The sequence below is a fragment of the Pleomorphomonas diazotrophica genome (genome assembly GCF_002844595.1).
Lineage (GTDB): Bacteria > Pseudomonadota > Alphaproteobacteria > Rhizobiales > Pleomorphomonadaceae > Pleomorphomonas > Pleomorphomonas diazotrophica.
On record NZ_PJNW01000008.1, the window covers coordinates 1 to 54,893 of the forward strand.

Here is a 54,893-nt window from a genome sequence, read left to right on the forward strand (position 1 = left end):
TTCCTCGGCCGACGAGGCCTGTTCGGTCGCGCCCTGGGCGATCTGCTCGGAGGCCGACGACAGCTGCTGGCTGCCAGCCGACACGTTGTCCGACGCAACCAATGCATCAGTCACCACCGACCGAAGACGCTCCACCATATCGAGCAATGACCTGCCCAGAATATCCTTGTCGGACAGCGGCTTCGGCGTCACGGTCAGGTTGCCGTTGGAGATCTCGGCGGCCATGCCGGCGGTCTCGCGAAGGTTGGCCGTCATCCTCTGCATGGCCGAGATCAGGTCCTTGATCTCGTCGTTGGACTTGTGGGCGACATCATGCCCGAGGTCGCCAAGGGCGACCGCCTCGGCCAGCTCGATGCCGCGCCTCAGACCGCGGGCGATGGACAGCGACATCCAAGTCGCAGCCACGATGGCAATGAGCGCAGCAGACGCCGCCAGAGCAATCACCAGTGTTCTGATCGACTGGTACGCGCTTTCCGCAGCAACAGTGGCGTCCTGCAGGACGTTCTGTTGTCCTTCAACCAACGCGTCCGCAGCGTCAGAGGTAGCATTTGCGGCCTTGCTGACGTCGCCTTGAGAAAAGCTGATAGCTGCCTGCTGGCCACTGCTTGCCTGTACTTGAGGGAGTCTCGCCGCTGCCTTTGAGAAATCGGCAGCGGCCGTCTTGAGTGCTTCCCAAGCGGGCTTTCGATCGGCGCTGGCGCCCTCAAACCCTTTCTGGGCGAGATCTAGGACAGTGGCAAGCGAAGCCTCGGACTTCTTGTAGTACTCGTTGATCTTGTCTGTTTCGGTTGCGAGCAGTGCGTTTTTCTGCTGGCGAACAGTTTCTGCAAGTGCCCCCTTTGCCTCCAGGGCGTGCTGCAGGCGAACAACCGGCCCGTTAACGAGACTGAAGAGAGTGTCGTTGAGGTTGGAGAGGCTGAAGGTGCTGAGGACGGCCAAGCTGATGAGCATGGCTACGACCAGGGCAAAGGATAGCGCAAGCTTTAGTTTGATTGTGATACGCATAATACTAGAACTTTCCGTCGATGCGCCCGGGTCCCTTCCGGGCTTATTCGGATGGCATTGAGGATTCGGACGTTTGGTTCAATCCGGTCCGCTCGCACGCCCCTTGGAGGCAAAAATGGCCTTGAGGTTCGGGAAGATGATGAAGGCTCCCTCCCGCTGGATCAGGCATTCGATGAACTGCGGCGGCCATTTGAGACCGACGCGCGGCGGCGGTTCGCCGCTGGCCTTCGACAAGGTCGTGACCTCGTTGACGCGGTCGGTCCTGAGGCCGACGAGCGATGACGCTCCGTCGAGGTCCAGCTCGACCACCACGACACGGCTGTCGATGGTGGTTGCCGCCGCTGCCATGCCCATGGCGACGCGGATGTCGGCGAGCGGTATGACCTTGCCGCGAAAGTTGATGACGGCGTTGACGAATGGCCGGCTGCCCGGAACGATGGTTTCCGGCAGAAGATCGAGGATCTCCCGCACGATGGCCGCTTCGAGGGCGAAGGTTTCTCCGCCGATCTCGAAGGTGAGCACTTCGATCTCGTCGTCGGCCGGCATGTCGCGAAGCGTGGCTTTTGTTTTGAGGGCTAGATCACTCATGCGATTGCGCGCAGCCGCGCCTCCTGCTCTTGGCCGAGCGACACCAGGTTGATCACATCCAGGATGAGCGCAACGGAACCGTCGCCAAGGATGGTGGCACCGGAGAAGGTCGTCACGTCGTCATGCAGCTTGGACATTGACTTGATGACGGTCTGGTGGTGGCCGATGATCTGGTCGACGATCAGACCGACGCGTTCCTCGCCGGTCGAAACCACCACCATCTTCTGGTAGCGGTCGGGCTTGGTGCCGGTGGCGAACAGTTCGCGCAGGCGGATGAAGGGCACCAGCGTATCGCGAAGCGACAGGAAGGCACGACCGCGTGAACGCAGATCCTCCTCCTGACTGATCTCGATACACTCCTCGACGGCGGGGAGCGGGATCACATAATGGCCTTCCCCCACCCGGACGAGCAGGCCGTCGATGATGGCCAGCGTCAGCGGAATGCGCAGCGAGACGGTGGAACCCTCTCCCGGACGGCTGGCGACGTCGATCGAGCCGTGCAGCGACTCGATGGCTTTCTTGACGACGTCCATGCCGACGCCCCGGCCGGACAGGTTGGTCACCGACGAAGCGGTAGAGAAGCCCGGCTGGAAGATCAGCTGAAGCAGCTCCTGGTCCGGAATGGTCGCCCCCGCCTGGATCAATCCTGCCGCCTCGGCCTTGGCCCGCACCTTGGCTCTGTCGATGCCGCGGCCGTCGTCAGTGACCGAAATGATCACCTCACCGCCGGTCTGGCGGGCGGAGAGACGTATGCTGCCGGCTTCCGGCTTGCCGGCGGCAAGGCGCGCTTCGATCGGTTCCAGGCCGTGGTCGGCGGCATTGCGCACCAGATGCACCAGCGGATCGGCGAGACGCTCGATCACCGTCTTGTCCATCTCGGTACTTTCGCCGTCGGTCGAAAGCTCGATCTTCTTGCCGGTGTCGCGCTGAAGGTCATGCACCAGACGACGGTAGCGGTCGAACAGCGTCGCAACCGGCACCATGCGCAGCACCATCATGGTGACGCGCAACTCGCTGCAAAGACGCTCCATTTCCTCGCTGACCGTGCGAAGGCCGATGTCGCTGCTGCCGGCGGCGATCTGCTGCAGGCGAGACTGGACGATCACCAACTCCCCGACGCGGTCCATCAGTTCGTCGAGGCGCTCGGCGGGAACGCGCACGCTTTCCACCTTCCGCCTGAGCTTCGGGTCGGCGGCGTCCGAAACGGGCTTGGCGGACGTGTCCGGCGCCTGGCGTTCGGCCTTGGGTTCGGTGACTGCCGTCATGGGGGGCGGCTCGGCAATGACAGCGGCTGGCGCTGCGGCGTTCGGCCTGGTTTCGCTGTCGCCCAGTTCCTCTATGTCCAGCGTCATGTCATCCATGACGAACAGGAACACGTCCTCGATATCGGCGCGGCTTTTGCTGGTCGTCAGCGTCACGTCCCAGGTGACGTAAAGCGCCGTCGGGTCGAGCTTTTCGAGAGGCGGCAAAGCCGATCTGTCCAGCACGACGCGACACTCGCCCATCGCCCTGAGTTCGTCGAGAAAGCTCAAGGGGTTCGTGCCGTTGACGAGGGTGTTCTCCGGCAGGCCGAACCGGATGCGCCATGTTGTCGGCACGCCCGACTCCGCTACGGCCGGCGAGGCCACCGACGGTAGGACTGGCGCCGGCCCTGCCTCTGAGACGGCTGCTTGCAGGCGTTCCAGAAGATAGTTTTCCTCGTCGGTGTTCTCGCTGGTGGGGTCCTCGACGAGGGCGCGCATGTGATCGCGTGCGTCCAGAACCGCCGAGACCAGCTCCGGCGTCGCCTCGGCCAATCCCTTGCGCACTCGATCGAAGGCGGTTTCGCAATGATGGGTGAAGGCGGCGAGGCGGTCGAAGCCGAACATGGCCCCCGACCCCTTGAGGGTGTGAAGGGCGCGGAAGACTGCGTCGACCAGGTTGCGGTCGTCGAGGCGGTGTTCGAGATCGAGCAGGCCCTGCTCCATCTGCTCGAGCAGCTCGGCCGCTTCTATGCGGAAGATGTCCGCCGGATCAGGTGTACTCATTTGGCGAGCACCTTCTGAACGAGGCGGACCAACTGATCGGACTCGAAGGGCTTGGTGAGCCAGCCGGTGGCGCCGGCAGCCTTGGCGCGTCCCTTGAGGCCGGCGTCGGATTCGGTGGTGAGGAAAAGGATCGGGACGCCGATCTGGTTCGGCAGGCGCCGAACCTCTTCGATCATGCGCAGGCCATCCATGTTCGGCATGTTGAGGTCGGTTATGACGAGATCGAAACGGGTCGCTTTGGCCTTGTTGAGGCCGTCGAGTCCATCGACTGCCTCCGTTACTTTGTAGCCGGCGCCGGTTAGGGCGATACGCGTCGTCATGCGGACCGACACCGAGTCGTCGACGGTCAGAATATTCGCAGTCACTGGGCGGTCTCCTCGTGGAGCCAGAATGAACGATCGGCAACTGTTGCAGCCGTCAGAAGGCCACTACGGTCTAGCGCGCGCCGAAGCTCGCCGCCGGCCGGTTCAAGAAGAGACAGGGACTTGCCCTGCTCGGCAGCTCGTTGCCTTGCGGCCTCAATGAGCTGGAGGAAACTGAGATCTACTGTCGCGTCGGTGGGAATGGCGAGTTGAATACTCGACAGCCTGTCCATCGCTTCGATTAGGGTAGAATAAGACGCCCGGATGTCTGAAACGCACAGAGTCGAATGCATCCGAATGACGATTGATTTCTCCATGGGCGCAGCTCCTGCTGACCGGCGGAGTGTGAAAGACAAATACTAAATTTCCATAAATCGCTTTTTACATTATCGAATTGACTCAAAATGCACGAAATAAGTTCAAAAAAGGACTTGTCGCAGAGTTAATACTCAAGAGTCACAAGACTCGTTTCGCGAGTACTGAATTGTAGATAAATGCTAGAATCCCGCACAAAGCACCAAGGAATTGCGGGCAGGAACCGGTTTCAAACCGCCGAAGGTTGTCTTGTATATGGTTATTTGTACGGAGCAAGAATCTGGAGACTCATGCCCCGACACGGGCACGCAGATACGCATAGTTCCGATCGAGATTGTTGCGAGACGGCTTGCAAAGCCGCACGGCAGCCGTGCTGCGACCTGCGTGGAGACGCGTAAGTGTTGAGTGTGTGGTGCAGCCTACGACGACCAAGCCATCGGTCCCTCTTCCTCGTCGCGGAGGGTGCGGATCACCTCTACGACGTCTTGCCACCTGTCGCGGAACACTCGGACGCAGTCCGGGTCGAAATGACTGCCTGAGCCTCGAACGATTTCCTGATAGGCGCGTTCCGGTGACCAAGCTTCCTTGTAAGGTCGCGCCGAGCTTAGCGCGTCGAACACGTCGGCCACCGCGGTGATGCGGGCTTCGATGGGAATGTCCTCTCCCGACAGGCCGCGCGGATAACCGCTGCCATCCCATTTCTCGTGATGACCGCCGACGATGGCTGCCGCTACACGAATGAGATCTGACGTGCCATTCTCGAGCAGCCGCGCGCCATAGCTCACATGTTCGCGGATCTCAGCCATTTCGTCGGCAGTGAGCCGGCCCGGCTTGTTCAGCACGGCATCCCGGACGCCGATCTTGCCGATGTCGTGCAGCGGGGCCGCCAGGTAGATCATCCGGCAGACATGCGGATCGAGCGACAGGCCCTCGGCGATCAGCCGGCTGATCGCCGCCACACGCGATATGTGGGCGCCGGTGCCGCCGTCGCGCATCTCAATGGCCCGCGCCAGCCGCCAGATCATCTCTTCCTCGCGCGACACCAGGTCGGCCGTCGCCTGGCTCACCGCCTCTTCCAGGCGGTGGGCTTGGGCGGCGAGTTCGACCTGGGTGCGGCGAAGCGACATCAGATTGGTGATCCGCGCCCGCAGCTCGATGGGATCGAAGGGCTTGTTGAGGAAGTCGTTGACGCCGGCCAGAAGCGCCTTGAGCCTGACTTCACTGTCGCGCTCGGCGGTGATCATCACGATGGGAATGGCGTGATAGTCGGGGCGCAAACGCAGGGCTTCGGTCACGTCGATGCCCGTGAGATTGGGCATCAGATAGTCCACCACCACAAGATCATATTGCCGCGTCGAGGCCAGAACCAAGGCATCCTCCGGCCGGTCGCAGAGGTCGAGCGTCAGGTCCGGCACGTCGGTCAGGGCGGCTCCCATCCAGAGCAGCACCGACTTGCTGTCGTCGATGATCAGCGCCCGCATCGCGTCTCGGCCTCATCCGACAGGTGATGTGTCAGCACAACTCGTGCTCCTCAAGCGATGTTCAAAGTGAGAGGCAAGCCACAACGTTTCCGGCACGGTGGTCCGGTGTCCGAGATCTCTCCGGTCGGGCAGAGGCTTAGCTATGGGAGCCGTCCGGGCAAAACATGGGCCGACAAATAGCAGACAAGAGTGAAGCCGGGGTTCGTCCCACGCGTGCAATTTGAAACAAGAAGGATCGTCGGTGGTGAGGCTTGACGCACGAGCGCACCCGAAGGTGCGCTCGCCAGTGTCCGTCGGGTTTCCGTCTTGCTAGGCGGCGTTAGGGCCTTGCCGTCTGCGCTGTCTTCTGCGCGCCGTTGTCCGTCCACTCGGGCGGCAGGGCGAGTTGATCGCCGATCATGCCCTTGAGGCCCCGATAGCGGCCGAACTGTTCGCAGGCGGCGTTCTTGGGACGAAGGCCGACGCTGGACTTGATCTTGTGCCAGGCCGGCAGGCCGATGCCCGAACTGTCGAAGGGGCTTTCCCCCTTGACCAGCAGTTCCCCAAAATCCTCGCCAAAGGAGTCCGCGAGGTCATAGGCGTCGCTCACCTTCGATATTCTTGCCGAGCTGAAGAAGGCATTCGCCCCTCTCGCCCAGAGAATGGAGGCCTGCTGTTGCCCTGCGACGTCGACGGCCTCCGCTTCCAACGAAAGGCTGCCCATTCCGATCGGAATGCGTGGGGTCGGGATGGGAACGGCCGTATCCACCAAACTCATGCCGAGCGACGTCGCGGCCGACAGGCCTGCCGCAACCCTGCCGGTTTCGGTGGCCCGGGTGATCGAGGCGCGGACGGTGAGATCGGCCTGGCTGTCCGGTGTGACGACGGTGAAGCGATCGCTGAGGCCGACGCACAGCGCTCGGTCGACCGCGTTGGCAACCAGCGCTCTTTGCTGTTCGGACAGTTTCGGCGCAACGGTGGGCGCGAAGGCGGTCGGGACGATCTTGATCGTCTTGGCGGCCAGAACCTGCTCCTTGTTGACGCTGAGCCGGGTCTTCGTGAACCAGCCGTCCGAGGACTTCATCGTCTCGTACGAGGTCAGCCCGTTGCCCTGGACCAGCGGCGCGGAGGCGCAGGCCGGCAGCAACGCGACCATGGCAAGGATGACGAAACACATGGGGCTAGAGGGCAGTCGCATGAATGCCTCCCTGCAAGCATTCGGCCGCCATGGACTGGGCTTGGCCATTGAGGGTTCGCGCCAGGCCGACAAGAGGCCCAACGTCGGGAAGGGCCTCGCCCGCGCCATGCGCGGCTGAAGGGATCAGCATTGTCGCGGCGGCCCAGCCGAGAACCCAACGGCGCGGCGCACTTGCGAGCTGAGGGGGGACGGAACCTGAAAAGCGCACGGCACTGTGCGAACCATCTTGAGGAGCTCGACGACGGGGAGGCCCCCATCCGCCCTCCGTGAGCTGAGTTAAGCTAAGTAGGAAGAACATGGTCATCCCCGATTATTGATGCAGGTTCCTGTTAAGGCGTCCCCGTGGCTCAAATGACGGTCGAAGATGTCTCAATAAGTCCTCCGGGCCGATTCTTGTGTCAAAACATGTCCGCCACGTAGCCGGACATCTTCCGACATAAAAAAGCTCCCGCTTCCCTTTACGGCGCAACTACCATTGGCCCGAGTATGTCCGATGCTTCAACGACCAGACATGAGCGCACAATCCCCCCAGGTTCTCGTTGTCGATGATGACAGTGAAATCCGAAAGCTCCTCGCCCGTTACCTGCGGGAGCAAGGGTTTCGCGTCCTGATCGCCTCGACCTGCGCCGAGGTGCGCGAGAAGGTGGTGACCAACCGGGTCGATCTCATCGTTCTCGACGTGATGCTTCCCGATGGGTCCGGGCTCGATCTCTGCCGTGACTTGCGGACGTCTCGATCGGCCATTCCGATCATCCTGCTCACGGCCCTCAAGGAAGACATCGACCGGATCATCGGGCTCGAGTTCGGCGCCGACGACTATCTCGGCAAGCCGTTCAACCCGCGGGAACTGGTGGCGAGGATCAGAGCGGTCCTCCGGCGCGGCCCGAAGACGGCAGACAGGCGGCCGGACGCGGCGCGCTACGGCTTCGACGGCTTCGTGGCCGATCGGTCGACGCGCTCGGTGACATCGCCCGGCGGCGAGGACGTTTCGCTTACCGGCGCCGAGTTCGACCTTCTCTTGCTGTTCCTGGAGAGGCCCGGACGCGTGCTTTCGCGCGACCAACTCCTCGATCTGACGCGAGGCGGCGGAAGCGAGGTTCTTGACCGCTCCATCGACGTGCTGATCAGCCGTCTGCGCCGCAAGCTGTCGGCGGGCGGAGCGGCCGACATCTTCAAGACCGTCCGAAACGGCGGCTATCAACTCGCCGCCAAGGTGAGCGTGCCGGATCAGCAGACATGAAGACGCTTCGGGCCAAAATCGCCTTGCTGCTGGTGATCTCGATCGTTTCCGTCGTCTCGCTGATCACGATCACCATGGCGTCCATTCTCGGCACCCAGACCGACACCGCCTCGGAGCTTCTGTCGAGGCAGGCCATATCGCTCTACGCCATGGCGAAGCGGGGCGGTACGGCCGGAATACTGTCGGATCGGCCTGCTCCGGGAGAGGTGGATGCCGGTCAGACGGAGCTGTTGCGGTCGACCACGGCCAGGCTGGGCACTCCGCTCGACCTATCGGTAACACGTGACCTGGACGACGGCCGCCTCCGCACCGCATCCATCCGCGTCGGCCCTCAAGGCTGGCTGATGCTCGACTATGACCCTCCCTCGGCTCCCGAATGGTGGGGATGGCTCCTGCTGATCACCGTCAGCGTCGGATCGATCGCGGTTTTCGTCGCCAACCGCATGAGCGAGCCCCTGGCGCTTCTCGAAAGGACGGTGGAAGCGGTCGACCCGAACGGCGCCCTGCCGGTTCTGCCGGAAGAGGGGCCGACCGAAGTGCGCGCCACCGCCGCAGCCATCAACTCGCTGTCGGCGCGGCTGAAGCGGGCCATGGAGAGCCGCATGCGGCTGGTGGCGGCCGCCGGCCACGACTTCCGAACCCCTCTGACGCGCATGCGGCTGCGGGCGGAGTTCGTTGCCGACGACGAGGAGCGGGCCTTGTGGCTACGTGATATCGACGAGTTGAAGCAGATCGCCGACAGCGCCATTGAGTTGGTTCGCGAGGAAACGGCCCAAGATGCCCCCGAGGTCATCCGTGCCGGCGATCTCGTGGGAAGCATCGTGTCGGAATTGCGGGAGCTGGGCTTTGCGGTGGAACTCACCGGCGCCGACAGCGTCTGCGTCAGGGCCAATCGTCTCGCCCTGAGCCGCGCCTTGCGGAACCTCTTCATCAACGCGGCGACCCACGGCGTACGCGGCGCCGTCAGCGTCTCAGGCGGCGCCACGGCGCGGATCACGATTTCGGACCAGGGGCCGGGCATAGACCCCGCCATGCTCGACCAGATCTTCGAGCCCTTCTTCCGCGCCGAGCGGGCGCGACATCAGACGTTTCCGGGCGCCGGGCTGGGCCTTTCGATCTCCCGGGAAATCATCATGCGGGAAGGCGGGAACATCGACATCGTCAATGGAGCCGCTGGCGGACTGATCCAGGTGGTGGAGTTGCCCGCCGTGAGCGGCCGAGCCGATCCTTTCCCGCCGAAGGTCACCCCGGCGGTACGGTTCTGACGCGGTGCGAGAGGTCAGCGAAAGGCGTTGCCCAACACCTTCATCGCCTTTGGCAAATCGGCCAACGCCTGCAAGAGCCCCTGGGGTTTGCCATACTGGCAGCTGGAGCCTTGCGTAAAGGCGTTCAAGGCGAGCAGGAACACCCCGATCAGGATGAGCCGATTGACGACAAAGGTCAGAGCCCATTTGATCATATCGATGACTCGCTCAGGTCCCTGACCCGGCGCGCCAACGCATCGCGTTCCGCCTTCAGCTTCCGGATCTGGCGCGCCACTTCGATCGGAACGACGGTGCCGCTGTCTCTATCGAGGAATGAGACACCCAGCGCCTTTGCCTGTTTCCACATGACGCGGACGCGGCGACTGTGTCCCTTGAGCGGTATGAGCAGCTCGAGATCGCTCGGTAGAAGCACCGGCTCCGGAAATTCGATCCTGGCTCCGCCTTGCGACATGTTCCGCACCAGGCAGTCGACGGTACACCATCGGTTGTTGAAAGCGACCTGGCCTCCCAAATAGGTACGGCCGCGATGCTCCCTGCGTCGATCCAGCATGAGAAGTGCCTCTCTTTGAAACGCATTGACGCTGCTCGCTCTGATTGTCGCAACCCAGATGCCAACTCGCTTCCGTCGGCAACTTGGGCTAGATGACACGTGACGGCAGCGGCTAGCCGGCTCGGCCTTCTCGTCCGTAAATGTGGGGCTGCAAAACGACTGCCATTCGTAAGCCACTTGGGGCGGGCTTCGGTCGCCACGCGAGGCTGGTGTATGACCCCTGTGACATGCCGGCATTGCAGGTATCGCCGCAAAAAGGCCAATGCAGATGCAATCGGATGATTCCTGCAGGACCGGAGCGCCGCAGAAAACAACACCGGGTGATGCTGCTATCGGCCTCTGGTGCCTAAGCCGATCGGGCGAGATCCGAGGCGACGTCGACAGAACCACTCGAGGGCCGGCTCAACGAACGAGTATGGAAAAAGATCAGCCAGACGCCGACCATGGTGGCGATGGAGAAATAGCCGTCGATGGCGTAGTGCCAGCCAAACAGGACCGCTCCGATCTGGATCAGAAAAACGACAGCCGCCCCAGCATAAGCCAAATGCCGATTGATCTCAGCGGCGGTAAGGGCGCAAAGCGTCACCATGGCCAAATGCACGCTTGGAAAAGCTGAAATACCCATGCCGAAGCCTGCCGACCTCGTAATGTAAAGCTCCCAGAGATAGATCTGGACATCACGAATGCCCATACCACTTGGTGGCCTGTGAGCGTCAAGGGCGGAGAGCACCGAGGCAAAGCGGGTGGTGTCTCCGGCGACCTCGGCGAAGAATGCCGGGCCGGCGCTAACAACGAGCCAGGCAACTACGTTGCCGAGAATTGCCCAGGCGAAGATGTACCCGACAAAGAACCGCTTGCGGACATCCGCTCTTGGCGCGGCGACGGCCATCCAGAAAACAAACCCGTTGACCCACAGCATCCAGCCTGGGCCATAGAAGAAGGTCAGGATGCGCCAAGCATGGGCATCGCTGAGAAGGTTGTTCAGGAAAACCGGCGGATCGACGCCAAAGTGTAGCCAGCGGTCGAAATCGGCCAGCTGAGTATCGGCTTTGAAACCGCTGAGCCCGATGAAGGACTTCATGGCGGTGAAGGTTGCCATAAACGGAACGAGAGCCACGAGCAAAGCAAAGCCTGCCACTATGCGAGCGATCCGCTGCCGGTCGAAAAAGGCCATGACCCAGGCGCTTGGGCGTTTCGGATCAGCAATGACAGAACGTAGAAGCAGAGCCGCGAGGACGATGGCAGGCAAAACCATGATGTCGAGCGTCACAAGGCTGCTAAAATACTCGACATAGAGCTCCGGGAAAACATGACCTACCGGCAATAAGATTGCATTGGTCAGCACGATATAGAGAAGGATCAGCCCATATATGAGACGATCACTCCGAAGCTCGCAAAGGATTGGCTTCAATAGCTTAGGCACGCGAAGTTCCCCTATACGGAGAAGACGCGCCCCCACCCTAACTGCCAATTGTATACGCAATCATAACGCGAGAGGTCCGGTCTTGCGCCAATTTTGAGGTGATCTGGAAACTCAGATTTGCAGCTTCGCCCAACCCAAAAGAGGCGCTTTGCAAGCATGACAGTTTCAAGGGATTAATGGTGCTGCGAGAGAGGATTGAACTCTCGACCTCTCCCTTACCAATTATGGTGATGAATAAAAATTGCAAATAGAATCAATGCGTAGCTCTAGCTGTGCTATGTGCGTGCTAGTCTAAATCACCTCTTTCGCTGAAAGTAATATTTAGAAAACCTCGCAAGGAAGTTCTGCATAAGTCCTCCAAGGTTGAGCGGAAAACTTCCACAAGTGCACAGATGAGCGCCAATTATACGATCGTCGGCGTTGCCTCTCCGTCCAGAATTTGAGGGTCGGGCGTATCGTTGCGCCAAAGTAGTTCTGTAAATTGGATTTTATTGCCATTACCCAACCCAGCTCCCACCCCGATATAGCATTCATGAATCAGTGGGGTTCGTAGTGAACGCGCTACGACACGAGCAGTATCGCGCGCATTGCGGCTAGTCACGAGAGGAAGAAGCTCTTGTCCAAGCGGAGTCAATGCGATGCATTCGTGGTCAATGGTGGTGTTCGTATTGCCCTTAAGTACTATGTAAATATCTCCTTCCTTAAGAAAAACATACCCGTGATTGTTGAATGTCATGGTGCGCCGTAACCCGAGTCCCGATGCGCCTTGGATAAGGCCGCAAGATTCCATGTTTATCAAACCAGTAATATCGGCAATATCGGCAGGCTTCGCTAATTGCTTTGGGGCGAATTCTCCAAATGCAGTCTTTGAAAAAGCTTCGAACGTCGATGCATCCGCTTGTGAAAATTCGGACAGAAATCTCAGTGTGCGGGTCGAAAATCGGCCTGGACCACGAATCTCCCCTGCTAGAACCCGGCCCCAGAGCCCCTGAAGACGCTCGCTGGAAGCATCTTCGGCATAACGCTCAAAAACATTTAGCCAGTCCTCGTCGAGCTCGCCTGTCGCCTGTGGAGCGGAGCCGTCTTCATTGGCGGTTAGGTGCTCGCGCAGATCTTCGACCATCGCAGCTGCCACCGCTTCTCGGTTCATCTGCTTTCTATACTCTTTGCGAATTAGCACGTTCATAGCCCGGTGTGCTGTTTCTGGATCGGCACCGGCGCTGGTTGCAACGGTATTGGCTATCGCGGCTTCCACCAGCTTATAGGATTCCGTTTGTGCTTCGATTTGGGCTTTCTTCTGAGCTAGCCAAGCAACAGGAATGTCAACAGCTGCACCTAAAAGCCGATCAAGTGCCTTTATCACGCCGGGCGTTAGTGCCTTCGGAATTGACACCAACGCCGATGCAATTTGCGCAGGCAAATTAGGCTGCTCGTCTGTCACGGTGTTTGCTCCACGTATCTTCACGTCAAACGTCGTGAGAGTCTGGTAGCTCACGGATACTCGCGAATCCATCCCGCTCCGAGAGTCTTAGCTAGACATATAGTTTACGCACCCATGTCAGTTGTGACCTTACACCCAGGCTCTATGCAATTCGGAGCTTGCTTCCGCATTCGTTTGTACTGAGGGACAGTGGCGCGGAGTCTCTCAGCCAGCACAGCGCTAGCCCGTGAAATCAGGGTGCGTGCAATCTGACGTTATTGGTCGGTTAGGTTGCGAGATCTGAAAACGGCAGTAGATGGGATGGGAACTGTCCACATGGAGGTCCCGACAATGAGCATCCTGAAAAGCCTGAAGCTGACCAACGCCAAGCCTGTCCGTTCGAGCGACAATCCCGTCGAGCGTGCCCGCGACAAGGTGATTTCCGCGCTCGTCGAGCAGAAGGCCATGGCCGAAGCCAAGATTGCCGGCCAGCACTTCGCGCCGACGCACATGGTCTGGCGGAAGGGCGCTGATGGTCAGCGTGTCCAGGTCGAGGCGCCGAAGCGTCTGCGGGCTGGCTGGTTTACCGATGCGTCCGGCCAGTTCTTCTTTGGCCTGCGCTATGCGGGCAAGACCATCGAGTTCGCCAAGGACAAGAACGCAGTGACGATCGGCGAGTTTGCCAACCTTCCCGGCATCATCGACAAGCTGATCGAGGCGGTTCGCGCTGGAGAGCTGGATGACCAGTTCGCCCAGGCCTCGGCCGAACGGGGCTCGATGCTCCGCAAGGCAAATTGACCGACAGCAAGTTCCTTGACGAGAGCTGAAGGGGACGTCCGGCACGAACACTCAGTCCCCGACTTTTCATGCTTGCCGCAGTGACCGCTGGACTGCGGCAAGGCTCATCCAGTTTCCCGATTCCCCTAAGGGAAAATTTCGCCAACTTCGCGGAGCCATCCTAGATCGCCAGCATCCGCTGATTGAATGGTGAATTGCGATAACGCCCCATTGGCAAGCTAGCGTTGTCATCTTAAGAATGGACGTTCTATAGAGCCAGCGGGGCTTCAATTGCATTCAGATCTCGACGAGAATGAACGGTTGGGCCAAATCGTGCCTTTCCTTGCAACGCTTTCCATTGGGCGGATAGAAGCATCATCGTTGCATGGCGAGTACAACGAAGACCTCCAAATGATGGTCTCGATAAATGACGGCAGCGTTACGCCGTTGATCGAGTCCCAAAGAGACGACGTATATTTTCTCACCAAAACCAAGGTTGATATGGAGTCTGATGATGATGACTCTGAAATGATCAACTCTTGTCATTCCGCGCTAGGCGAGAAATTTCGTCCAACAGCACCGCTATTCCTCGATCTTATCACGAAGACAATGGCATACACCGAAGAGGACGATGAAACAAAATCCATCCTCGATGAGTGACCATCCATGCGATACGAGTATCTGCTATTTACGAGCTCGGAAGACGTTACATGCGATTTTATCGTTAAGGAATTGAGGAGCAGAGGGAAGCCCGTTTTCCGGCTGAATACAGACAAGATCGCATCCTCAACTTTCTTGTACTCCCCTGATCCTGAGCAGATGAGTTTAGAGATAGGAGACCGGCATCTTCTCCTGTCTGATGTAAGGGCGGGCTATTACCGACGACCCAAAGAACCCCAAGTAAGCCAAATCGGCCCTTACGCGGAGTACTACGCCCGAGAGTGGCGAACAGTACTTCAGTCCGTTATTTCGTCTGTCGATGCCAAATGGCTTAATCATCCGCGGGAGATTTCTCGCGCGGAAGATAAGCTGCGACAGCTGCGAGTCGCAAAGAACATTGGCTTCAGAATTCCTTCCACAGTTGTTACCAACGATCCGAAGATCGTGAGAGCGCGTGTCCAGCAGAGCGATGTGGTAGTAAAGCCGATTCGAAGGGCGCTCTTTGAGAATAACGGATATCAGTCCGTGACTTTCACCACGCAGGTTGGTCACATTCGCGAGGGAATGGAGGACTCAATAAGGGCATGCCCCTTTATTATCCAGCAGCTTATCAAAAAGAGATTTGACGTTCGAGTAACAGTAGTCGGTAACTCGGTTTTCGCTGTCGCAATACACTCGCAAGATCATAGCGAAACGCAAGTCGACTGGAGGAGGGGAGGTCACTCCGATCTCCCACACGAGGCAATAGAGCTCCCGGTCGAAATCTCAAGCCTCTGCCGTGAAATGGTCCGCCGTCAGAGTTTACGCTTTGGCGCTATCGACTTGGTTTTGGATCGTGATGGAGAGTATTGGTTCCTTGAATGCAATCCAAATGGACAGTGGGCGTGGATCGAGAACCGGACCGGTTTGCCGATAGCGAAAGCGATCGTCGACGAAATGGAAGAGATCGCCAATGCTTGATTTCACCCGCTTTATTTGGCCGTCACCCCGCTTGGAGAGCGCTGCCGAACGAAAGGAACGAGAGCAGCACGTAGAGGCCATTGTCTCGAAAATAAAGACGCAAGAGTGGGCGATCGAACTGGATACCTCGTTGGAAGAGGCCAGAGCTATCTACTCAGCGGAAGATGAAAGACGGAAGTATGCCGATCAAAAGGCATCAATCTATTTGACCCTAATTGCCGCAATCGTTCCTTTTTCTCTCCCGTTCGTATCTGATATCTGGCGCGGAAATAACGTGCTGATCTCGCAGCCCGTAAGGATATGTTTCTTTGTTTCGTTCGCGCTTGCGCTCTCATATCTTGTTGGCGGAGCATGGTGGTCTTTTCGCGCGATCAGTGTTTCGGGATACCATCGCACCGACGTCGAGGATCTGCTGCAATGTTGGGGGAGCCAGCATCCTAAAACGCGGCTAACAAGGAAGATACTCTGTGCGGCGGTGCGTAATCGAGCTGGAACAAACGAAAAGTTCACAAAAGCAATTTCTGCGCACCAATTCCTAATTCGTGCGATTATATTTTTTGTTATTTCGACTTTTATAGCTATCGCGGGTGACGACATTTATGCGCTAATTCTATCTGCTCAGTCGGTGTTATTGCAGATCATTTGCTAGAGCACTTTGCGAATATTACCGGTTGCTTCGCTATCGCCAATAGAACGCAGAGTGTTTACGTCACCTACCCAAGAGTGTCAGTACCAGCATAACCGCTCCGAAGATGATCCATATCCAAGGTACATCCTTCTTTGTTTGTTGAGGCGGCGGTGGTCTTCGCCATTGCCTCCTTCGCTCGGCAAAGCTAGAGCCAGAGCAAAACAAAATCCCCTTAGGGAAAATCTCGCTTCCGGCAGCCATAAAAAGCATTGGAATCGTTCCCGTGGGGTCGATGAGCAAGATAAGACTTGATGTGGGATTCCCGAGAATTAATTCAGGTTTTTTAGGCCTATGTAAACCACATTGCCGAACTCACTTGACAGGTCGTTTTTTTCTTCCCCCGTTTTCCTTGACAGATTCAAAACCTGTGAGACCATTCGTCTTGTCCGAGTGATCCAAAGCAAATTGCGCAATAGCCGAAGATTACTTGCGGGTCGTGCTGTAAAGTAGACCGGAGCGTAAAGCTCAGACACTCCCAAACACTGACGATGTTTGACGGCTTGCCGCTCCGGCAGGCCGGTTCTGTTTGGCTGACCATCCCGGTCTGCCGATGTCAATTAAAACCCATAGATTGGAGACTAAAGTGAACAAGATCGTAGACAATTCCACCCTGACCGCCGCTCCGGTTTCCCTTGGCGCCCTGCAGGGCGTTGGCGTTCCGCAGGATCAAGCCGAGGATGGCGGTGCTGTTTTCAAGTCAGTTGCACCGCACGCCAGCAACGCGGACGATGCAAAGGGCCTCAATGGAGAGGCCAGGGTCGCGCTGAGCGGTTGGCTGGCCGAACAGTGCCAGCGTTCAGGTTCGGCATATAAGAGGACGAGGCTTCACGGCGACGCTCTGCAGAGGCAGACCATCGCGCTCTTGTCCCTGGAGGTCGCCCTCTTTCCGGAGATTGATTGGGACGAAAGGCTTGACGCCCTCCACATCGATCGGGCTCATATTACGAGCAAGCACAAGATGTGTAAGGCTGTTGCCGCAACGTTTGGGCTCGACTCGAAGGCTGACAACCTTGTGGAGGCCCGGCAAGCTGGCAAGATGATCGATCGACTCGCGCTCACAGTCGAGTGGCTCGCCAACCAGATCCGTTCGATGACACCCGCGCAGCTGAAAGCCGTCACATTCGACGATCAGGGCGTTAAGCAGTTGGTGGCGCTGCTTATGTCCGTGGGCGGCATCACCAAAGCCAGTGACTTGCAGCGCGGAATCAACAACGGCAGAGGCAAGGTTATCATCGATCGGTTCGCTGGTGCTGTTAAGCGCGCCGATAAGGGAAAGGCAGTGCTGCGCAAGCGGGACGGGCTGGCCGAAGGGGCAGACATTCCGATCAGCATTACGGTAACAGTCGGAAATAAGCAGGTTCCCTTCGAGGTGCCTCAGAGCTTAGTTGAGTCAATCAAGGGGCAGATCTACGAAGATGCCTATGAGGTCAGCCCAATCGCCAACATGCTCGGCGAGCTGGTCGAGGTAGGCTCGGTGGTAGCTCATCGTGAGCAGACCTTGGCGGCTGGCTCTTTGGGGGCTGATCCCGAGATGTACGCCGGCTCGCGCCAGTTCGTTCTCAGACCTGACCAGTCGATCCTGATCTCGTCGATCACTCCTACGGACTCCTGCGGCCCGGTCGTCGTTGCCCGCCCCAAGGTGGCGATCGTTGATCCCTGGCCAGCGGGCTTCTGTCGTCTGTCGAGCGAGGGCTGGAGCTTTGCCGAGGCTAACCTCCTTGATGCCGATCGTCGCAAGTACTTCGATGCGTCGATCATGGCGTCTGCGAACACGGCGTGTGCTGCGTCTATCGAGCTAATCACCTCGGTGGCCGGCATCGAGAAAGCCCGTTCCTACAGTGTCGACGTTCTGCCGATCGCTTCGGGGCTGGCAAGCTATCCGCTCGAATTCACGTTGGACAAGTTCAGTCCGGAGTTCGAGTTCGCCGTGAGCCGCGAGGACTTGAAGGCTTGGGGTGCTCTGTTGCCTTCGAGGGTCAGCAACCGCCACAAGATCGAGCTTATGTCGGTCGGTGGCGGGCTCTCGCTCCTTCTTGGTTCGCACGATTTTTACCCAAGCCACGTGACCAAAGTTACGGACGACGAGGAAGTACTCTTCGCCCCTGGTATCCTGTTGTCAGTGCTGAGAATGCTGGTTTTACTTCCGTTGACGGATTCCGATGTCGAGTTCGAGGCGGACCCGGTAGGAGGCATGCACATCCGCTTCGCAACCGAGGCGGCGGACTATGAGCTATACATCCCTGCAATCATGGAACGAGGCCCTAAGGCGCATTCGCGGGACCTGCGTCCGATTCCGGTGGCCTGACGAGACTAGCCGGCCTTCGGGCCTGCTGGCGTCCTTGATAATCGTGTCCTGAAGAGCGGCGGCTGCTTTGTGTGGCTGCCGCCTTTTCTTTGTTCTTGGGTTGGCCCCTTCGCAAGGAAGGGGGAGCGACCAAGGGCAGTCATCCATCACAGGTGACCGTGTCCTTAGTCCAGAACGCTAGCGGCAATATCCTCCGGCACACCAATAATCCCAGGCGTTCCAGTAGGCGAACAGCCAGTCGCTGCCGAGCATTGCCATGCCGATGGCGTTGTAGACGGACAGGACCATCGCTAGCGCCATCATGATCTTCCAGAACAGGACGGGGCCAGTCGCGGTTAGCGCTGCCGCCGAACGATCCTGAGTGCTGGTCACTGCTGACCCTACCACACCAAGCGGTCGGCCTCCTGCGTTTCTCTGGCGCTCTGCCGCTGCCATCCGGAGAGGCTTTGGTAGCGAGATGCTGGACATATCATCCCTTCCCCTAAAGCTGCTGGTCGCCTCTTCACGGGAATCAATCAGAGGCGTATAATCCTCAAATTAACAAACTATTAAGTGTGTGTATAGACCCATGAATAATGAGGGGGTGGAGCAGCAGCCCACACAACTGAGCGGCGTTGCTGTAGTCGGAAGGGGAGTCGCCGTGTGGCGAGAGCAGAGAGGGCTAACGATCGAGCAGTTAGCCCAGCTATCCGGCTTTCCATCCATGCTGTTATCGGCGATTGAGGCAGGGCAGCATGATCCCGACATCGACCTTCTAGATCGCTTGGCGGGCGTTCTCGGAATTAGGCTGATTGATCTGCTGATACTGCCTAGTTAAAAATAATAGGCCTACAGTCCGTGGATAAATGCGCCGACCTATGATGCTTATACGCTCATGAATGGTCGCGAACTCGTTGCCTGGAATATGCGCCGCCTGAGGGTCGCAAAAGATATCTCTCAAGAACGCCTAGCCAACGAGGCTGGCGTTGATCGCACCTATGTAAGTCGGCTTGAGCGCAAGATGGAAAATCCGTCGATTGGCATCCTCGATAAGATTGCCAGTGCTCTCGACGCGCACGTATCAGAACTGCTGCGCGAACCGGATACTAGCGAACAGCCAACGCCATTGAAGGCAGGCCGCAAGCCAAAAGCTTAAGTCTCTTAACGAGGTTTCGGCAATGCCGCATAGCCAGATGGGTGCTATCGAGTAATTACGAACTTCAACAGGATAAGGCACACACATGCTAAAAAGAGGGCAATGTATCCGGAGAGTATGAACCGGTACGCCCTGCGAAGAGCATCGGCATAATCTGTGGGCAGCCTCGATAGCTCGCGTACCGTGAAAAACATATACGCATTTATGGCGCGACTTTTCGCCTTCGCATACTTCAGCTTCGGATCGAACTTAGCTTCTATACCGCCGACCCAGAAATATCCGATGAAAATGCTTGCCAGCGAAACGAAGAGCCACGTGCCCATTATGATCCGCAATAGCGACAATGGCTTACTCCTCGCTTAGTTGCCGACGCGATTAACAGTCTTGGCCGCAGCTAGGTAAACGGTGAACGGCGGTCGACCAGGAGCTAACCTCTCAGGCTGAAATTTCCCCTAAGGGGAGCGCTTATTGGCGGAACATGGGGCTTCCAGCAGGCCGACTACTCCGTGCTGCATATAGCCGCTCCTGGAGCAGGACTTGAAGCGGATATTCGCCAAGGAATCCTTCGACTCTGTTTCTGGCACGGCGCAAGACGAGTCTGTCTGCGACTTCGTGAACCTCGGCGCGCATTTCAATCTCCGCGCTGAGCGAAGCCCTTAACGTCATTAGGATATCGTTTGAGACATGCCTATCTCTTGCTCGCATTGAGGTGAGATAGCTGCGGGACCTAACAAGTAGGCCCTCGGAAAATTCCGCTTTCGAGCCGACAAGACCCGCTTCGCGTAGCTCCTGATAGATGTCTTCAAGTAGGTCGATTGCTGTCGTCATGATGCTCCTTCACGTCGCTGCGCTTGTGCTGCTGCTCAAGTATTTAGCGCGGCAAAGCAGGTTTTCGCCTCGCGACCGAAACGTCATAAAATCGTGTTTGTGTGACGTTTTCGGATTTTCTGACGCTAACCATTTGGCCCAATGAAGGAATTCCGGGCGAGCAGTTTTCGGTGGCGATGTCGAGTTTATGGAAACATCATAAAAGCTGAGCAATTACAGTGTATTGTGAGGTTTCCATGCGCCAAGCCCGTGTCCTGACCGAACCCGAATTCAAGCGGCTGCTGGCTGTCGTTGCGCAGTCTCGACATGCCGAGCGCAATCGTCTGGCATTCATGCTGTCACATCTCGCCGGGCTCCGTGTTGGCGAGATTGCTGGTCTGTTGGTCAGTGATGTTTTCGAGGCTGATGGTGCGATACGCGAACGCCTCGTTGTTCGAGCGTCGATTGCCAAAGGCGGTCATGAACGGGTGGTCTTCCTCAGCGATCGGTTGCGGCATGAGATCGAGCGGTTTCGCCGATCGGATGCCCAGAATCGCAAACCCAAGTCGCCACTGCTGGTGACGCAGAAGCGCACGGCGTTTTCACCAAACACGCTCTGCCAGCTGATGAACCGGTTTTATGAGGATACGGGATTGGACGGGGCGACTTCGCACAGCGGTCGGCGCTGGTTCATTACTAAGTTGGCCAATTCTGGGGTTGGCACGAAGATCATTATGACGCTTGCGGGTCATAAGCACATGACCACGACACAGCGCTACATTGACGTGCGAGAGGACATGATGAGGGCCGCGGTTGAGTTGCTGTAAGCTTTGCGAAGCGTGACGGCGCGGCGTGATGCAATCCTACATCCTACTGAATTGAGCCAGGAATAGGTTCTGATTCTATGGCACTCAGAAGTCCAACGTTGGCCGAGGGGGGGCGGTACAGGTTTTAAGAATAGAACCTAGGGAAGCTGACAATTGGGCGGATTAACGCATCGGTCATCCGCCGAAAATGAGGCCGGACCCGGCGATCGGGTTGGCTTCATTCCCGAGGCAACGGGCAACTAAACCTCTTTCCGGACACCATCGGTACCCTTCGGCAACTCGCCCCAATGATTAGGGATAGGCTTTTTCCAAACCTCGTAGAGCGGAGCGAAGGCGAAGTGAGCCCCGTTCGTATGCTCGATCGTATCAGCGAGCGCGAACTTTTTGCCATCCCGCAAAATCTCGGCACTAAGATAGATTGGGTCGCCATCCTTTGAGACGGCGGTGGCCGTCAAAAACTCTTTCCTGTCCGGGGAGTCGACGGCGCGCATATATGGGTTGGCGGGGTTCGCCGGAGCGCTCCATGTTTCGCCAATCATGATGGCGGCGTCCGCACCGATCTTTTGAGCCTGCCGCGCTAAGGTCCGCATCATCATGAACTTGTGACCATGCTCCATCGGGCGCAGTTCGCCAAAGTGGATCGGCTTTCCATCCCGAAAAAGGATGACCATCGTGATGTGGTAGCCGTCCTTCTCGAACATTCTGCGCGCACTTCGGAAAAGCGATCGAGCATGGTCGTGAATCTTGCCGCTATCGGCATACATTGTGGAAGGGTTGATCCCATATCGCTTTTCGAGTTTTGGCCCTTCCGCTATCGCTTCTTCTCGGCCCAGCTTCTTCTGAATCACTTCGAATTCTAGCGGTTCGCCTGTGGCAAGCCACACATCGAGAGTGCGGGCGTCTTCATGCCCGATCATGCACGGAAGACGGCCTCCCCGATCTCCCTCCGAGAATTGCTCTCCGGTGTTCACGTTTGTGGAGATCGGTGCGACCAGTCCCATCTGCTCGTGCGCTGATCGAACCAGTTGAGCTAAATGCCCATAGGCAGTGGCCACGGCATCCAGCAGTTCCGTGTCGGGCAGTGAATTCTCGATCCAGCGACGGCGTATGCGCAACACACCGTCTTTCTTGATATGCTGGCCCAGCAAAGAATCGGGAATGCTTTTGATCAAGGCCAGCGGTGCGTCCGAAAGCTTGGCAGGTACTTGGATCCTGGGACCTTCGTCCAGGTGGGAGGCGACAATCTCGGCACTCACAAAACTGTGCGCCTCAAGATCGCCCTGCTTTTCGATCTTGTTGCGAGCTTCAACCATCCATCGCATGAGCGGAATAGCTGCTAGTTTCTCTTGCCAGCCCTTATACCATTCTTCGAAATCCGGAATGAGCGCCTTGTTTTTTTGTAGAACGAATGAGACCTGCCGCGCGGTTTGAATGGCGGCCTGGATGGCAACCCGGAACTCGTCAGGTTCGAAATACGCCCTTTCGGCCTGATGCCAGAAATGATGGACATCTTCCAAGCGGCGATCGATTGCCGCCAACGGGCATTGATTTTCGTCGTGATCCCAAGCCATGTCGCTGCCGAACTCCTATCGGGCTTCATGAGGGACGATGCTGGAAGCCCTTGGTTGAGAACACATGGTCAGACACATCCTCATCTAGATTCAAATCAGCAATTTGGCCACGGAGCGTCTCCTCAATTGCAGACGGAGGCAAAATGATAGCCTGCTGGCGAGCGCCCGACCCAAACGCGGTAGCTACAGGTGGAGCAGTTGTGGCTTTCGTCACCACAGATATCTGCCCGACGACTGTCGCCACGCGCACCCATCTCAACGACAGCTTCCGGGTCGGACGTCTCGCTTGTCGAAACGACTAACAAGGGGCGCATTGCCAAAGATGCTAGGCCGAACTCTACCAGTGCGTTTGTCGCAGCCTGCGGCTAATTAGCGAGCCAACATTTATGCTGAGGCAGCGCGGCTTTTTTCGCCCTGCTTCTCGCCAGCCGCGTTAGTGCCGGCTGCCCAAGTCCGAAGTACCAGACTGTAATCCGCTAGGAAAAACTCGCCGCCCAGTACCTCTGCGCCATCTTCTACGAGACGCTTTTTCATCGCGTCTTCACCCGCAATTGCAATTTCAGTATTGGAATACGGCGCCTTGTCTGGTTGAGGGTCAGGCTTGAAGACTTCCCAGATGAAGGTCCCTCTGGGATAGGCGCTCTGAATCTGATCGCGTCGGGCTTGGGGACTCTTTGAAAAGCCAACCTTTATAATGTGCTGGTGTTGGACTTGGTCTGAGGTTCGTCCAAGATATGCTGCAATATCGCCTTTGAGCCGGAGGATGTAGAGATGCTTAGGCCCGTCCGTCTCCCCTACCCAATATGGCTGTGAGGCTGGTCTGATCGCGCGACTAGGAGCAAGGGCGGCTTCGAGCGTTTGAATTGTTGGGTCTACAGAACCTGTTTGCCCATAGACCGGCACTTCGTAGACATCCAACTCGTAGAGCTTCTCGGCCTCTTCGGATGAGACAGGCACGCCACTGGCCCCAATGAATTCGGGATGGGCGCTGTTGTAAGCTTGCGGGAAGAGTTCTTCGACGGGGGTATAGTCTTCCGGAGTAATGCGCCATGCTCTCGTCGCCCTGACCGCATGGAGCCACTTCCCGCGAGAATCGACATCGCGCTCCTTCTCGGCCCAGGTATCTCCTGAAATGAATCGCTCCGCGGGACCGACCTCGTGGCAAATTTCAAGCACTCCGACGACGTTACCGCGCATTCCCGTCGGTCCTCTGCCTTTAGTCACGTAGATGGCGACGAGTGTTCCTGGCTGGGAGTTCCTTAAGTAGCGGGTTCTTCGAGCCTCGTCCGAAAAGCCGATGCATCCCCAGTTGGCCGGGTCAAAACCCCAGAACGATGTCAGCCAGACTTGCCGTCCATCGGGCAGTGCGTCGGAGGCGGGAGCGAGTTCCGGGACAGACGTCCAGTCAAATGCGAATACGTCCTTCTGAGCGGTTTCTATGTCGATGGGTCCGAGCGCGGCTCGGATATAAGCCATCGCATCTTCCGCGGGATACCGTTCCCCCTTCTTCACTAGGATCGTCGTTAGTGGTGGCAACTTACGCTCTGCCAAATAGTGCAAAATAACTTCTAGATTTGGCCCCAGCCCACGCCCGGTCGGATGGTTCCAGCCTACGGCTTCGCTCACCTGCTGGTACGTGGTGCGCCTCTTTTGCAAAGCCTTAGCTGCTAGAAAGCGAGCAATTTCAAATTGAAGCGCATCCATTTAAGTTCTCGCGAAGCGCCCTCAGGATCCTGTTAACCCGCATTATTGCATGCTGTCGATAACGCAACCCAGTGAGCATTTCCGCCGATTGGCGAGCAGCATAAATAGCTGGTCGATGGCGTTCATCCCTAGAGCTGTTGACGCAGGTCGATATTCCTAAGGAACTAAGGTTGTCGATCATCCCGCTGCAAACGGGGCAAACTTGGAAGCTCTCTCATCGCGACCCAAACCGGATTTCGTGTGCTGTTTGCTTCCGCACACACCGGTCCCGGATGTTTGCAGCATCCGGGGCCAGCAGTTGAGGAAGCGGGAATGTCGAAGATGAGTGGGCCGGTGCAATACTGGACGTTTTGGGGGCAGAAGGTTGCAGCGCCAAGCGCGGAAATGTCGAAGCTCCGTGCTGCTATGATGGAGAAAGTCCTCACTTGGCAAGAGAAGCGGCAAATTCCGGGACTGACTCTTGGTTTTGCCCAGCAGCGTTCAGCCTTACTGGTGGCTGGCGATAGTGGGATCAAAGCGCGAGTAAAGGCCTGTGGGACGCGAGATCAGCATGGAAACCGCTCGGAATGCGGAGTGGTGTTCTGTCCTCGCTGCCTGATGTTACGTCGCAAAGAACAAACCGCCGAGAACTATCGCCTTTTCGCCGGTCAGGATAACAGCCATTTGGTTCTCATGACTGTGCTAGTTCGGGTGATTTCCGACCTGAACGACGCTCGGCCCCTTCAGGACAAATTCGAACTTAAAGCTCGTAACGCTATTATGGCCCGGCGAAAGAAGGACCCCAGGTGGAACAATGTGATGATCAAGGGATATTGGGAGTTCGATCATCTCTGGGGATCGGATGAACTCGGCCGCAATGCGAAAATTGCCCTGCCGCTATTGGGGTTACCGACATTCACCTTCGACGAAAGCCACTGGCTTCTGCATTTTCATGCAATCGTAGCGCTTGGAGATATTTCGATCGACGAGTTCAAATCGGCCATGAAGCGCAAAAATGCTGCTCACCCCTATCAGGTCGACGTTCAGCCCTTCAAGACCGAGCGCGACGTAAAGTGGAATATCCGCCGCATAACCCGATACGCCATGAAGTTCCGCATTGAGGACGACTACAAGCGGGCTGGCCCATTCGATCCCAACTACGTATTCGACATGAATACCAGTAATCAGCGCAAGTGGTGGCCCAAGGAAGCTGTTCGGCTACTCGTCACCCATCTTAGCCAGCCGCTTCATGGATATCGGTCGTTGCAATTTTGGATTGGTCCCAAGGGCACAACAAAAAGTAAAATCGGAGCGGACAAGACCCAGAAAGCTTCTAGCAATAAGGGAAAAATGGCGTCGGCTCTGGTGCCTGCGAAGGAAAATCAAAAGGTACGGTAGGCGATATTCTGGACAAGTACCGGAAATTATCAGGTAATCGATAGCGTGTAGTTCTCGAAAAATTACGAGATACGTGAATTGTGGAGAGGGCTTGTAATTTTGAAGAACATATAATGGTGTTGTCTGTATATAGATGTGTGTTTTCGTATCATTAACATTTAAGTCAAATTATGTGTATTATAGTAAAAATAATATAATATCGTTACATGATACTAACTAGCTCCGAATCGAAAATTTCAAATATTGCAACGGGATACCCAATTTGTTCTTCGTCAAACGAGGTATCGCGCGAAAAATCTATTACCGCAACTTATAGTTGTATTGATAGAGCTGATCGTTCCCCTTAGGGAAAATGTCGATCGGAGTAACGAAGACGAGCTTAAGTGTATTTTGGGCCGTCGGCCTTAGGAACGCTTTGGAGAGCCAATGGCATTCGACGAACTCATTGATTTGGAAGCAATCGCGAAGGCTCTTGAAGCGTCCCCGCATTACCGCGTTCTGCGGAAGCTTGCTCCTCGTTTGCCGGTGCTGGGAATTGCCGACGAGGAAACCAAGCTAGGCATCTACGTCGATACAGAAGCGACCGGTCTCGACACGGCTAGAGACGAGATCATCGAGTTGGCGATGGTGCCCTTCAGGTTCACACCAGATGGTACAGTCGTCCGTGTGCTGCCTGCCTTCAACAAGCTTCGCGAACCCTCGACCCCTATCTCGGCCGAGATCACTGATATCACCGGTATCACAAATGAGATGGTCGCTGGCTGTGCGATCGATCCAGACGAGGTAATCGCTTTCACGAGAGATGCCGATCTCATCGTCGCGCATAACGCCGCCTACGATCGAAAGATGCTTGAGCGTTTTGCTCCAGAAGCTTTCGAACATAAATGCTGGTCGTGCTCCATGTCGCAAGTGCCGTGGCGGGAGCAGGGGTTCGAGGGCACGAAGCTTGGGTATCTCGCAACTCAGTTCGGGTTCTTCTACGACAAGCATCGCGCCGTCAGTGACTGTCTCGCGGCCATAGAACTTCTTGCATCCAAGATGCCCAAGAGCGGCCGAACCGCCTTGGATCACATGTTGGAAGTGGCGCGTAAGCCCTCTTTCCGGATTTGGGCGACACACGCCCCTTACGAACTGAAAGACGTCTTGAAGGCGCGAAAATACCGCTGGAACGACGGCTCTGACGGCTTTCCGAAGGCCTGGCACGTTGACGTATTGAGGCGCTTCGAGAGGCAGAAATAGAGTTTCTACGAGCCGAAATATATCAGCGCGACGTCGAGATCTTAGCGACCAGAATAACAGCATATGAGCGGTTTTCGTCTCGCACCTAGACTCCGATTCCGCGTAACCACCCTGCAGACAAGGTGCGGCCATTTAGTCCATATGAGGCCCGCCTTTCGCGTTGTGGGGGCCTTGATAATTAAATCCCTTTTTGATCCGCTCCAGCGCTTCGGCTTTGCTAGCGTCCCACCGAGCTTTTAGCCACTGGTACTTCGCCAGAATTCCGTCGTCGTTGCGGTACTGCTGGATCCAGTTGTCAATCTTGACTTCGAGCCGCTTTGCAAGCTTTTCGTTCATAACGTAGGGCGCCAAGAAATCAGTCTCATAGTAGCCGTCGTCGCCGCGAACGACAAAAGACCAATGCTTAGGTAATTCGGAGGCTGCCGCAACAACGTCATCGTCGAGCGACCGGTCGATGATGATCCGTGGCATCCTGGCGACCTGGCTCTCGAGACAGTAGGCACGATTCATCGCAGGCCCGAAAGCTATCGCGTCCATGTGAAAGAGAGGCCCGACAGTTACCCCCCCGCGTAGCGGTAGCCCAAGCATGACCATGCTAGTTTGGAATTCTGTTACGAACTTCAGAAGCCGGTACAAGTCATAATGACCAGCGTAAGGAAAAGAAACAATGACGCTATCCGAGAACTGCGAATACTCATCCCGAGAGGGATGGTCTTCAGTCTCCGTTTCAACGTAATCTTTCGCTCGTGCCGCAAATGACCATACAGCATTCAATAGTATTTTCCGGATATTGGGATCGGCGTCCGATTCTTCGACGGCTTGTCGCCAGCCGAGGATATCAAAGAACGCAATCGCCCGCATTTGATATTCAACAGGGGCACTGTCGTCGTATGTCGCGATAAAATTCCTCGGGTCTCGTTGCTTTTCTCGTCCGAACATCGCCATAATTCTAAGCGTCCACACTGATAACTATGTTGACATATCGAAGTTTATTAAGGGCCATCCCATTGGTTTGTCGACCAGCTATGGGGCATTTATCGCGAGATCGCACCGCTCATTGCTCGAAGAGGTATCATGTTTCGAGTCGCTATCATCTTGCTGGATAACTCCCAGGAATAGACGGGATCGCCGGTGCCTTCGCTTATTCGTTGCATGGTTGAGAAGTTATGAGGAGTGTGTCCCACACGACTCGGAGTGGTTATACCTACGTCATGTAGACCGCTGTCCGCACGGTGATAGCGAGGGTGGCTATCCTAACGCATCGTTGCACAAGCTCGATTTCTATCAAAAATAGTACTCTACGCCTTTGCAAGTTAAGTGGGGCGGAGGGATGGGCGATGCCAAAATCAAAGACTTTCACCCTCTATCTCGCAAAGAGCGGGGTCGAGGACTTTGAGCGTGCGCTTACACAAGCGGCACAAGACAGAGTCTCTGCTAAAGACGCGACTGTAGTTGAGTCCGATGGCCTCGGCAGCAAAGCGATCGCCTATATCTTCGACAACGAACCCCGTTCTCCGCCATGGCTTTCTGACATTGGCGAGGTTTTCGATGGGCTTCCTGCTATAAAGAACAAATCGTCGTGTGCCGTCGTAGTATTTAAACATGCAAAGCGGATATTCATAACCTCGTTTGCGCATGGTTGGCAGTACATCGACGACTCGAGAATTGAGTCAGACTTTGGCCTTCGCGTCGCCGTCAATTCACTTAGCGATAGCAAACTAAGACGGATCGATCGAAGCCATCTTGGGGAGGCGATGAAAGGAGTCTCTCAGTCAGCCTTTCAACGAGATTTGCAAGCGTTTGGAATCGATGAGGCGCTGGACCTTGTGCGGCGAATAACTGGAAAAGCGGAGGATAGCGAATTTGCAAACAGTATCGCTGGCTCTACTTCGCTGAAAATTACGCGCGAGATGACATTGCCAGATTTAGCTGGAATCGCGGAAGAAGCTCTCACACGCTTCCAATCGGACGCTTATAAGAAAACCAGCTTCCAGATTATCGATAAAGTGCGTCCAATTCTCGATCAGGCGCTCTTGATGAAACTCGATGCGAAGGCGATTGAGGTCATCAAGGCGGGGCAGGACAGTTTCGAACTCGCGTTGCCGGGATGGTCAGAAGATGATGTTGTATACTACGGTTTCAGCGGCTTGCGAGTGCAAAGACGGTATCCAGATCTTTTGATGTCAAACTACCGGACTGAGCTTGGAGACGACATTGGTCGACTGGATATAGATTGCTTACATAAGCATGGCGTTATTGCTGAATTCGCCAGCGATGCGATGATCAAGAAACGCTGGAGTCTTAAAAAGGCACTGATCGGCTCGCTGGTGATCGACAACGGCCTATATGCGATCAGCGAGGGCGAATGGTATCGACTTGATCAACAGTTTAAGGACGATGTCGATGGTGTGTTCCATGAATTGGTTAAGGGGTGGGACTCAACGCCGCTCAAAATAATAAAGAAGGTCTCAGAAGACGGGAAAAGGACGGGGTTTGAGAGCGAGCTTGAATACAATAAAAGATGTGCCTCATACTACGGGCAGCTCTGTCTAGATCAAGAGATACTGCCGGTCGTATCGATACCCTATGGGAAATTTGAGTCGTGCGATCTGATCGATATCGCTGGCAAAAGACTCATACATGTCAAAAAGAGTTCGCGCCAATCGAGCGTACTTAGTCACTTTTTCAAACAAGGAAGCAACTCAGCGCGGATTCTCAAAACCTACCCGGAGGCCCGACAAGTTCTTTTGGAAAGGGTGCGCGCTTTATCAAACGGCGCCGCTGCAGAACACTTGAGAGAGAACCTCGGTGACACCCTCTCCGGTTGGACTGTTGAGTTTCACATCATTGATGCTCCGCGCCCGAATGGTTCGTTTGCTATCCCGTTTTTCAGCCGAATCACGCTTAGGGAGGAGGCGCGAACATTAAGAGGAATGACATTCGGGGTGGTGCTCAGATTCATTCCCACGTGATTGTTGCCAACTCTGAGAAGAGCTTCGCTCAATCGTAACTCCCTTCGAGCTGCTTCGCCAAATCCTCCGGCACGACATCCGAGTAGTACATCTCGATCATCCGAACTGATGTCCGCATATTGATCGCCAACGTATAGACGTCGGTTCCCTTTCTGAGCTGCCGGGTCGCATAGGTGTGTCGGAAGCTGTAGGCGGAACGAACTTGGCCGAACACGTCGGTCTTGAGTTTGGCCGCTTCCAACAGCGCGTTGAGACTCTTTTTGTAGGATTGCGCTCGTTCACCGGAGGCGTTGACGAACATAGGCTCGTCGTCTCTCGGCTCCCGCCCGTGAACCTTTTTGAAAGCGTCCCAAAGAGCGGCGAAACTCGTGGCTGCACCAATATTCGGGACAAGTTGTTGCGGCTTTTTGCCTTTGCCGTAGGCCAGAATGCGAATGCGCTGCTCGACGATTGGTTTGTCTCGCTCTTCCTTGAAGCCAACGATATGCGCCCAATCGAGGTTGAATAGCTCAGTCGGTCGCATGCCTGTTTCGAGTGCGATGTTGATGAACCAGTAGAGCACCGTTCGCTCATAGGCGACGCGGCTGACAGAAGGCGTGATCTCTTTGCCGTCCATGTCCTTCCAGGAGTTCGGCTGTTGCTTGCCTCGGCGCTGAGGAGTGAGAACGTCGATCATCCGTTGCTCTGCGACCTGCATGAGCTTGGCAACCTCGGCGTCAGTGAAGGACGGCCGCTTGTTCCGCTCTTCGGCAACCAGATCGATCTTGGGAATGTCGGATGCCTTGAGGTAGCCCAGCCGCACAGCGTGTTTGAACACCGACCGCATGGTGACGGCTTCCCGGCGCAGCGTGCTCAGCGTCGCCTCGATATGCTGGGCAGGACGGATCACTCGGCGTCCCTTTCGCTCGTAGGCGATATGCGTCTCTTTTGCCCCAGGACCGCTCGTCCAGTAGCTTCGTCGCCATTCCATGTAGCTGTGAAGCTTCGGGACGCTGATAGCTGTTATGGGGCTTCTACCGAAGAAGGGGACCATATAGCGATCAAGCACGCCTCGGTCGGCTGCGACCTTGGACAGCTTTGATGGATTGCTCCCGGCTTCCAACTGGGCGCTTTCGAGATACTGGCGAGCGACCTTGTCGAAGGAAGTTTTTCCTGGAAGCGTTCCTTGCTCTGCGCTCCAGAGGGCGCGTTGATATTCGATCTCAGCGCGTCGCTTGGCGTCTTCCTCGTCGCTGGTCTTCAGACAAATGCGTTTCTGCCCTTGGCCGGGTATGGAGAACCGAACCCAGAGGCTCGGGCTATCTACTCGGGAAAATACAACATAGGGCAGTTTGGGCTGAACAGTCATCGGTGCCGTCTTGAGCTTAATTAACTGGGCATCAGCTGGGTACTGGTGGTAGATACCAAGCAACGCTAAGCTATTGAAATTAAATACGAAGGGCAAGCCTATATTGGGAGGGACAAAGCTTAGATTAAAGCTCGACGGGCGGGCCGTAGAAATTCAACCAGGAGAAGCCTTACTTTTTCGGCCGCGCGACGCCTCGTTGATCCTTATATAGGACAACTACTTTGCTAATCCGCTCGTTGAGCTTCCGGGCAATTCTGTCGGGGTCTTTCTTGGGCGGCTCTGCCCGCTTCACCTCAACGGGGACGAGCTTTTTCCTGAGGGCACTTGCAGTTTGCACGCGCTTTGCTGCCTTCGCTCGCTTCTCCGCTTCCTTCCTCCGCTTTGCCTCGGCCTTCGCCTCTCTTCTCTGCTTGACCTGGGCCAATTGCTCCGGATCGGTGTTCACCACGAGTGGACGCTTTTTCTTTGTAAACGTGAACCAGCCGGACCTCGCGCCTATTACGGTAGATCCTCCGAGATACGAGCCGCTGCGTGACATAAGCCCTCCATTTCGCCGCATTGACTAGCAGTAACTAGGTTCAACCACAGATAGGTCGAAAAGCTTGATGAGTGTTAAATTCCCAACTCTGCGCCGGCAGACAGCCGTCTCAATAGAATGACATTGTGAGCTGCATGTCATGCACAGTTTGCACGGTGCTAAAGGCGAGATCCGGACACCTTTGCTATGATCTTTGGTTTCAAATATCGTTGCGTTCTTTGCTGGCATTGGCACTGACGTCGGTCCGGACTTTGGTCGGAAGTGAATGATAAATCCGTCTTTTCAATTGCCTCCAAAGCCGCACTGAATAACACTCGGTGAGCGGCGGTATGCTTGGAATTGAGTCATGAGCGACGAGAATACCCCTAATCGACGGATAGACGAGATCAGAGACTCCGCCTTGAGTTTCAAAGTTGGCGATGAGAGCGAAGGCGAGATCAGAGCTATTATCCCTATCCAGAATAACCTTTACGTTGTAAAAGATAGGGTTATCTACAGCGTAATACTTGCGGACGATATTGATCCTAATAGAACTAGAGAAGATATTCCAAACGCGATGCAGAAGGTCGTTGAGGCTGGGGCGCTTGATGATGTGGTTATAAGAACATTCTTGACTGGATATGGGCTGTTTAGGAAAGAGAGAGTTGCGGTCGGGGTGGATTATGAAGCCGCATTATTAGTTGTGTTTGATATAATGGAGGATTTGTTATCTGCAAAATCCATCATTTCAGATATTGAAGACGTGATTTTGAAGAACAGAGAGAAAAAGATATACCCCGAGGGAGGTGTTGTTGTGTTGCCGTCGCTTCCGAATATCGGAGCCAGGACAAAGAGCGTTATTCAAAAAATAGATCATGCGTTGATAAATATCTATAAATTAGCATGTGTATTCTATGGCGAAGAAACCCTCCGGGGGGCTGGACCTTGGCTCGATGGTCTGTCGAAGTATCTTTCTGGGACGCTCGCGGGAGATGAGAAATTCGTTGAAGTTGCGAAAAATATCGCTGTGTTCGGCAAGGCGGCAAGGAATGTCAGACATTGCATTGAACATCCCAAGTCGGGGCAGCGTATAGTCCTGACTGACTATCAGATTTCGCCCAACAAAAATCTGGTCGAGCCCTCGATTGAGGTAATTCATAAGGATACCCCGTTTGAGAAGGCTTGTATTAGTGATTTTATGAACTACTTACTTGATAGTACCCTAACCGGGGCGGAACTATTGATGGCTTTTCTTGCGGCGTATCATATGGCGCCTTTGGGAGGGTTTGAAATTGGGGTTGGTGAAATACCCGTGGACCAACGGAGAGATGGGGTTCGCTATGGTTACCTTATCAATCTCGGTGGAAAGCTTCATCGGCTAGGATAGTTTTTTAGCTCGCCAACGTGCGCTTCAATATCGAGCGCTTCGTGCGAAGTCCTTTTTGTGGATTTGGACGCGGCGAGCCGAGCCTGAGGACGCTTAGCCTGACCGTAGAAATACGCTGTTGGGCGTTCGGCTGGTCGCCACCAGCGAGTTACTGTGCTGCGTCGGTGTGCTAGGTGCGTGCTAATAGCACGCTCAAGGCTACCCCTAACCCCTTGAATTTCATGGCCCGAGAATCTGCGTGCTAACAGCGTGCTAGCCCGATTTTGCACAGAAACCCGCGGAATTCTTAGGAAAAGCTCAGCTATTTCAAGGGATTAATGGTGCTGCGAGAGAGGATTGAACTCTCGACCTCTCCCTTACCAAGGGAGTGCTCTACCACTGAGCTACCGCAGCATCTTTTGTCCGCCGGAAGGCCTCGCGACCGCTCGTCGGGGACGGGCGTTCTCCTGCCACAGTTCGTTCCACCGTGCAACCCCGTCAGCAGGAATTTGAACGGCAAAAAAGCGGGTGTGGCAGGTTGGCCCGCGATGAGGTCCGGTAAAGACGGGCTTTGCCGGCGAAATCAATGGCCAAAGCCGCGCGGGCCCCAGGCGGGGCAGCTTCAGCGGACTCGGGACAGAGCGAAGACGGAGGCGGAGCTTGATGAATGGACGGGCCCCGTGGGCGACCGTCCGTCAGAGCCGCCGCCCGTCGTTATCAAAGAGATGTGCATCATCCGGCGCCAAGCCGAGGCGGGCAGCGGCTCCCAAGGCGACGTCGCGCTGGCCGGCCAGGGCGGCCGTGACCTCGGTTGCCGCGTCAAGCCGGATGCGGACGATCGTCTCGTTGCCGAGGCGCTCGACCAGCGTCACCTCGCCGCCGATCGGCCCGGTGTCGTCGAGCAGCAGCGCGTGAGGACGGATGCCCAGGGTGAGCCTGTCGCCGGGAAGCATCCACGAGCGGGGCGCAGCCACGGCCGGCGCCGCGAGCAACGGGCTTGCGAGGCGAATGGCATCGTCGGTCACGCTGTCGACGGTCACCGCGAGGAAGTTCATCTTCGGCGAGCCGATGAAGCCGGCGACGAACAGGTTGGCGGGCCGGTTGTAAAGGTCGAGCGGCGAGCCGACCTGCTGCACGATGCCGCCCTCCAGCACGACGATCTTGTCGGCCAGCGTCATGGCTTCGACCTGGTCATGCGTCACGTAGACCATGGTGGCGCCGAGGTCGGTGTGCAGGCGCGCCAGCTCCATGCGCATGTCGACGCGCAGCGCCGCGTCGAGGTTGCTGAGAGGTTCGTCGAACAGGAACACGTCGGGCTCGCGCACGATGGCCCGGCCGATGGCGACGCGTTGCCGCTGACCACCGGAGAGCTGGGCCGGCTTGCGGTCGAGCAGATGCTCCATCTGAAGCACCCGCGCCGCCGCGCGGATCTTGGCGTCGCGCACCGCCTTCGGCGTGCCGGCGAGCTTCAGCCCGAAGCCTACGTTGTCGTAGACCGTCATGTGCGGGTAGAGCGCATAGGACTGGAACACCATGGCGACGCCGCGATCGCGCGGCTCGACGTCGTTGACGAGGCGGTCGCCGATTTCCAACCGGCCGGAGGTGGTTTCCTCGAGGCCGGCGATCATTCTCAAGAGCGTCGACTTGCCGCAGCCGGACGGGCCGACGAACACCACGAACTCGCCGTGCTCGACCTCGAGGTCGACACCCTTGATCACCTCGACGGCGCCGAAATTCTTGCGCACGTCCTGAAGTTTCAGCCCGGCCATTGATGCGTCTCCCATGCGGGGCTTGCGCCCGTCTCAAGTAAAGCGGCGCGTCATCCCTTGACCGAGCCCTGAAGGAGCGCCGCGACGAAGTGGCGCTGGAAGGCCAGGAACAACAGGACGGTCGGGGCCAGAATGAGCAGCGAGCCGGCACAGAGCAGCGGTACGTCGGTGCCCCATTGCCCCTGGAAGGCGCCGAGGGCGCCGGCCATCGTGCGTCGGCTCGGGTCCTTCACCAGCACCACCGGCAGCAGGAACTGGTTCCAGGTCCACAGGAACAGGAGGATGGTCAGCGACATGATGGCCGGGCGGGCGAGCGGCACCTGGACGAGCCAGAACTCCTTCCAGCGCGTGGCGCCGTCGAGCTGCGCCGCCTCGGTGAGGTCGTTGGGCACGTTGAGGAAATGGGCGCGCATCCAGTAGACCGAGAAGGGCATGTAGAGGCCGATCAGCGGCAGGATGATGGCAAATCGGGTATTGAGCAGGCCGAAGGCGCGGACCTCGTAATAGAGCGGGGTGATCACCGCCTCGAAGGGCAGCGTCAGGCCGGCGACGAACACGAGATAGATCCACCTGTTGCGGCCGCCGGTCAGCTTGGCGAGGCCATAGCCGGCCATGGTGGCCGCCAGCACCGACACCGGTACGACGCCGAGCACGATCAGCGTGCTCGATAGCACGAGCTGACCCATGTTGGCCGCCTCGAAGGCCCTGGCAAAGTTGCTCCATTGCGGATCGGCTGGCCAGCTGAGGCCGTTCGGATAGCTGCCAGACGGAGCGAGCGCCGCCGTGAACATGCTGAGGAACGGCAGCAGCGTCACCGTCATCAACAGCGCGAGAAGGAGGCGCGCCAGCCAGGTCTTGGGTTTGGCAGCCGTCATTTCTTCTCTCGCGCGTACCACTGGACGGGGGTGATGGCGATCAGCACCAGCACCATCAGGACGATGGCCAGCGCCGAGGCGAGGCCGACCTGCCGGTGGGCGAAGGCGAGCCGGTAGATTTCGAGGCCGGGCACCATGGTGGTGATGCCGGGGCCGCCGCCGGTCGCGATGTAGACGATGTCGAAGCTGGCCAGTGCCGAGATGACGGTGACCGTGACGCAGACGCCGATCTCCTGCCGGAGGCCGGGCAGCGTGACGTAGCGGAACTCGTGCCAGGGTCTGGCGCCGTCGAGCCGGGCCGCCTCGTAGAGGCTGGGATCGATCTTGGTGATGCCGGTGACCAGCAGCATGGTGCAGAGGCCGAGCAGCACCCAGGCGCCGATGATGCCAACGGCGGGCAGGGCGAAGTCGAAGTCGCCGAGCCACCCGCGCGTCCAGTCGGCAAGGCCGACGGCGGTCAACATCTGATTGACGAGACCGGTCGAGGCGAACATCCAGCTCCAGGCGATACCGGCGGCGACCAGCGGGATCACCTGCGGCAGGAACAGAACCGTGCGCGTCAGCGTGCCGAAGGTGCCGGCCATGTGGCCGCGGATCGCTGAGGCCACGGCGAGGCCGAGCAGGACCGGGATCACCGTGAAATAGAGCACCAGCTCGAAGGCGTTGCCGATGATCGAGAGAAGGTCGGGGTCGGTCAGCACCGTCACATAGTTGGCAAGCCCGGTGAACCGGGCCTTGCCGATGCCGTCCCAACGCAGCGTCGAGTAGTAGAGCGACATGATGAGCGGAGCCAGCACGAACACGGCATAGGCTGTGAAGGCCGGCAACACGAACAGTATGGCCGTATATCGAGCCCTGCGGCTCCGCCCGGTCGGCAGAAGTCGCAAGGCCCGCGGCCGAGCGTCGGTGAGGGGCGTTCCGTCGGTCATGCCGGGCTCCGCTCGTCTTCTTCGTCTCTCGCCGCTCAGCGGGAGAGTTGGGTCTCGTATTCCTTCTGGACCGCCTTCAGCAGGCCATCCGCCGTCTGCTGCCCGCCAATCATCTTCTGAAGTTCGGGCGTCCAGCCCGAGGCGAAGATGGCGCCGGTGGCGTTGGCGATGAAGTCCATGGCGCCGTTGTCCTTGGCGAGCGTCTGGCCGGCGGCCAGCGTCGCCTCGGTCACCGAGCCGGGCGTCACCGCGGGGATCGGCAGGTCGGCCGGGCCGCCGGGGTTGGAACCGCCGACTTCCACGTTGATTTTGCGCGCGTCGGGGTTGGTCGCCACCCAGTTGAGGAAGAAGGCGGCGCAATCGGCGTGGGCCGCCTTGGCAGCGATGCCGAAGGTGAGCGGGGCCGACATGGCGGCATGGCGGCCGCCGGCCTCGACGGAGGGCATCAAGAAGAAGCCGAATTTGCCCGTCGCCTGCTTGTCGAGATTGCCGGATTCCCAGTCGCCGTTGAACATGAACAGGCCTTCACCGCCGATGAAGCGGCTCATCATCTGGAAATACTCGATGGCGTTGGCGTCCTTCGGGAAGTAGCCGGCCTTGATCCAGCCTTCGAGATGCTGGGCCGCCTTGAGATTGTCGGGCGTGTCGATACTGGCGCCGTCCTTCTGGAAGATCCAGTCGTTGATCGGCTCCGGCGCGCCATAGGCGCCCATCAGGTTCTGCAGCGGGAAGGCGAGGCCGCCGGTGGCCTTGTTCCACTGCATGATCGGCTGGATGCCGGCCTCCTTGGCCTTGGCGAGGGCGGCGTCGAGATCGGCCAGCGACTTCGGCGCTTCCGTCATCCCGACCTTGGCGGCCAGCTCCTTGTTGTAGAACACGCCGGTCATCGAGTAGTTGAGACCCATGGCATAGAGCGAGCCGCTGCCGCGCGGCCGTCCGCCCTGCTCGACCCGCAACTGAACGAGCTGCGACGGCGGGAACTTGTCCCAGCCGAAGGCCGTGAAATAGGGGTCGAGGTTGGCGAGGAGGTCGTTGGCGACGAGATCGCTCATGGTCGGCAGCCGGATGAGATCCGGCGCGTCGTCCTCCGACAGCGTGCGCGGGCTGTTCTCCAGGAGGTTGGCGAACTGGTCTTCCTTGATGTCGAAGGTCACGTTCGGAAACTGCCGGGTGAACTCTTCGGCCAGCTTGGTCGGCAATGGGAAACCCGTCTCGAAATAGGCGTTGAGCACCACCGGATCGGCGCCGCAGCTTGGCGCGGCCTCAGCGCCGCCGGACAGGAGCGTCACCGGAAGGGCGACGCCGAACAACAGCCTTGTGGAAAGCCTGGCTCTCATGATCATCTCCTCCTTATACGCCGGCAAGCGGCGGCTGGCCGCTCCGTCTCCATCTCCCGCCGCGCCGCCCGGCTCCTCAGCCACGGACGTCGGCGGCCTCCTCACACCAGCGAGCGCAGCGCGTCGATGATCGCCGTCGCCCGCCGATCCTCAGGCCCCATCATCCAGTTGGTGACGAAGCCAAACCCGATCCGGCGTTCCGGATCGGCAAAGCCAACCTGGCCGCCGGCGCCGTCATGCCCGAAGCATTTCGGCCCGGTGTAGCGGCGGGCCTCCGAATCGAGCTGAAAACCGGCACCCCAGCGCGCGTAGGGCGGAATGGCCGCGAACACCGGCTCGCCGCCCGACCGCTCCTTGGTGGCGGCAGCAATTGTCTCGTCGTCGAGCAGGCGGACGCCGCTGGTGGAAACCACTGTCGCCGACCAGATGGCGGCGAGAGCCCGTGCCGAGGCGATGCCGCCGGCCCCGGGTATCTCGGCCGCCCTGATGCGGCGGTCGTTGAAGCCGCCATCGGCAGTGACGAGGTCGGCGGGCAGCGCCGACCCCAGCGTCATCGCGCGGTAGGGCCAGTTGGGGGCGGGCTTCAGCGCTTCCGTGGCCCAGAGTTCGCTGAGCGCCGGACTGACTTGCAGATGGGCCGGCCGATCCGCCTCGCTGTCCGGCAAGCCGATCCAGGCGTCGACGCCAAGCGGGCCGGCGATCATCTCCTGAAACAGGCGGCCGACGCTGCAGCCGGCGATCCGCCTGATCACCTCGCCATTGAGCCAGCCGTGGGTGATGGCATGGTAGGCATAACCGGTGCCCGGTTCCCACAGCGGCTCCTGCGCCGCCAGCACGGCCGCCATGCGGTCCCAATCGACGATATCGGCCTCGGTAAGGTCGGCCCGCGTCGCCGACAGACCGGCCCGATGGGACAGGGCGTCGCCGACGGTGACCTTCGCCTTGCCGGCCGTCGCGAACTCCGGCCAGTGGCGGCTCACCGGATCGTCATAGGAAAGGCGCCCGTCTTGCACGAGGCGCGCCGCCAGGATCGACAGCAGCCCCTTGGTGCAGGAGAAGACCACCGAGGGCGTGTCGTCAGTCCAGGCGCGACCATCGCGTTCGTCGGCGATGCCGCCCCAGAGGTCGACGACCGTCTCGCCGTCGATCCGCACCGAAAGCGCCGCGCCCATGGTCGGATGGCCCGCAAAGCTGTCGGCAAAGGCGTCTGCCAGTGGTTCGAAGCCGGGAGCCATGGTGCCGGAGATGAGGGGCGCCATCATCTGTCCTCCAAGGCAAGGTAGCCGTCGGCATCGACCGTCAGGGCCATCGGGTCGGAAAGGCCGACGACGTCGCCGCCCTCAAAGAGGCAAGCGAGAAGCATCGGCTTTTTCTGCCGGTCGCACACGACGCGACCGGAATAATGGCTTTCGGGCAGCAGAAGCCGCGCCTCCGACGGGCAGACGTGGTCGAGTGAGGCCAGCGGCATCGTCCAGATGCCGCCGATACCCCCGGCCCTGTCACCGGCGAGCTTGCTGCTGTCGCAACTGAAGACCATGTGGGCGCAGCCCCCGACGTCGACGATCTGCATGACTTCGATATGAGCGTAGCCACTGCCCGGTAGTGACAATGGCGGCGCCGCCAGCCAGTGATCGAGATCCCTCGACGTGGCATGGCCGACGATCCCCCGGTCGAGCGGGTCGCCATCGCGGCTTCGCGCCGTTAACAGCATGTGCCAGTTGCCATCGGTGCCGCGGAACACCCAAGGGTCGCGCCAAGCCTCTTCGGGCCAGGGCGACGAGCCCAGCGTTTCGTACCAGCGGCGATCGGCCGACAAGAGCGAGCCGGGGCGCTTCTTCCAGACATTGAGGTCGGTCGATACCGCAAGCCCCACCGTCTCGACATTGGCTGGCCCTTTCTCGGACAGAAAGCGTGCGCCGGTGTAGAACATGCGCCAGAGCCCGGTGTCGTCGCGCACCACGCAACCCGTCCAGACGGCCGTCGCGTCGAAGGCCTCCTCCTCACCGCGTTCGAGAACCGGCCCACGATCGGTCCAGTGCCGGAGGTCGGTGGAAACGGCATGCCCGATGCGGGCGTTGCGGTGGCGGGCGTCGGGGTGGCCGAGCGACCTGGGAGCATTGAGGAAATAGAGATGATAGGTCGCCCCGTCATCGGCGATCCAGAAATCCCAGACCCAGCTTTGTGGCGGGCAGAAAACCATGGTGCGTCCCACAGCCCTTTGCTAAACCATCCTTGCTAAAACCATTTAGCAAATGCAATGGGCGGCGAAAGTTGTCAAGTGGCCTTAGGTCCGGCTATCCCAATGGTGATGGACGCGGGCTGAAAGAGCTGCAGTAGCGGAGAAGCGAACGAGTGCAGAAAAAGCGGGTCACTCTGGCCGACGTCGCCCGCCTTGCCGGGTTGTCGCCGACGGCCGCATCGATGATTCTCACCGGCCGGCCGGACACCCGTCTTTCTGCCGAAGCGCATGCCAAGGTGCATGCCGCTGCGGCGGAGCTCGGCTATCGTCCCAACGTGGCGGCCCGTGCCCTCAGGACCGATCAGTCGCGATCGATCGCCTTCATTTCAGACTATGTCGCGACCACCCGTTTTGCCAGCGGGCTCATTCGCGGTGCGCTGTCCGCCGCAGACGCTGCCAAGAACGTCCTCTTGGTGCTGGAGACCGGCGGCGAGCCGGCGCGGACGCTGCGGGCGATCGAGGCGGCGCTCGACCGTCAGGTCGACGGGGTGATTCTGGCGGCCATGCGGGCCCGCGAGGTTTTTCTTCCGGATATCGCCATTCCCGTGCCGACTGTCATGTTGAACGGCACCAACGCCCGCTTTCCAACCTCGGTGCTGCCGGACGAGTTCGAGGGCGGCCGGACCGCGGTTCGGCTTCTGGTGGAGGCAGGCGTCACCGATCGCCTCGTGCTGCTCGGGCACAATCCCGAGGACGAGCGCGGGCAGTTCCGCTCCGAGCCCATTTCGCGGCGTCTCGCCGGCATCCGGGCCGAGATGGCCGCCCATGGGCTGACCTTCGCCACCGAGCTGAGCTCCTGGGATTGGGAGGTGGCGAACGGCTACGACCTGGTGCGGCGCCTGCTCCGCAAGGAGCGCCCGAAAGGGCTGCTCTGCCTCAACGACCGCCTGGCGTTCGGCGCCTATCAGGCCCTCGGCGAGGCCCACCTGTCGATCCCCGGCGACGTGGCGCTGATCTCCTTCGACAATGACGAGCTGGCGTCCTATCTCCGCCCCGGCCTCACCACCATAGCGCTGCCGCACGGGAACATGGGGCAACTCGCCATCGAGTTGCTGCTCGGGGCAAAGCCGGCAGCGGGCGAGCATCTGGTGCCGATGTCGGCCGTGCGTCGGGGTTCCCTTCCGACGACCACCCTCTAGTTGGGTGGCATCCCGGCCGCCATAGTTCCGCCAACAGCCCGCCGCATGGAAGCGAAAACGCCGCGAAAGGGCTTCTCGCCGCTTTGCGCGTGCCTTGCTCGCGGGAAAAGCCGGCTTTGCTGACGAAATTCCTTGAAAGGCGGCGAAAAGGATCGCAAGGAAAGCCGGAAAGGGACGGCGCGGCATCATGGCAGGCGACGACGGCACGACAAGGGGCGGCGCGGGACGCGACGCCAAGGCGGAACGGGAGCGGCGTCTTGCCGAGGCCCTGCGCGAAAACCTGCTGAAGCGCAAGGCGCAGGCGCGCGGCCGTCGTGCCGGCGAGGCCGACCAGCGGGCCGGGCTCGCCGCGGCGCAGCCGGATCAGGCCAAGACGCCGGGCGGCGCCGACGAGTAGCGCCGCGGGCCGCACGACCGAACATGGATTTTTGCCGGCGTCGCCGGCCAGAGGTGAAGATGGACAAGATCAGGATCGTCGGCGGCAACCCGCTCAACGGCATCATTCCGATTTCCGGCGCCAAGAATGCGGCCCTGCCGCTGATGATCGCCAGCCTGCTGACCGACGAGACGCTGACGCTGGAAAACGTGCCCCGTCTCGCCGACGTGCGTCAGCTCACCAATATCCTCGTCAATCATGGCGTCGACTACGGCGTCAACGGCAAGCGCCAGGGCGAAGGGCTTCTGACCGGCCAGACCGTGTCGCTCACCGCCCGCTCGATCACCGACACCACCGCGCCCTATGAGCTGGTCTCCACGATGCGTGCGAGCTTCTGGGTGATCGGGCCGCTTCTCGCCCGCATGCACGCGGCGCGCGTGTCGCTGCCCGGCGGCTGCGCCATCGGCACGCGGCCGGTCGACCTGTTCCTGATGGGTCTCGAGAAGCTGGGCGCCAACATCGACGTCGAGGGCGGCTATGTGGTGGCCAAGGCGCCGGGCGGCCTTGTCGGCAACCGCGTCGTCTTCCCCAAGGTGTCGGTCGGCGCCACCCACGTCATCATGATGGCGGCGACGCTCGCCAAGGGCGAGACGGTGATCGAGAACGCCGCCCGCGAGCCCGAGGTGGTCGACCTCGCCCGCTGCCTCTCCGCCATGGGCGCGCGCATCACCGGCGCCGGCACGTCGACCATCGTCATCGAAGGCGTCGACCGCCTGCGCGGTGCCCGTCACCGCGTCGTTGCCGATCGCATCGAGACCGGCACCTATGCCATGGCCGTGGCGATGACCGGCGGCGACGTGCTGCTGGAGGGCGCCGAGGCGTCCTTGCTGGAAGCGCCCATCGAGGTGCTGCGTCAGGTCGGCACCGAGATCGACGAGACCAACAGCGGCCTGCGCGTTCGGCGCAACGGGGCCGGCATCGTGGCCGCCGACATCGTCACCGATCCCTTCCCCGGCTTCCCGACGGACTTGCAGGCGCAATTCATGGCGCTGATGACCCGGGCGCGCGGCACCGCCCGCATCACCGAGACCATTTTCGAGAACCGCTTCATGCATGTCGCCGAACTCGCCCGTTTCGGTGCGCACATCAGTCTGGAAGGGCAGGTCGCCACCGTCGAGGGCGTCGAGCGCCTGAAGGGCGCACCGGTGATGGCCACCGATCTCCGCGCTTCGGTGTCGCTGGTGATCGCCGGCCTCGCCGCCGAGGGCGAGACGGTGATCAACCGCGTCTACCACCTCGACCGTGGCTTCGAGCGGCTGGAAGACAAGATCGGCCGCTGCGGCGCCGTCATCGAGCGGATCAGCGGCTGATATCATGGATGTCGTGATCCGCGAGGCCGAGGCGAGCGACGAGGGAGCCTGGCGCCGTCTCTGGGCCGGCTATCTCGCCCACCTCGACAGCACGGTGCCGGATGAGGTCACCGCCCATACCTGGGCGCGCATCCTCGACCCGGGAAGCCCGGTGTTCTGCCGCCTCGCCATTGCGGACGACGCCGTGATCGGCTTCGCCGTCTGTCTTCTGCACGAGGGCAGTTGGGCGCTGACGCCGCACTGCTACCTCGAAGATCTTTTCGTCGATCCGGCAAGCCGCGGCCGCGGCGCCGGCCGGGCATTGATCGAGGATGTCCGCGCCCTCGCCAAGGCCAGGGGCTGGAACCGGCTCTACTGGCACACCTATGAGGACAACCCGGCCCGCCGTCTCTACGACGGCTTCGCCCCGGCGAGCGGCATGGTCGTCTACAAGCTGACGCCCTGATCTGCCCGGTTCGGCGGCCCGCGCCGGACGTTGATATGGCCGGCGGCTCCGGCATAATGGCGGCCCCGGCCAAGCGCCTCTGGGAGGACCGGACGCCATGATCGCCATCGACGCCTTCGATCCCGAACGCGACCTTCTCTTTGAACGTGTCGTGCAACTGCCGCGACGACTCATCTGGAAAGCCTGGACCGAGCCCGAGACGCTGATGAAGTGGTTCTGCCCCCGTCCCTGGGAGACGGTGAGCTGCCAGATTGATCTTTGGCCGGGCGGTCGCTTTGCAACCGTCATGCGCTCGCCCGAAGGCATCGAGGTGGCCGGAGCCCACTCCTATCTGGTCGTGGAGCCGGAAAGCCGTCTCATCTGGACGTCGGCGCTGACCGCCGGCTTTCGGCCGCACGCCCAGCCGACCAGCGACACCGACTTCGTCTTCACCGTGGCCCTGACTTTCTCGGACGAGGCGGGCGGCACCCGCTATCGGGCCCATGTCATGCATGCGACCCCCAAGGCGCGGCAGCGGCACGAGGACATGGGTTTTCAGGAGGGTTGGAGCACCGCGCTCGACCAACTTGTCGAGGCCATGGCCGGTCAGGTCTGACGCCGCTTGCCGCATCGAAGCGAACCGGCCTGTTTCCCTTCGCCCTTCAGGCGGCAAAGCCTTGCTTCGCCGCCTCATCCGCCCTATCTCAAGGCAACCTCGGCGGGGTGAGGTCTCCCTTTGCATCCCGCTGCCCTGACAGGAGCGGACAACCCTCCATGGACATGCTGAAACTCGCGGCTCTCGACGCCGAAGACCTCAAGGTGATCGCCGCCCACGCGCAGGACGCCGTCGGCAAGGTCGGCGACATCGTCTGGCGGCCGGCCGAGCATCGCCTTACCCTGGAACTCAACCGCTTTGCCTGGGAAAAGGCCGGCGGCCGTACCAAGGAACGCCGGCGCACGCTTCTGCATTTCGCCCGCGTCGGCGCGGTCAAGTCGGCCCATATCCGGCGCGATTTTCCCGATGCCATCGTCAGCCTGCTCACCATCCGCTTCGAGGGGCAGGACGACGACCCGTCGGGACGCATCTTCCTGGAGTTTGCCGGCGGCGGATCGATGCGGCTCGACGTCGAGTGCATCGAGGCGAGCCTGACCGATCTCGGCGCCGCCTGGGCCACCGAGCATCAGCCGCGCCACGATCTCAACTGACCGCCCGATCCTTTCGTTCTTCCGCTGGAGAGACCCGTGGCTATCCGCCTCGATGACCGCGCGCCCGATTTCGAGGCTCGCTTTTCCGCCTTCCTGACCACCAAGCGCGAGGTGTCGGCCGACGTCGACGCCGCCGTTGCCGACATCATCGCCGACGTGCGCGCCCGTGGCGATGCCGCGCTCCACGACTGGACGGGAAAGCTCGACCGCTTCGACAGCCGTGCCCGCGGCCTCCGCGTCTCCGAGGCGGAGATCGATGCGGCCGTCGCCGCGGTCAAGCCCGAGGTTATGGAGGCGCTGAAGCTCGCCCGCGACCGCATCGAGAGCCACCACGCTCGCCAGAAGCCGGGGAACGACCGGTACACCGATGCCATCGGCGTCGAACTGGGCTCGATCTGGACGGCCATCGAGGCGGTGGGCCTCTACGTGCCGGGCGGCACGGCGAGCTACCCTTCGAGCGTGCTGATGAATGCGGTTCCGGCCAAGGTGGCCGGCGTCGATCGTCTGGTCATGGTGGTGCCGACGCCGGGCGGCGAGGTCAACTCGCTGGTGCTGGCCGCCGCCCGGCTCGCCGGCGTCGACGAGGTCTACCGGATCGGCGGCGCGCAGGCGGTGGCGGCGCTCGCCTATGGCACCGAGACCATCCGGCCGGTGGCCAAGATCGTCGGCCCCGGCAACGCCTATGTCGCCGCCGCCAAGCGCCGGGTGTTCGGCACCGTCGGCATCGACATGATCGCCGGTCCGTCGGAGGTGCTGGTCATCGCCGACCGCGACAACGATCCCGACTGGATCGCCGCCGATCTGCTCGCCCAGGCCGAGCATGACAAGGCGGCGCAGTCCATCCTGATCACCGACGACGTCGCCCTCGCCGATGCGGTGGAAAAGGCGGTCGAACGCCAACTCGCGGCACTGCCGCGCGGCGGCATCGCCAGCGACTCCTGGCGCGACTACGGCGCCGTCATCCTGGTCGAGAGCCTCGACGGGGCCATACCGCTCAGCGACCGCATCGCGCCCGAACATCTGGAACTGGCCGTCGCCGACCCCGAGGCCATGCTGGGCCGCATCCGCAACGCCGGCGCCATCTTCATTGGTCATCACACACCGGAAGCCGTCGGCGACTATGTCGGCGGCTCCAACCACGTGTTGCCCACCGCGCGCTCGGCCCGCTTCTCGTCGGGTCTAGGCGTGCTCGATTTCATGAAGCGCACGTCGCTTCTGAAGGTGCCGCCGATGGCGTTGAGACAGATCGGCCCGGCCGCCATCGCCCTTGCCGAAGTCGAGGGGCTTGGCGGGCATGCGCGGAGCGTGTCGATCCGCCTTAATTGACCGGCTTACTGGCTGGTCTTGCAGGTGTTGATGCCGAGAAGCGCGTAGGCCCCGCAGAAGTTGAGCAGTCCTGTCGCCACGAGCGCAACGCCAATGAGGCCCACGAGCCACGCCCAGCCGCCGAGGCCCACAAAGGCCATGCCGGCAAGCGATGGCACCGCGATGATGAGAAGGATGACGCCGGCGATGAGCCGGATGAGGCGATCGGTTGAGCCGACGTTCTTGATCATGGCACTCTCCCTGTCTGCCACGGAATTTGCTTCCGTGGCAAAAGGATAGACCCGGCCGATGCAACCAGCAACGCGCCAAAGTGCGAGACTCGCAGGCAAAACGCGCGGCCGGAGCCGCGCGCTTGAGATGGGATCTTCGCTTGGTTTCAGGCGGCCCTGAGCCCCTTCACGAAACTGGTAACCTCCGCCTTCAGGTTGGCCGCTTGCGTCTGCAGCGCGCCGGAGAGCCCCATCAACTGCGTTGCCGCCGAGCCGGTCATTTCGGCGGCGGTGCCGACGCCGGCGATGTTCTCGGTCACGCCGCTCGCTCCGGTGGCCGCTTTCTGGGTGTTGCCGGCGATCTCCGTCGTTGCCGCCCCCTGTTCCTCAACCGCGCCGGCGATCGACTGAGTCACCTCTCGGATGGTGCCGATGGTCGACACGATCAGCGATATGCTGTCGACGGTAATGGACGTGGCCGCCTGCATTTCCTGGATCTTGCGGGCGATTTCCTCGGTGGCCTTGGCGGTCTGGCCGGCGAGGTTCTTGACCTCCGAGGCGACGACCGCAAAGCCCTTGCCCATCTCGCCGGCTCGTGCCGCCTCTATGGTGGCATTGAGGGCGAGAAGGTTGGTCTGCTCGGCGATGGCGCGGATCAGCTCCACCACCTCGCCGATGCCCTGGGCCGAGGCGGATAGCGTCTTGACGTTTTCGCTGGACCGCTGCGCCTCGACGGCGGCGTTCCGGGCAATATCGGCCGACCGCGTCACCTGCGAGGTGATCTCGCGCACCGAGGCCGACAGCTCCTCGGTGCCGGCCGCCACCGTTTCCACGTTTTCGGAAGCGGTCTCGGCAGCGCCGGCGACAGCCTGGGCCTGTCGGCTGGTCTCCTCGGCGGTGGAGGCGAGATTGCGTGCGGCGTCGGCCACCTCGCCCGAGGATTGGACGAAGCCTTCGGCCAGCGCGCCCATCGCCGTCTCGAAATGGTCGGCGATGGCGGCGCGCTCGGCGACGAGCCGTTCCCGGTTGCGGGCTTCCGCTTCGGCGCCGGCAAGTCGCAGCCGCTCTGTCTCCATCAGGCCATCGCGGAACACCGTCAGCGTGGCGGCCATCTTGCCGATTTCGTTCTTCGCGTCGGCGTGGGGGATCGAGGTCGAGAGATCGCCGCCGGCGATGCCGCCCATGGCGGCGGTAATCCGATGCAGCGGCCGGACCACGCCATAGAAGACGAAGGCCAGCGCGCCGAGCGCCAGGACGATGCCGGCGGTGACGGTGGCGGCGGTGAGCGCAAAGGCGCTCCGATAGTCGGCCACCGCCTCGGCCTGCGCGATGGCAGTCTCAGCGTTGATCTGGTCGATGCCCGACTGCAGGGCGGCGATGACGGCGTTGAACGGCGGCTGCGACGCCTTGTTGAGAATGGTCGAGGCCGCGTCGGCCTTGCCGTCGACCATGTTCTGGTAGATGTCGTTGTGCATCTGAACGTAGGTCGGCCAGTTGGCCTTGAAGGCGGCCAGAACCTCCTGCTGCTTCGGCAGGTCGGCGATCAGGCCGGAATACTCGCCCACCGCCTTCTCGACGTCGGCGATCGACTGGTCGGCGAGGTCCTTGGCCTTCTGGCGCTCGCCGGCGTCGGTGATCTGGGCGAGGCGCGCCGAGCGGACACGCAGGCGCGTCGTCGCGTAGCGGATTTCTCCGAGGCTCCTGACCAGCGGCAGCTTGTGGTCGGCGAATTCGCTGATCCGTTCGTTGGCGGCCGACAGTTGCGAGACGGCGACCCATCCGAGGCCGCAGGTCATCAGCAACAGTGCGATGATGGTCGCCATCAGCGAAGTCTTGAGGGAAATGGTCATGAAAGCCCCCGAGCAAAATGCATCGGCGGTGTATTACATGCTTGCTTTGTTAATTAAGGATTTCGATTTGGCAGAGGCAGAGAATACTACGTGTTTTGCTTGATATCGACCGCATGTTCCCGACCCTTCTCATGGAAACATGCAGGAAGCACAAAGTATTTGGAAGCCTGAACGGGGCGGACGGAAAGGCCCATCCGCCCCGCTGCCGTCAGATGGCCCGTCAGGCGAGGCTCTTTTCGAGAAGCGACGCGACGGAGGCCGCGAAGGCCGCCGGGTCGCTCGGCGCCTCGCCGTCGAGGATGCGCGCCTGCCCGACGAGGAGCGGCGCCGCCGCCTTCACCGCTGCCGTATCGCCGGCGGCCGCCTTGGCCGCCAGCGCCTTGATCAGGCTGTGTCCCGCGTTGAGCTCCAGCACCGGCTTGCCGAGGGCAGACTTGCCTTCCTGGCGGGCGACCAGCTTCTCGGTCATGCGGTCGAGGCCGAAGTCGGAGGCGACGAGGCAGACCGGGCTGGTGGCGAGGCGTGCCGAGGTGCGGACGTCGGCGACGTCGTCCTTCAGCGCCTCCTTCAGGGTGGCAACGAGACCGGCCACCTCGGCGCCCGGCTTGTCGGCCTTGTCCTCTTCGAGCGGCTTAACGTTGTCGAGGTCGGCTTCGCCCTGCGTCACCGACTTGAAGGGCTTGCCCTCGAAGCCGAGCGCGGTGCGCACCCAGAAGGCGTCGACCGGATCGGTGAGGAGCAGAACTTCGAGGCCGCGCGCCGCGTATCCTTCGAGATGCGGCGAGGCCAGCACCTGCTTCTCGTCCTCGCCGAGGGCGTAGTAGATCGCCGTCTGGTTTTCCTTGAAATCCTTGACGACGTCGGCGAGCGACCGCCAGCTGTCGCCCGACGTGGTGGTCTTGAAGCGCACCACCTTGAACAGCTCGTCGCGGCGTTCCGGCGCCTCGTAGAGGCCTTCCTTGATCACCGCGCCGAAGGACGCCCATACCTTCTGGAACAGGTCGGCGTCGGTCTCGGCCAGCTTGGAGAGTTCGCTGAGCACGCGGCCGGTGACGCCCTTGGCGATCGTCTCCAGCACCGGGTTCTTCTGCAGCATCTCGCGCGACATGTTGAGCGGCAGGTCTTCGCTGTCGATCACGCCGCGCACGAAGCGCAGCCAGGCCGGCAGGATCTCCGCCTCGTCGGTGATGAACACCCGGCGCACATAGAGCTTCACCCGGCCCTTGCGGCTGGGGTCGAACAGGTCGAACGGCTTGTCGCGCGGCACGAACAGCAGCACGTTGTACTCCTGCCGCCCCTCGGCGCGGTAGTGCAGCGTCAGCGCCGGCTCGTCCCAGGCCGTGGCGACGTGGTGATAGAACTCCTTGTACTCGTCAGCCGTCACGGCCGACTTCGGCTTCACCCAGAGGGCCGAGCCGTCGGTCAGCTCGCGTGTTTCCTCGCCCTTGCCGAAGCGGATCGGCACCGGCACATGCGCCGAATACTCGTGGACGATGCGCTCCAGCGTGTGCTCCTCGGCGTAGGAGAGGGACTCCTCATTGAGGAACAGCTCCACCACCGTGCCGCGCGCCGGCGCATCGGCGAGATCGACCGGGGTCAGCTCGAAGGTGCCGGCGCCATCCGATTCCCAGGCCCAGGCCTCGTCGCTGCCGGCCTTGCGCGAGACGACGCGGACGCGGCCCGCCACCATGAAGGCCGAGTAGAAGCCGACGCCGAACTGGCCGATCAGCGCCTGACCCTCGGCCTTGTCGGCAAGGCCGTCGAGGAAGGCGCGCGTGCCGGAGCGTGCGATGGTGCCGAGGTTGTCCTTCAGCTCGTCATGGCTCATGCCGATGCCGTTGTCGGCGACGGTGAGCGTCTTCTTGTCCTTGTCGGCGGAGAGCGTGATGGCAAAGCCACCTTCGTCGGCGAGCTGCGGCTCGGCGATGGCGAGATAGCGCAGCTTCTCGCAGGCGTCGGCGGCGTTGGAGATCAGCTCGCGCAGGAAGATGTCCTTGTTGGAATAGACGGAATGCACCATGAGGTGCAGCAGGCGGGAAACTTCGGCCTCGAAGCTGTGACGTTCCGTTTGCGTCATGGTCTCGCTCATATGAAGGATAGGGGCCGGAAAGCCGGCGCGCGTCCGCTATGTGTTGCCGTGAAGGGCCGGAGTCAAGCGGCGTCGAGGCATGCGTAAAACTCCTGTCCGGGTCGACCTTTGCCGCCTTCGTGGGGCGGGGCGGTCGTGCTATGGCTCGACGATCATTTTGCGGAGGACAGTCGTGACCGACACCGCCACCATATCCGGGCGCCTTGTTTCGGTGACCCTCGACGCGGCTTCGATCGGCCAGATTTCGCGGGAGGTCGACCACGAGCGCCAGGTGGCGATCTTCGATCTTCTGGAGCAGAATTCCTTCGAGCCGGTGGGCGCGCCGGGTGGCGAGTTCTCCCTGCGTCTGTCGCTGGTCTCCAATCGTCTGGTGCTGCAGATTTTCCGGGGTGATGGCGAACCCGTCACCACCCACATCCTGTCGCTGACGCCCTTTCGTCGCATCATCCGCGACTATTATCTCGTCTGCGACAGCTATTACGAGGCGATCAAGGTGTCGACGCCGAGCCAGATCGAGGCGATCGACATGGGGCGGCGGGCGCTCCACGACGAGGGCGCGCAAATCCTCTCCGACAAGCTGTCGGACAAGATCCTCATCGACAAGCTGACGGCGCGGCGCCTGTTCACGCTGATCGCCGGATTGCGCTGGAAGGGCTGAGGCGGAAGCCGGAGCGCGGGCTACCAGGTTGGAGGCTCATGACGGACGACGTAGGACCAGAGACGGAGGCAAAGCAGCCCGGCGCGGTGCTGTTCGCCTGTTCGTTCAACGCGGTGCGCTCGCCCATGGCGGCGGCCATCGCCCGTCATCTGTTTCCCGGCAAGATCTTCGTCGACTCCGCCGGCGCCCGCCGCGGCGAACTCGACCCCTTCGCGGTGACGGTGATGGACGAGATCGGCCTCGACATCTCCCACCACAGGCCGCAGACCTTTGAAGATCTCGAAGACAGCAACTTCGACCTGATCGTGTCGCTCGCCCCGGAAGCCCATCACAAGGCGATCGAATACACGCGCTATAACTCCGTCGAGGCCGAATACTGGCCCACTGCCGACCCGACGCTGGCCACCGGTTCGCGCGAGCGCATTCTCGACGAGTATCGCGCCGTCCGCGACCAGCTGATGGCCCGCATCAAGGCCCGGCTGGGCTGGACGCCGGCCTTCGAGCCACGCCGCGAGGGCGTGCGCGAGGAGGGGGCGGCCGCCGAGAACGGCTGATCGAGGCGCTCCCGGATGCGACCTCCGTCCATCCGCTCGCTTTTCCCGGCGTTTTTCCGCCTGGGTGGTTTATTTTGCAGCGCATTTCGGATAGTTATCCGCCACCAAATCCCGAAAAACGGATCAATGCCCGCATGACCAAGGAAGAAGTCCTGGAGTTTCCAGGCGTCGTTTCGGAACTTCTGCCCAACGCGACTTTCCGCGTTCGTCTCGAGAACGACCACGAAATCATCGCTCACACCGCCGGCCGCATGCGCAAGAACCGCATCCGCGTGCTGGCAGGCGACAAGGTTCTGGTCGAGATGACGCCCTACGACCTCACCAAGGGCCGCATCACCTATCGCTTCAAGTGAGCGGCTTGAGGAGGCGGCCAACCGCCCCGGCTCGATCCGGGATGCGGACGGCTGTCTCCAGGCCACCGAAGGTGAGCTGATGACCAATCGTCCCGTCCTGGTTCTGGCATCTGCGAGCCCGCGCCGCGTGGCGCTGCTCAACCAGCTCGGCATCGCCCCCGATCTGCTGCTGCCGGCCGACGTCGACGAAACGCCCGGCCGGGCCGAGCTGCCGCGCCGTCTCGCCCGCCGTCTCGCCCGCGCCAAGGCCGAGGTTGCAGCCCATCGCGTGCCGCTGCAGGACTATCCGGGCCGCGAGGTGCTGGTGCTGGCCGCCGACACCGTCGTCGCCGTCGGCCGCCGCATCCTGCCCAAGGCGGAAACCTTCGCCGACGCGGAAGCCTGCATCGCGCTCCTGTCCGGCCGCACCCATCGCGTCTTCACCGGCCTTGCGCTGGCAACGCCGTCGGGCCTCCGGGAAAAGCTGGTCGAGACGCGCCTCCGCTTCAAGCGCCTGTCGTCGCAGGAGATGGCCGACTATCTCGCCTCCGGCGAATGGCAGGGCAAGGCCGGCGGCTATGCCATCCAGGGCTTCGCCGGCGCCTTCGTCGCCTCGGTGTCCGGCTCCTATTCCTCGGTGGTCGGCCTGCCTCTCCATGAAACGGCGAGCCTGCTCGAAGCCGCCCGCTATCCGGTGCGGGCGCGCTGGCTCGATGGAGCCCTCGCCTGATGGTCGCCCCGAAGGGCCCCCGCTGCCCCAATTGCGGCGAACCGACCGATCCGGCCTTCAAGCCCTTCTGCAGCAAGCGCTGCAAGGACGTCGACCTCAACAGGTGGCTGAAGGGCTCCTATTCCATACCCGTCGTCGAATACGACGATCTGCCGCTGCCCGACGACGAGGACGACGGCCGCACCTGACTTAGGCCTCGCCGGGAGACGCGGGCAGGGGTGCTCTTCGCCCTTGAAATGGCTCGCCTTTCCATTCCTTGCCGGCGTAGTTGATTTTTCCCGCCAAACCCTCTGGACAGGTCCGCGCGGACTATCTATAAGGCCCGTGCTTCGCCGTTGGGACGACACCAAACGCCCAGTGGATCGCGGCAAGTGCCTGAGTAGCTCAGTTGGTAGAGCATGCGACTGAAAATCGTAGTGTCGGTGGTTCAATTCCGCCCTCAGGCACCATCCATCTCATAAGTCATTGAAAATTAAAGATTATCGTCTTCGGAGTCCGCCTTTCATCGGGGAGGCGGAGTGATTTTGGTGGTCGTGACCGGGGCGACGCGCCTGAATCCAACTTGTCCCACTCCTTGGTGCCGGTTTGTTGCGAGGCCGGGAAAAAGCGGGTGCTCTCAGGCGAACCGGCCCGCCTTCGCGAACCGGATGCGGAAAGAACCCATTCGAGCATATTTGCCACCAACGGGTTTCTTTCCGAACTAGGGATCAAGCCGTTGCAGGAATCCTTGCGATCACCTTGATCTCGAAGTCGAAGCCGGCGAGCCAGTTGACGCCGACGGCCGTCCAGTTGGGGTAGGGGCGCTCGCTAAACACCTGCTGTTTGACGGCCATGATCGCCCCGAACTGGTTTTCCGGGTCGGTGTGGAAGGTCGTCACGTCGACGATGTCGTCGAAGGTGCAGCCGGCCGCCTCCAGCACGGCCTTCAAGTTGTCGAAGGCGAGCTGAACCTGGCGGGCGAAATCCGGCTCGGGCGATCCGTCCGGTCGGCTTCCCACCTGTCCGGACACGAACAACAGGTCGCCGGAGCGGATGGCGGCGGAGTAGCCATGGGCTTCGTAAAGGGCGTGCCGGTTGGCGGGGAAGACGGCATCACGCTGGGCCATTTCAATTCTCCTTGGATTGTCGTTGGGAAAGGGGCGGGCGCAGCCAGAAGCTTCACTTTCCGCCGCGCGTCGTTTGATATACGGTGCGTATGCGAAACTACCATATACGCGGCGTATGTCAATTTCATATACGTGGCGTATGTGAAGTGGGGGCTGGACGATGGCAAGGCGACGGCTGGAAACGATGGAGGAGAACCGCCTCAAGCTGATCGCCGCGGCGCGCAAGGCCTTTGCCGAGAAGGGCTTCTCCGACGCCTCCATGGACGAGCTGACGGCCAGCGTCGGCCTGACTCGCGGGGCGCTCTATCACAACTTCGGCGACAAGCGGGGGCTCCTCGCCGCCGTGGTCGATGAGATCGACTCGGACATGGCCGCGCGCGCCCAGGCGATCGGTGCCAGGGGCGGCGGCGGCTGGCAGGGCATGCTGGCCGAGGGCGCCGCCTATATCGAGATGGCGCTCGATCCGGAGGTGCAGCGCATCGTTCTTCTCGACGGGCCGGCGGTGCTGGGCGACCCTTCGCAATGGCCGAGCCAGGGACGCTGCCTGCAAGTGACCAAGCAGGCGGTGGAACGCCTCATCGAGGAAGGCGTCATGAAACCGGTCGATGCGGAGGCGGCGGCACGCCTCCTGTGCGGCGCGGCCCTCAACGCCGCCCTCTGGATCGCCGCGAGCGACAGCCCGGAGGACGTGCTGCCCAAAGCGGTCGAGGCCTTCCAGGCCCTGGCTTCGGGCTTTCTGGCAAAGCCGGCGTAGCCTGGAGCATCATCCGACCGGAGTGAAACGAGGATCGATGAGATGATGCTTCAAACAAGAACTTGGAGCGCCGATCTGATTCAATCAGATCGACCAGCGCTCCAGGCGTCTCGCTTCCTGTTAGGAATGATTCCAATCAAGTGCGGGCTAATGCTAACTTGAGAATAATTATCATATTTAGATAGGTCTTGATCCGTACAGTATTGCTGAAGCTCGGGCCGTTCCCGATGGGAACAGAGCTGGCACCGGCCAGTTGGGACAACGATTGTTGTCCCCAATCCGAAGGCCGAGCTTTGATGGAGAGCTGCGATGAGACCGCCATTTTCCCCAAAAAGCCTTCTTTCCCTTGCCGGCGCGACCGCGCTGCCGCTTCTCTCCGCTTCGCCGGCCGCCGCCCATGTCAAATGGTTCGCGCCCTATATCGTCGGCGCGCCGCCGCAGCCGATAGCGGCGACGCTCGGCAATATCTGGTTCTGGACCGGCATCGTCCTGGTTCTCGTCTTCTTTCTCGCCAC

General features: G+C 60.2%; 56 protein-coding genes and 2 tRNA genes (1 of these 58 running past the window's edge). 29 read left to right on the top strand and 29 right to left on the bottom strand.

Annotated elements, in window-relative coordinates:
• From CXZ10_RS11150 to CXZ10_RS11180, 7 genes are all read right to left on the bottom strand, one after another.
• Positions 1–1,005 (bottom strand): HAMP domain-containing protein (locus CXZ10_RS11150; RefSeq protein ID WP_143741517.1); only part of this gene is annotated, 1,005 nt, incomplete at its 3' end.
• A 78-nt stretch (positions 1,006–1,083) separates the two neighbouring features.
• Positions 1,084–1,593, bottom strand: coding sequence for a chemotaxis protein CheW (locus tag CXZ10_RS11155; RefSeq protein WP_101289244.1), 510 nt, complete (start codon positions 1,591–1,593; stop codon positions 1,084–1,086).
• The gene (locus CXZ10_RS11160) at positions 1,590–3,620 is read right to left on the bottom strand and encodes a chemotaxis protein CheA (RefSeq protein ID WP_101289245.1); all 2,031 of its coding nucleotides are present in this window, start codon (positions 3,618–3,620) and stop codon (positions 1,590–1,592) included. The genes CXZ10_RS11155 and CXZ10_RS11160 overlap by 4 nt, the downstream gene beginning before the upstream one ends.
• Positions 3,617–3,985 (bottom strand): response regulator, encoded by a 369-nt coding sequence (locus CXZ10_RS11165; RefSeq protein ID WP_101289246.1) that lies wholly within the window; start codon positions 3,983–3,985, stop codon positions 3,617–3,619. Before CXZ10_RS11165 ends, CXZ10_RS11160 begins: the two co-directional genes overlap by 4 nt.
• Positions 3,982–4,299 (bottom strand): hypothetical protein, encoded by a 318-nt coding sequence (locus CXZ10_RS11170; protein WP_101289247.1) that lies wholly within the window; start codon positions 4,297–4,299, stop codon positions 3,982–3,984. The genes CXZ10_RS11165 and CXZ10_RS11170 overlap by 4 nt, the downstream gene beginning before the upstream one ends.
• A 417-nt stretch (positions 4,300–4,716) precedes the next feature.
• A complete protein-coding gene (locus CXZ10_RS11175) occupies positions 4,717–5,778 on the bottom strand; it encodes an HD domain-containing phosphohydrolase (RefSeq protein WP_180335956.1) in 1,062 nt (353 codons plus the stop codon).
• 319 nt (positions 5,779–6,097) lie between these two features.
• Complete coding sequence (locus tag CXZ10_RS11180; RefSeq protein WP_244617290.1) at positions 6,098–6,955, bottom strand: DUF3313 domain-containing protein; 858 nt, start codon at positions 6,953–6,955, stop codon at positions 6,098–6,100.
• 511 nt (positions 6,956–7,466) lie between these two features.
• On the opposite strand from CXZ10_RS11180, the gene CXZ10_RS11185 reads away from it, so the two are divergent.
• Positions 7,467–8,195, top strand: coding sequence for a response regulator (locus tag CXZ10_RS11185; protein ID WP_101289249.1), 729 nt, complete (start codon positions 7,467–7,469; stop codon positions 8,193–8,195).
• On the top strand, positions 8,192–9,460 hold the full coding sequence (locus CXZ10_RS11190) for a sensor histidine kinase (RefSeq protein ID WP_101289250.1): 1,269 nt from the start codon (positions 8,192–8,194) through the stop codon (positions 9,458–9,460). The genes CXZ10_RS11185 and CXZ10_RS11190 overlap by 4 nt, the downstream gene beginning before the upstream one ends.
• Before the next feature lie 14 nt (positions 9,461–9,474).
• Here CXZ10_RS11190 and CXZ10_RS11195 read toward each other — a convergent pair whose 3' ends face one another.
• The 4 genes from CXZ10_RS11195 to CXZ10_RS11210 all read right to left on the bottom strand — a co-directional run bounded on the left by CXZ10_RS11195 (position 9,475) and on the right by CXZ10_RS11210 (position 12,874).
• Entirely contained in the window at positions 9,475–9,654 is a 180-nt protein-coding gene (locus CXZ10_RS11195) for a hypothetical protein (protein ID WP_101289251.1), read from the bottom strand.
• Positions 9,651–10,010, bottom strand: coding sequence for a PilZ domain-containing protein (locus tag CXZ10_RS21540; protein WP_180335957.1), 360 nt, complete (start codon positions 10,008–10,010; stop codon positions 9,651–9,653). The genes CXZ10_RS11195 and CXZ10_RS21540 overlap by 4 nt, the downstream gene beginning before the upstream one ends.
• Positions 10,011–10,356: 346 nt before the next feature.
• On the bottom strand, positions 10,357–11,433 hold the full coding sequence (locus CXZ10_RS11205; protein WP_101289253.1) for a phosphatase PAP2 family protein: 1,077 nt from the start codon (positions 11,431–11,433) through the stop codon (positions 10,357–10,359).
• 403 nt (positions 11,434–11,836) lie between these two features.
• Positions 11,837–12,874, bottom strand: coding sequence for a DUF2806 domain-containing protein (locus CXZ10_RS11210; RefSeq protein WP_180335958.1), 1,038 nt, complete (start codon positions 12,872–12,874; stop codon positions 11,837–11,839).
• A 330-nt stretch (positions 12,875–13,204) separates the two neighbouring features.
• Here CXZ10_RS11210 and CXZ10_RS11215 point away from each other — a divergent pair, with 330 nt between their 5' ends.
• The 5 genes from CXZ10_RS11215 (at position 13,205) to CXZ10_RS11235 (ending at position 18,243) form a co-directional block, all read left to right on the top strand.
• Positions 13,205–13,651, top strand: a complete 447-nt coding sequence (locus CXZ10_RS11215) for a DUF6641 family protein (protein ID WP_101289265.1) — start codon at positions 13,205–13,207, stop codon at positions 13,649–13,651.
• A 270-nt stretch (positions 13,652–13,921) separates the two neighbouring features.
• Positions 13,922–14,290, top strand: a complete 369-nt coding sequence (locus tag CXZ10_RS11220; protein ID WP_143741518.1) for a hypothetical protein — start codon at positions 13,922–13,924, stop codon at positions 14,288–14,290.
• Positions 14,291–14,296: 6 nt separating this feature from the next.
• On the top strand, positions 14,297–15,250 hold the full coding sequence (locus CXZ10_RS11225) for an MvdC/MvdD family ATP grasp protein (protein ID WP_101289270.1): 954 nt from the start codon (positions 14,297–14,299) through the stop codon (positions 15,248–15,250).
• Positions 15,243–15,899 (top strand): hypothetical protein, encoded by a 657-nt coding sequence (locus tag CXZ10_RS11230; RefSeq protein ID WP_101289273.1) that lies wholly within the window; start codon positions 15,243–15,245, stop codon positions 15,897–15,899. Before CXZ10_RS11225 ends, CXZ10_RS11230 begins: the two co-directional genes overlap by 8 nt.
• A 622-nt stretch (positions 15,900–16,521) precedes the next feature.
• The gene (locus tag CXZ10_RS11235) at positions 16,522–18,243 is read left to right on the top strand and encodes a hypothetical protein (protein WP_101289282.1); all 1,722 of its coding nucleotides are present in this window, start codon (positions 16,522–16,524) and stop codon (positions 18,241–18,243) included.
• A 177-nt stretch (positions 18,244–18,420) separates the two neighbouring features.
• On the opposite strand, the gene CXZ10_RS11240 is transcribed toward CXZ10_RS11235, so the two are convergent.
• Positions 18,421–18,615 carry a hypothetical protein gene (locus CXZ10_RS11240; RefSeq protein ID WP_101289284.1) on the bottom strand — a complete coding sequence of 65 codons (195 nt, stop codon included), beginning with the start codon at positions 18,613–18,615 and terminating at the stop codon, positions 18,421–18,423.
• Between the two features lie 196 nt (positions 18,616–18,811).
• Between CXZ10_RS11240 and CXZ10_RS21995 the strand changes: the two genes are divergently transcribed.
• Positions 18,812–19,060, top strand: coding sequence for a helix-turn-helix domain-containing protein (locus tag CXZ10_RS21995; RefSeq protein WP_101289285.1), 249 nt, complete (start codon positions 18,812–18,814; stop codon positions 19,058–19,060).
• A 57-nt stretch (positions 19,061–19,117) separates the two neighbouring features.
• Positions 19,118–19,378: a helix-turn-helix domain-containing protein gene (locus CXZ10_RS11250; protein ID WP_101289287.1), complete on the top strand. Its 261-nt coding sequence runs from the start codon at positions 19,118–19,120 to the stop codon at positions 19,376–19,378.
• Positions 19,379–19,843: 465 nt separating this feature from the next.
• Here the strand turns inward: CXZ10_RS11250 and CXZ10_RS22000 are convergent, their stop codons facing one another.
• Positions 19,844–20,206 (bottom strand): DUF6626 family protein, encoded by a 363-nt coding sequence (locus CXZ10_RS22000; protein ID WP_101289296.1) that lies wholly within the window; start codon positions 20,204–20,206, stop codon positions 19,844–19,846.
• Between the two features lie 236 nt (positions 20,207–20,442).
• Here CXZ10_RS22000 and CXZ10_RS11265 point away from each other — a divergent pair, with 236 nt between their 5' ends.
• Positions 20,443–21,012, top strand: coding sequence for a tyrosine-type recombinase/integrase (locus CXZ10_RS11265; protein WP_101289303.1), 570 nt, complete (start codon positions 20,443–20,445; stop codon positions 21,010–21,012).
• A 239-nt stretch (positions 21,013–21,251) separates the two neighbouring features.
• Here the strand turns inward: CXZ10_RS11265 and CXZ10_RS11270 are convergent, their stop codons facing one another.
• Both CXZ10_RS11270 and CXZ10_RS11275 read right to left on the bottom strand, forming a co-directional pair.
• On the bottom strand, positions 21,252–22,583 hold the full coding sequence (locus tag CXZ10_RS11270; RefSeq protein WP_101289304.1) for a hypothetical protein: 1,332 nt from the start codon (positions 22,581–22,583) through the stop codon (positions 21,252–21,254).
• Positions 22,584–22,967: 384 nt separating this feature from the next.
• Positions 22,968–24,287, bottom strand: coding sequence for a hypothetical protein (locus CXZ10_RS11275; protein ID WP_101289305.1), 1,320 nt, complete (start codon positions 24,285–24,287; stop codon positions 22,968–22,970).
• 312 nt (positions 24,288–24,599) lie between these two features.
• Between CXZ10_RS11275 and CXZ10_RS11280 the strand changes: the two genes are divergently transcribed.
• Positions 24,600–25,664 (top strand): hypothetical protein, encoded by a 1,065-nt coding sequence (locus tag CXZ10_RS11280; protein WP_101289307.1) that lies wholly within the window; start codon positions 24,600–24,602, stop codon positions 25,662–25,664.
• A gap of 426 nt (positions 25,665–26,090) precedes the next feature.
• Positions 26,091–26,903: a 3'-5' exonuclease gene (locus CXZ10_RS11285; protein ID WP_342212732.1), complete on the top strand. Its 813-nt coding sequence runs from the start codon at positions 26,091–26,093 to the stop codon at positions 26,901–26,903.
• Positions 26,904–27,035: 132 nt separating this feature from the next.
• On the opposite strand, the gene CXZ10_RS11290 is transcribed toward CXZ10_RS11285, so the two are convergent.
• Positions 27,036–27,848, bottom strand: coding sequence for a hypothetical protein (locus CXZ10_RS11290; protein ID WP_101289309.1), 813 nt, complete (start codon positions 27,846–27,848; stop codon positions 27,036–27,038).
• A 392-nt stretch (positions 27,849–28,240) separates the two neighbouring features.
• Here CXZ10_RS11290 and CXZ10_RS11295 point away from each other — a divergent pair, with 392 nt between their 5' ends.
• Entirely contained in the window at positions 28,241–29,875 is a 1,635-nt protein-coding gene (locus CXZ10_RS11295; RefSeq protein ID WP_101289311.1) for a DUF6119 family protein, read from the top strand.
• Between the two features lie 28 nt (positions 29,876–29,903).
• On the opposite strand, the gene CXZ10_RS11300 is transcribed toward CXZ10_RS11295, so the two are convergent.
• Both CXZ10_RS11300 and CXZ10_RS11305 read right to left on the bottom strand, forming a co-directional pair.
• A complete protein-coding gene (locus CXZ10_RS11300) occupies positions 29,904–31,223 on the bottom strand; it encodes a tyrosine-type recombinase/integrase (RefSeq protein WP_143741519.1) in 1,320 nt (439 codons plus the stop codon).
• Between the two features lie 169 nt (positions 31,224–31,392).
• Positions 31,393–31,761 carry a hypothetical protein gene (locus CXZ10_RS11305; protein WP_101289315.1) on the bottom strand — a complete coding sequence of 123 codons (369 nt, stop codon included), beginning with the start codon at positions 31,759–31,761 and terminating at the stop codon, positions 31,393–31,395.
• Positions 31,762–32,107: 346 nt separating this feature from the next.
• Here CXZ10_RS11305 and CXZ10_RS11310 point away from each other — a divergent pair, with 346 nt between their 5' ends.
• On the top strand, positions 32,108–33,127 hold the full coding sequence (locus CXZ10_RS11310; RefSeq protein WP_101289316.1) for a hypothetical protein: 1,020 nt from the start codon (positions 32,108–32,110) through the stop codon (positions 33,125–33,127).
• Positions 33,128–33,445: 318 nt separating this feature from the next.
• On the opposite strand, the gene CXZ10_RS11315 is transcribed toward CXZ10_RS11310, so the two are convergent.
• From CXZ10_RS11315 to CXZ10_RS11345, 7 genes are all read right to left on the bottom strand, one after another.
• A tRNA-Thr gene (locus CXZ10_RS11315) sits at positions 33,446–33,520 on the bottom strand.
• Between the two features lie 281 nt (positions 33,521–33,801).
• Complete coding sequence (locus tag CXZ10_RS11320) at positions 33,802–34,875, bottom strand: ABC transporter ATP-binding protein (RefSeq protein WP_101289318.1); 1,074 nt, start codon at positions 34,873–34,875, stop codon at positions 33,802–33,804.
• Between the two features lie 50 nt (positions 34,876–34,925).
• The gene (locus tag CXZ10_RS11325) at positions 34,926–35,750 is read right to left on the bottom strand and encodes a carbohydrate ABC transporter permease (RefSeq protein WP_101289320.1); all 825 of its coding nucleotides are present in this window, start codon (positions 35,748–35,750) and stop codon (positions 34,926–34,928) included.
• Positions 35,747–36,679, bottom strand: a complete 933-nt coding sequence (locus CXZ10_RS11330) for a carbohydrate ABC transporter permease (protein ID WP_101289322.1) — start codon at positions 36,677–36,679, stop codon at positions 35,747–35,749. Before CXZ10_RS11330 ends, CXZ10_RS11325 begins: the two co-directional genes overlap by 4 nt.
• A 35-nt stretch (positions 36,680–36,714) precedes the next feature.
• Positions 36,715–38,016 carry an ABC transporter substrate-binding protein gene (locus CXZ10_RS11335; RefSeq protein WP_210199909.1) on the bottom strand — a complete coding sequence of 434 codons (1,302 nt, stop codon included), beginning with the start codon at positions 38,014–38,016 and terminating at the stop codon, positions 36,715–36,717.
• 101 nt (positions 38,017–38,117) lie between these two features.
• Positions 38,118–39,278, bottom strand: a complete 1,161-nt coding sequence (locus CXZ10_RS11340) for a serine hydrolase domain-containing protein (RefSeq protein WP_210199910.1) — start codon at positions 39,276–39,278, stop codon at positions 38,118–38,120.
• The gene (locus tag CXZ10_RS11345; RefSeq protein WP_101289328.1) at positions 39,275–40,216 is read right to left on the bottom strand and encodes a glycoside hydrolase family 68 protein; all 942 of its coding nucleotides are present in this window, start codon (positions 40,214–40,216) and stop codon (positions 39,275–39,277) included. Before CXZ10_RS11345 ends, CXZ10_RS11340 begins: the two co-directional genes overlap by 4 nt.
• Before the next feature lie 152 nt (positions 40,217–40,368).
• On the opposite strand from CXZ10_RS11345, the gene CXZ10_RS11350 reads away from it, so the two are divergent.
• From CXZ10_RS11350 to hisD, 7 genes are all read left to right on the top strand, one after another.
• The gene (locus tag CXZ10_RS11350; protein ID WP_101289330.1) at positions 40,369–41,394 is read left to right on the top strand and encodes a LacI family DNA-binding transcriptional regulator; all 1,026 of its coding nucleotides are present in this window, start codon (positions 40,369–40,371) and stop codon (positions 41,392–41,394) included.
• A 187-nt stretch (positions 41,395–41,581) separates the two neighbouring features.
• Positions 41,582–41,791 (top strand): hypothetical protein, encoded by a 210-nt coding sequence (locus CXZ10_RS11355; RefSeq protein ID WP_101289332.1) that lies wholly within the window; start codon positions 41,582–41,584, stop codon positions 41,789–41,791.
• Positions 41,792–41,850: 59 nt separating this feature from the next.
• Entirely contained in the window at positions 41,851–43,140 is a 1,290-nt protein-coding gene (gene murA, locus CXZ10_RS11360) for a UDP-N-acetylglucosamine 1-carboxyvinyltransferase (protein ID WP_101289334.1), read from the top strand.
• Between the two features lie 4 nt (positions 43,141–43,144).
• A complete protein-coding gene (locus CXZ10_RS11365; protein WP_101289336.1) occupies positions 43,145–43,585 on the top strand; it encodes a GNAT family N-acetyltransferase in 441 nt (146 codons plus the stop codon).
• Positions 43,586–43,682: 97 nt separating this feature from the next.
• Positions 43,683–44,180: an SRPBCC family protein gene (locus CXZ10_RS11370; RefSeq protein WP_101289338.1), complete on the top strand. Its 498-nt coding sequence runs from the start codon at positions 43,683–43,685 to the stop codon at positions 44,178–44,180.
• Positions 44,181–44,338: 158 nt separating this feature from the next.
• Complete coding sequence (locus tag CXZ10_RS11375) at positions 44,339–44,770, top strand: DUF2948 family protein (protein ID WP_101289340.1); 432 nt, start codon at positions 44,339–44,341, stop codon at positions 44,768–44,770.
• A gap of 36 nt (positions 44,771–44,806) precedes the next feature.
• Positions 44,807–46,096 (top strand): histidinol dehydrogenase, encoded by a 1,290-nt coding sequence (hisD, locus tag CXZ10_RS11380; protein ID WP_101289342.1) that lies wholly within the window; start codon positions 44,807–44,809, stop codon positions 46,094–46,096.
• Positions 46,097–46,101: 5 nt separating this feature from the next.
• Here the strand turns inward: hisD and CXZ10_RS11385 are convergent, their stop codons facing one another.
• From CXZ10_RS11385 to htpG, 3 genes are all read right to left on the bottom strand, one after another.
• Complete coding sequence (locus CXZ10_RS11385) at positions 46,102–46,326, bottom strand: YgaP family membrane protein (RefSeq protein ID WP_101289343.1); 225 nt, start codon at positions 46,324–46,326, stop codon at positions 46,102–46,104.
• A 146-nt stretch (positions 46,327–46,472) separates the two neighbouring features.
• Complete coding sequence (locus CXZ10_RS11390) at positions 46,473–48,155, bottom strand: methyl-accepting chemotaxis protein (protein ID WP_101289345.1); 1,683 nt, start codon at positions 48,153–48,155, stop codon at positions 46,473–46,475.
• A gap of 220 nt (positions 48,156–48,375) precedes the next feature.
• Positions 48,376–50,244, bottom strand: coding sequence for a molecular chaperone HtpG (gene htpG / locus CXZ10_RS11395; protein WP_101289347.1), 1,869 nt, complete (start codon positions 50,242–50,244; stop codon positions 48,376–48,378).
• A 172-nt stretch (positions 50,245–50,416) separates the two neighbouring features.
• Here htpG and CXZ10_RS11400 point away from each other — a divergent pair, with 172 nt between their 5' ends.
• From CXZ10_RS11400 to CXZ10_RS11425, 6 genes are all read left to right on the top strand, one after another.
• Positions 50,417–50,902, top strand: a complete 486-nt coding sequence (locus CXZ10_RS11400; protein WP_244617288.1) for a UPF0262 family protein — start codon at positions 50,417–50,419, stop codon at positions 50,900–50,902.
• A 38-nt stretch (positions 50,903–50,940) separates the two neighbouring features.
• Positions 50,941–51,456 carry an arsenate reductase ArsC gene (locus tag CXZ10_RS11405; protein WP_101289351.1) on the top strand — a complete coding sequence of 172 codons (516 nt, stop codon included), beginning with the start codon at positions 50,941–50,943 and terminating at the stop codon, positions 51,454–51,456.
• Between the two features lie 134 nt (positions 51,457–51,590).
• Positions 51,591–51,809, top strand: coding sequence for a translation initiation factor IF-1 (gene infA, locus CXZ10_RS11410; RefSeq protein ID WP_026784394.1), 219 nt, complete (start codon positions 51,591–51,593; stop codon positions 51,807–51,809).
• Between the two features lie 79 nt (positions 51,810–51,888).
• A complete protein-coding gene (locus CXZ10_RS11415; RefSeq protein ID WP_101289353.1) occupies positions 51,889–52,518 on the top strand; it encodes a Maf family nucleotide pyrophosphatase in 630 nt (209 codons plus the stop codon).
• Positions 52,518–52,706, top strand: a complete 189-nt coding sequence (gene yacG, locus CXZ10_RS11420; protein ID WP_101289355.1) for a DNA gyrase inhibitor YacG — start codon at positions 52,518–52,520, stop codon at positions 52,704–52,706. Before CXZ10_RS11415 ends, yacG begins: the two co-directional genes overlap by 1 nt.
• 185 nt (positions 52,707–52,891) lie before the next feature.
• Positions 52,892–52,967 (top strand) — tRNA-Phe (locus CXZ10_RS11425).
• Between the two features lie 258 nt (positions 52,968–53,225).
• On the opposite strand, the gene CXZ10_RS11430 is transcribed toward CXZ10_RS11425, so the two are convergent.
• On the bottom strand, positions 53,226–53,624 hold the full coding sequence (locus tag CXZ10_RS11430) for a RidA family protein (RefSeq protein WP_101289358.1): 399 nt from the start codon (positions 53,622–53,624) through the stop codon (positions 53,226–53,228).
• A 160-nt stretch (positions 53,625–53,784) separates the two neighbouring features.
• On the opposite strand from CXZ10_RS11430, the gene CXZ10_RS11435 reads away from it, so the two are divergent.
• Both CXZ10_RS11435 and copM read left to right on the top strand, forming a co-directional pair.
• Positions 53,785–54,378 (top strand): TetR/AcrR family transcriptional regulator, encoded by a 594-nt coding sequence (locus tag CXZ10_RS11435; RefSeq protein WP_101289359.1) that lies wholly within the window; start codon positions 53,785–53,787, stop codon positions 54,376–54,378.
• A gap of 309 nt (positions 54,379–54,687) precedes the next feature.
• Positions 54,688–54,893, top strand: the 5' end (the start) of a protein-coding gene (gene copM / locus CXZ10_RS11440; protein ID WP_101289361.1) for a CopM family metallochaperone. It continues 1,204 nt past the right edge of the window; only the first 206 of its 1,410 coding nucleotides appear in the window; its start codon is at positions 54,688–54,690; its stop codon lies off the right edge, out of view.

What these genes read in the sequence shown, in the direction of transcription:
- CXZ10_RS11325 (WP_101289320.1), bottom strand. Translation starts at nt 35,750, where the DNA reads ATGACGGCTGCCAAACCCAAGACCTGGCTGGCGCGCCTCCTTCTCGCG.
- CXZ10_RS11170 (WP_101289247.1), bottom strand. Translation starts at nt 4,299, where the DNA reads ATGGAGAAATCAATCGTCATTCGGATGCATTCGACTCTGTGCGTTTCA.
- CXZ10_RS11405 (WP_101289351.1), top strand. Translation starts at nt 50,941, where the DNA reads ATGACGGACGACGTAGGACCAGAGACGGAGGCAAAGCAGCCCGGCGCG.
- CXZ10_RS22000 (WP_101289296.1), bottom strand. Translation starts at nt 20,206, where the DNA reads ATGACGACAGCAATCGACCTACTTGAAGACATCTATCAGGAGCTACGC.
- yacG (WP_101289355.1), top strand. Translation starts at nt 52,518, where the DNA reads ATGGTCGCCCCGAAGGGCCCCCGCTGCCCCAATTGCGGCGAACCGACC.
- CXZ10_RS11265 (WP_101289303.1), top strand. Translation starts at nt 20,443, where the DNA reads ATGCGCCAAGCCCGTGTCCTGACCGAACCCGAATTCAAGCGGCTGCTG.
- CXZ10_RS11335 (WP_210199909.1), bottom strand. Translation starts at nt 38,016, where the DNA reads ATGAGAGCCAGGCTTTCCACAAGGCTGTTGTTCGGCGTCGCCCTTCCG.
- CXZ10_RS11415 (WP_101289353.1), top strand. Translation starts at nt 51,889, where the DNA reads ATGACCAATCGTCCCGTCCTGGTTCTGGCATCTGCGAGCCCGCGCCGC.
- CXZ10_RS21540 (WP_180335957.1), bottom strand. Translation starts at nt 10,010, where the DNA reads ATGCTGGATCGACGCAGGGAGCATCGCGGCCGTACCTATTTGGGAGGC.
- CXZ10_RS11160 (WP_101289245.1), bottom strand. Translation starts at nt 3,620, where the DNA reads ATGAGTACACCTGATCCGGCGGACATCTTCCGCATAGAAGCGGCCGAG.
- CXZ10_RS11290 (WP_101289309.1), bottom strand. Translation starts at nt 27,848, where the DNA reads ATGGCGATGTTCGGACGAGAAAAGCAACGAGACCCGAGGAATTTTATC.
- CXZ10_RS11195 (WP_101289251.1), bottom strand. Translation starts at nt 9,654, where the DNA reads ATGATCAAATGGGCTCTGACCTTTGTCGTCAATCGGCTCATCCTGATC.
- CXZ10_RS11185 (WP_101289249.1), top strand. Translation starts at nt 7,467, where the DNA reads ATGAGCGCACAATCCCCCCAGGTTCTCGTTGTCGATGATGACAGTGAA.
- CXZ10_RS21995 (WP_101289285.1), top strand. Translation starts at nt 18,812, where the DNA reads ATGAATAATGAGGGGGTGGAGCAGCAGCCCACACAACTGAGCGGCGTT.
- CXZ10_RS11330 (WP_101289322.1), bottom strand. Translation starts at nt 36,679, where the DNA reads ATGACCGACGGAACGCCCCTCACCGACGCTCGGCCGCGGGCCTTGCGA.
- CXZ10_RS11225 (WP_101289270.1), top strand. Translation starts at nt 14,297, where the DNA reads ATGCGATACGAGTATCTGCTATTTACGAGCTCGGAAGACGTTACATGC.
- CXZ10_RS11155 (WP_101289244.1), bottom strand. Translation starts at nt 1,593, where the DNA reads ATGAGTGATCTAGCCCTCAAAACAAAAGCCACGCTTCGCGACATGCCG.
- CXZ10_RS11175 (WP_180335956.1), bottom strand. Translation starts at nt 5,778, where the DNA reads ATGCGGGCGCTGATCATCGACGACAGCAAGTCGGTGCTGCTCTGGATG.
- CXZ10_RS11430 (WP_101289358.1), bottom strand. Translation starts at nt 53,624, where the DNA reads ATGGCCCAGCGTGATGCCGTCTTCCCCGCCAACCGGCACGCCCTTTAC.
- CXZ10_RS11295 (WP_101289311.1), top strand. Translation starts at nt 28,241, where the DNA reads ATGCCAAAATCAAAGACTTTCACCCTCTATCTCGCAAAGAGCGGGGTC.
- CXZ10_RS11275 (WP_101289305.1), bottom strand. Translation starts at nt 24,287, where the DNA reads ATGGATGCGCTTCAATTTGAAATTGCTCGCTTTCTAGCAGCTAAGGCT.
- infA (WP_026784394.1), top strand. Translation starts at nt 51,591, where the DNA reads ATGACCAAGGAAGAAGTCCTGGAGTTTCCAGGCGTCGTTTCGGAACTT.
- CXZ10_RS11270 (WP_101289304.1), bottom strand. Translation starts at nt 22,583, where the DNA reads ATGGCTTGGGATCACGACGAAAATCAATGCCCGTTGGCGGCAATCGAT.
- CXZ10_RS11375 (WP_101289340.1), top strand. Translation starts at nt 44,339, where the DNA reads ATGGACATGCTGAAACTCGCGGCTCTCGACGCCGAAGACCTCAAGGTG.
- CXZ10_RS11300 (WP_143741519.1), bottom strand. Translation starts at nt 31,223, where the DNA reads ATGACTGTTCAGCCCAAACTGCCCTATGTTGTATTTTCCCGAGTAGAT.
- CXZ10_RS11190 (WP_101289250.1), top strand. Translation starts at nt 8,192, where the DNA reads ATGAAGACGCTTCGGGCCAAAATCGCCTTGCTGCTGGTGATCTCGATC.
- CXZ10_RS11250 (WP_101289287.1), top strand. Translation starts at nt 19,118, where the DNA reads ATGAATGGTCGCGAACTCGTTGCCTGGAATATGCGCCGCCTGAGGGTC.
- CXZ10_RS11180 (WP_244617290.1), bottom strand. Translation starts at nt 6,955, where the DNA reads ATGCGACTGCCCTCTAGCCCCATGTGTTTCGTCATCCTTGCCATGGTC.
- CXZ10_RS11365 (WP_101289336.1), top strand. Translation starts at nt 43,145, where the DNA reads ATGGATGTCGTGATCCGCGAGGCCGAGGCGAGCGACGAGGGAGCCTGG.
- CXZ10_RS11355 (WP_101289332.1), top strand. Translation starts at nt 41,582, where the DNA reads ATGGCAGGCGACGACGGCACGACAAGGGGCGGCGCGGGACGCGACGCC.
- CXZ10_RS11310 (WP_101289316.1), top strand. Translation starts at nt 32,108, where the DNA reads ATGAGCGACGAGAATACCCCTAATCGACGGATAGACGAGATCAGAGAC.
- CXZ10_RS11345 (WP_101289328.1), bottom strand. Translation starts at nt 40,216, where the DNA reads ATGGTTTTCTGCCCGCCACAAAGCTGGGTCTGGGATTTCTGGATCGCC.
- CXZ10_RS11215 (WP_101289265.1), top strand. Translation starts at nt 13,205, where the DNA reads ATGAGCATCCTGAAAAGCCTGAAGCTGACCAACGCCAAGCCTGTCCGT.
- CXZ10_RS11390 (WP_101289345.1), bottom strand. Translation starts at nt 48,155, where the DNA reads ATGACCATTTCCCTCAAGACTTCGCTGATGGCGACCATCATCGCACTG.
- CXZ10_RS11340 (WP_210199910.1), bottom strand. Translation starts at nt 39,278, where the DNA reads ATGATGGCGCCCCTCATCTCCGGCACCATGGCTCCCGGCTTCGAACCA.
- htpG (WP_101289347.1), bottom strand. Translation starts at nt 50,244, where the DNA reads ATGAGCGAGACCATGACGCAAACGGAACGTCACAGCTTCGAGGCCGAA.
- CXZ10_RS11305 (WP_101289315.1), bottom strand. Translation starts at nt 31,761, where the DNA reads ATGTCACGCAGCGGCTCGTATCTCGGAGGATCTACCGTAATAGGCGCG.
- CXZ10_RS11385 (WP_101289343.1), bottom strand. Translation starts at nt 46,326, where the DNA reads ATGATCAAGAACGTCGGCTCAACCGATCGCCTCATCCGGCTCATCGCC.
- murA (WP_101289334.1), top strand. Translation starts at nt 41,851, where the DNA reads ATGGACAAGATCAGGATCGTCGGCGGCAACCCGCTCAACGGCATCATT.
- CXZ10_RS11280 (WP_101289307.1), top strand. Translation starts at nt 24,600, where the DNA reads ATGTCGAAGATGAGTGGGCCGGTGCAATACTGGACGTTTTGGGGGCAG.
- CXZ10_RS11285 (WP_342212732.1), top strand. Translation starts at nt 26,091, where the DNA reads ATGGCATTCGACGAACTCATTGATTTGGAAGCAATCGCGAAGGCTCTT.
- CXZ10_RS11370 (WP_101289338.1), top strand. Translation starts at nt 43,683, where the DNA reads ATGATCGCCATCGACGCCTTCGATCCCGAACGCGACCTTCTCTTTGAA.
- CXZ10_RS11320 (WP_101289318.1), bottom strand. Translation starts at nt 34,875, where the DNA reads ATGGCCGGGCTGAAACTTCAGGACGTGCGCAAGAATTTCGGCGCCGTC.
- CXZ10_RS11435 (WP_101289359.1), top strand. Translation starts at nt 53,785, where the DNA reads ATGGCAAGGCGACGGCTGGAAACGATGGAGGAGAACCGCCTCAAGCTG.
- CXZ10_RS11230 (WP_101289273.1), top strand. Translation starts at nt 15,243, where the DNA reads ATGCTTGATTTCACCCGCTTTATTTGGCCGTCACCCCGCTTGGAGAGC.